The 42,504-nt window shown below is 66.5% G+C and carries 39 protein-coding genes and 1 pseudogene; 11 read left to right on the top strand and 29 right to left on the bottom strand.

Annotated features, from left to right (window positions below; all coding sequences use genetic code 11):
* The 4 genes from ABWP84_RS08320 to ABWP84_RS08305 all read right to left on the bottom strand — a co-directional run.
* On the bottom strand, positions 1–749 hold a 749-nt coding region (locus tag ABWP84_RS08320; RefSeq protein ID WP_353211554.1), incomplete at its 3' end, for a F0F1 ATP synthase subunit A.
* 18 nt (positions 750–767) lie between these two features.
* Entirely contained in the window at positions 768–1,061 is a 294-nt protein-coding gene (locus ABWP84_RS08315) for an AtpZ/AtpI family protein (RefSeq protein WP_353211553.1), read from the bottom strand.
* A 72-nt stretch (positions 1,062–1,133) separates the two neighbouring features.
* Positions 1,134–3,176: an EAL domain-containing protein gene (locus tag ABWP84_RS08310; RefSeq protein WP_353211552.1), complete on the bottom strand. Its 2,043-nt coding sequence runs from the start codon at positions 3,174–3,176 to the stop codon at positions 1,134–1,136.
* A 158-nt stretch (positions 3,177–3,334) separates the two neighbouring features.
* Positions 3,335–3,913: an ABC transporter substrate-binding protein gene (locus ABWP84_RS08305; RefSeq protein ID WP_353211551.1), complete on the bottom strand. Its 579-nt coding sequence runs from the start codon at positions 3,911–3,913 to the stop codon at positions 3,335–3,337.
* Positions 3,914–4,492: 579 nt separating this feature from the next.
* On the opposite strand from ABWP84_RS08305, the gene ABWP84_RS08300 reads away from it, so the two are divergent.
* Positions 4,493–5,233 (top strand): MBL fold metallo-hydrolase, encoded by a 741-nt coding sequence (locus ABWP84_RS08300; protein WP_353211550.1) that lies wholly within the window; start codon positions 4,493–4,495, stop codon positions 5,231–5,233.
* A gap of 51 nt (positions 5,234–5,284) precedes the next feature.
* On the top strand, positions 5,285–6,193 hold the full coding sequence (locus ABWP84_RS08295; RefSeq protein ID WP_353211549.1) for an alpha/beta hydrolase: 909 nt from the start codon (positions 5,285–5,287) through the stop codon (positions 6,191–6,193).
* A gap of 164 nt (positions 6,194–6,357) precedes the next feature.
* On the opposite strand, the gene ABWP84_RS08290 is transcribed toward ABWP84_RS08295, so the two are convergent.
* The 10 genes from ABWP84_RS08290 to ccoN all read right to left on the bottom strand — a co-directional run bounded on the left by ABWP84_RS08290 (position 6,358) and on the right by ccoN (position 15,249).
* Entirely contained in the window at positions 6,358–7,092 is a 735-nt protein-coding gene (locus tag ABWP84_RS08290; protein WP_353211548.1) for a Crp/Fnr family transcriptional regulator, read from the bottom strand.
* A gap of 100 nt (positions 7,093–7,192) precedes the next feature.
* On the bottom strand, positions 7,193–7,372 hold the full coding sequence (locus ABWP84_RS08285; RefSeq protein WP_353211547.1) for a hypothetical protein: 180 nt from the start codon (positions 7,370–7,372) through the stop codon (positions 7,193–7,195).
* A 3-nt stretch (positions 7,373–7,375) separates the two neighbouring features.
* Positions 7,376–7,534, bottom strand: coding sequence for a cbb3-type cytochrome oxidase assembly protein CcoS (gene ccoS / locus ABWP84_RS08280; RefSeq protein WP_353211546.1), 159 nt, complete (start codon positions 7,532–7,534; stop codon positions 7,376–7,378).
* Positions 7,522–9,873, bottom strand: coding sequence for a heavy metal translocating P-type ATPase (locus ABWP84_RS08275; protein ID WP_353211545.1), 2,352 nt, complete (start codon positions 9,871–9,873; stop codon positions 7,522–7,524). The genes ccoS and ABWP84_RS08275 overlap by 13 nt, the downstream gene beginning before the upstream one ends.
* Positions 9,870–10,340, bottom strand: coding sequence for a FixH family protein (locus tag ABWP84_RS08270; protein ID WP_353211544.1), 471 nt, complete (start codon positions 10,338–10,340; stop codon positions 9,870–9,872). Before ABWP84_RS08270 ends, ABWP84_RS08275 begins: the two co-directional genes overlap by 4 nt.
* Positions 10,337–11,779, bottom strand: coding sequence for a cytochrome c oxidase accessory protein CcoG (gene ccoG, locus ABWP84_RS08265; protein WP_353211543.1), 1,443 nt, complete (start codon positions 11,777–11,779; stop codon positions 10,337–10,339). Before ccoG ends, ABWP84_RS08270 begins: the two co-directional genes overlap by 4 nt.
* 253 nt (positions 11,780–12,032) lie before the next feature.
* Entirely contained in the window at positions 12,033–12,896 is an 864-nt protein-coding gene (gene ccoP / locus ABWP84_RS08260) for a cytochrome-c oxidase, cbb3-type subunit III (protein ID WP_353211542.1), read from the bottom strand.
* Between the two features lie 4 nt (positions 12,897–12,900).
* Positions 12,901–13,053 carry a cbb3-type cytochrome c oxidase subunit 3 gene (locus ABWP84_RS08255; RefSeq protein WP_353211541.1) on the bottom strand — a complete coding sequence of 51 codons (153 nt, stop codon included), beginning with the start codon at positions 13,051–13,053 and terminating at the stop codon, positions 12,901–12,903.
* An 8-nt stretch (positions 13,054–13,061) separates the two neighbouring features.
* Positions 13,062–13,793 carry a cytochrome-c oxidase, cbb3-type subunit II gene (ccoO, locus tag ABWP84_RS08250; RefSeq protein WP_353211540.1) on the bottom strand — a complete coding sequence of 244 codons (732 nt, stop codon included), beginning with the start codon at positions 13,791–13,793 and terminating at the stop codon, positions 13,062–13,064.
* Positions 13,794–13,803: 10 nt separating this feature from the next.
* Positions 13,804–15,249, bottom strand: a complete 1,446-nt coding sequence (ccoN, locus tag ABWP84_RS08245) for a cytochrome-c oxidase, cbb3-type subunit I (protein ID WP_353211539.1) — start codon at positions 15,247–15,249, stop codon at positions 13,804–13,806.
* 119 nt (positions 15,250–15,368) lie between these two features.
* Between ccoN and ABWP84_RS08240 the strand changes: the two genes are divergently transcribed.
* The gene (locus ABWP84_RS08240) at positions 15,369–16,157 is read left to right on the top strand and encodes a DUF2189 domain-containing protein (protein WP_353211538.1); all 789 of its coding nucleotides are present in this window, start codon (positions 15,369–15,371) and stop codon (positions 16,155–16,157) included.
* Here the strand turns inward: ABWP84_RS08240 and ABWP84_RS08235 are convergent.
* Genes ABWP84_RS08235 through ABWP84_RS08225 form a run of 3 tightly spaced genes read right to left on the bottom strand, consistent with a single transcriptional unit; the run spans position 16,150 to position 18,444 of the window.
* Positions 16,150–16,881: a sulfite exporter TauE/SafE family protein gene (locus ABWP84_RS08235; RefSeq protein WP_353211537.1), complete on the bottom strand. Its 732-nt coding sequence runs from the start codon at positions 16,879–16,881 to the stop codon at positions 16,150–16,152. The genes ABWP84_RS08240 and ABWP84_RS08235 overlap by 8 nt on opposite strands.
* The gene (locus ABWP84_RS08230; protein ID WP_353211536.1) at positions 16,878–17,516 is read right to left on the bottom strand and encodes a ribonuclease HII; all 639 of its coding nucleotides are present in this window, start codon (positions 17,514–17,516) and stop codon (positions 16,878–16,880) included. Before ABWP84_RS08230 ends, ABWP84_RS08235 begins: the two co-directional genes overlap by 4 nt.
* Entirely contained in the window at positions 17,509–18,444 is a 936-nt protein-coding gene (locus ABWP84_RS08225; RefSeq protein ID WP_353211535.1) for a hypothetical protein, read from the bottom strand. The genes ABWP84_RS08230 and ABWP84_RS08225 overlap by 8 nt, the downstream gene beginning before the upstream one ends.
* A gap of 38 nt (positions 18,445–18,482) precedes the next feature.
* Here ABWP84_RS08225 and ABWP84_RS08220 point away from each other — a divergent pair, with 38 nt between their 5' ends.
* Positions 18,483–20,678: a UvrD-helicase domain-containing protein gene (locus tag ABWP84_RS08220; protein WP_353211534.1), complete on the top strand. Its 2,196-nt coding sequence runs from the start codon at positions 18,483–18,485 to the stop codon at positions 20,676–20,678.
* Complete coding sequence (locus tag ABWP84_RS08215; RefSeq protein ID WP_408904255.1) at positions 20,675–21,562, top strand: 50S ribosomal protein L11 methyltransferase; 888 nt, start codon at positions 20,675–20,677, stop codon at positions 21,560–21,562. Before ABWP84_RS08220 ends, ABWP84_RS08215 begins: the two co-directional genes overlap by 4 nt.
* Before the next feature lie 2 nt (positions 21,563–21,564).
* Here ABWP84_RS08215 and ABWP84_RS08210 read toward each other — a convergent pair whose 3' ends face one another.
* From ABWP84_RS08210 to recG, 7 genes are all read right to left on the bottom strand, one after another.
* Positions 21,565–22,557 carry a tripartite tricarboxylate transporter substrate binding protein gene (locus ABWP84_RS08210; protein ID WP_353211533.1) on the bottom strand — a complete coding sequence of 331 codons (993 nt, stop codon included), beginning with the start codon at positions 22,555–22,557 and terminating at the stop codon, positions 21,565–21,567.
* A gap of 257 nt (positions 22,558–22,814) precedes the next feature.
* Positions 22,815–23,249, bottom strand: coding sequence for an NUDIX hydrolase (locus ABWP84_RS08205; RefSeq protein ID WP_353211532.1), 435 nt, complete (start codon positions 23,247–23,249; stop codon positions 22,815–22,817).
* Entirely contained in the window at positions 23,246–24,238 is a 993-nt protein-coding gene (locus tag ABWP84_RS08200; RefSeq protein ID WP_353211531.1) for a DUF4340 domain-containing protein, read from the bottom strand. Before ABWP84_RS08200 ends, ABWP84_RS08205 begins: the two co-directional genes overlap by 4 nt.
* Positions 24,235–26,196 (bottom strand): Gldg family protein, encoded by a 1,962-nt coding sequence (locus ABWP84_RS08195; protein WP_353211530.1) that lies wholly within the window; start codon positions 26,194–26,196, stop codon positions 24,235–24,237. Before ABWP84_RS08195 ends, ABWP84_RS08200 begins: the two co-directional genes overlap by 4 nt.
* A 5-nt stretch (positions 26,197–26,201) precedes the next feature.
* A complete protein-coding gene (locus ABWP84_RS08190) occupies positions 26,202–26,924 on the bottom strand; it encodes an ABC transporter permease subunit (protein ID WP_353211529.1) in 723 nt (240 codons plus the stop codon).
* Positions 26,921–27,646 (bottom strand): ABC transporter ATP-binding protein, encoded by a 726-nt coding sequence (locus ABWP84_RS08185; protein WP_353211528.1) that lies wholly within the window; start codon positions 27,644–27,646, stop codon positions 26,921–26,923. Before ABWP84_RS08185 ends, ABWP84_RS08190 begins: the two co-directional genes overlap by 4 nt.
* Positions 27,647–27,708: 62 nt before the next feature.
* Positions 27,709–29,811 (bottom strand): ATP-dependent DNA helicase RecG, encoded by a 2,103-nt coding sequence (recG, locus tag ABWP84_RS08180; RefSeq protein WP_353211527.1) that lies wholly within the window; start codon positions 29,809–29,811, stop codon positions 27,709–27,711.
* A 21-nt stretch (positions 29,812–29,832) separates the two neighbouring features.
* Here recG and ABWP84_RS08175 point away from each other — a divergent pair, with 21 nt between their 5' ends.
* Complete coding sequence (locus ABWP84_RS08175) at positions 29,833–30,123, top strand: succinate dehydrogenase assembly factor 2 (protein ID WP_353211526.1); 291 nt, start codon at positions 29,833–29,835, stop codon at positions 30,121–30,123.
* The gene (mfd, locus tag ABWP84_RS08170; RefSeq protein WP_353211525.1) at positions 30,117–33,545 is read left to right on the top strand and encodes a transcription-repair coupling factor; all 3,429 of its coding nucleotides are present in this window, start codon (positions 30,117–30,119) and stop codon (positions 33,543–33,545) included. Before ABWP84_RS08175 ends, mfd begins: the two co-directional genes overlap by 7 nt.
* A 94-nt stretch (positions 33,546–33,639) precedes the next feature.
* Here the strand turns inward: mfd and ABWP84_RS08165 are convergent, their stop codons facing one another.
* The gene (locus ABWP84_RS08165; protein WP_353211524.1) at positions 33,640–34,125 is read right to left on the bottom strand and encodes a DUF1003 domain-containing protein; all 486 of its coding nucleotides are present in this window, start codon (positions 34,123–34,125) and stop codon (positions 33,640–33,642) included.
* 66 nt (positions 34,126–34,191) lie between these two features.
* Here ABWP84_RS08165 and ABWP84_RS08160 point away from each other — a divergent pair, with 66 nt between their 5' ends.
* Entirely contained in the window at positions 34,192–35,160 is a 969-nt protein-coding gene (locus ABWP84_RS08160; protein WP_353211523.1) for a tripartite tricarboxylate transporter substrate binding protein, read from the top strand.
* Between the two features lie 28 nt (positions 35,161–35,188).
* On the opposite strand, the pseudogene ABWP84_RS08155 reads toward ABWP84_RS08160, so the two are convergent.
* The 4 genes and pseudogenes from ABWP84_RS08155 to ABWP84_RS08140 form a co-directional block, all read right to left on the bottom strand.
* Positions 35,189–35,941: pseudogene (locus ABWP84_RS08155) on the bottom strand (SDR family oxidoreductase).
* A gap of 73 nt (positions 35,942–36,014) precedes the next feature.
* Positions 36,015–37,517 (bottom strand): tripartite tricarboxylate transporter permease, encoded by a 1,503-nt coding sequence (locus ABWP84_RS08150; protein ID WP_353211522.1) that lies wholly within the window; start codon positions 37,515–37,517, stop codon positions 36,015–36,017.
* A 13-nt stretch (positions 37,518–37,530) separates the two neighbouring features.
* Positions 37,531–38,109 (bottom strand): hypothetical protein, encoded by a 579-nt coding sequence (locus ABWP84_RS08145; RefSeq protein ID WP_353211521.1) that lies wholly within the window; start codon positions 38,107–38,109, stop codon positions 37,531–37,533.
* A 203-nt stretch (positions 38,110–38,312) separates the two neighbouring features.
* Positions 38,313–39,281: a tripartite tricarboxylate transporter substrate-binding protein gene (locus ABWP84_RS08140; RefSeq protein WP_353211520.1), complete on the bottom strand. Its 969-nt coding sequence runs from the start codon at positions 39,279–39,281 to the stop codon at positions 38,313–38,315.
* A gap of 183 nt (positions 39,282–39,464) precedes the next feature.
* Here ABWP84_RS08140 and ABWP84_RS08135 point away from each other — a divergent pair, with 183 nt between their 5' ends.
* The 3 genes from ABWP84_RS08135 to ABWP84_RS08125 are packed head-to-tail and all read left to right on the top strand — an operon-like array spanning position 39,465 to position 42,420.
* Complete coding sequence (locus tag ABWP84_RS08135; protein WP_353211519.1) at positions 39,465–40,643, top strand: M20 family metallopeptidase; 1,179 nt, start codon at positions 39,465–39,467, stop codon at positions 40,641–40,643.
* Positions 40,643–41,443, top strand: a complete 801-nt coding sequence (locus tag ABWP84_RS08130) for a creatininase family protein (protein ID WP_353211518.1) — start codon at positions 40,643–40,645, stop codon at positions 41,441–41,443. The genes ABWP84_RS08135 and ABWP84_RS08130 overlap by 1 nt, the downstream gene beginning before the upstream one ends.
* Positions 41,440–42,420: a 2-dehydropantoate 2-reductase gene (locus ABWP84_RS08125; RefSeq protein ID WP_353211517.1), complete on the top strand. Its 981-nt coding sequence runs from the start codon at positions 41,440–41,442 to the stop codon at positions 42,418–42,420. Before ABWP84_RS08130 ends, ABWP84_RS08125 begins: the two co-directional genes overlap by 4 nt.
* The last annotated feature ends 84 nt before the right edge of the window (positions 42,421–42,504 follow it).

The raw sequence follows: 42,504 nt of genomic DNA, 5'->3' as shown, positions 1-42,504 counted from the left end.
AGGTGCACCGCGTCATGCAGGTAGATGCAGGTGAGGATGGCGAAGACATAAGCCTGCAGGAACGCCACCAGCACTTCGAAGCCCACCAGCGCGACATTGATCGTCAGCGGCAGCAGGGAGAGGAAAGGTCCAACCGCGCCAAGCCCGGCCAGCATCACGATGAAGGTCGCAAACACTTTCAGCATCACGTGCCCCGCCACCATATTGGCGAAGAGACGAATGGAGAGGCTGATCGGACGCGACAGATAGGAGACAATCTCGACCGGAATAATGATCGGTGCCAGCCACAGCGGCGCACCTTCCGGGAAGAAATAGCCAAAGAATTTCTTGCCGTGCAACATCAGCGCAACCACGGTGATCAGCACGAAAACCATCGCAGCCAGAGCGAAGGTCGCTGCAATATGGCTGGTGAAGGTGAAGGCATAGGGGAACAAGCCGAGCATGTTGCCGAAGAGGACAAACATGAACAGCGTGAAGACGAAGGGGAAGAAGCGGCGGCCCTCATGGCCAATCTGCTCCGTCACCATGCCCATAATGAATTCGTAGGAGGCCTCGGCCAGCGACTGCAGCCGGCCCGGCACGAGCGCGCGGGCGCGCATGCCATAGGACATCAGGGCGAAGATCAGCACCGCCACAATGACCATATGGAGGTTGGACTGGGTGAAATTCACCGAGGCACCCAGTGGCCCAAGCGCCGTACCCAGTTCAAACTGGCTCAGCGCGTCAATCGATTTGCCTTCGGCCGCCACGGGTATGCCCCCAAAAAATCAGTCTCGTTTCAACGCCCGCGGTTTGAACAGCCGAAACACGTTCAGCAGGCCCGCAGCGCTGCCCATCACGAACATCACCAGGAAGAGCCAAGGCCAGGTTCCCAACCACCGATCCAGCAGCAGCCCTGCGACCACGCCGACCAGAAGGGCCGAGAACACCTCAACCCCGGCCCGAAAACCAACCCCGTATGAGCCGCCAGGAAGGCCCGCACTGCTCCCCTCGGCACGATCCAGCCCTTGTCGGGCGCGTGCCTCGTTCAGCCGCTTTTCAAAGCCGTCCTGCTTGCTCATTCGTGCCCCTCCTGCGGATACCCGCTGAAGGCAGGGGGCGGATACGGGTTGACCCATTGGGTGTCAACCCGTTCATGCGGGAATTGCCAGGGTTTTGGTCGCTCTTATCCCCAAAAGCAGGCTTGTAATGGCCTGCGGCGGCTGCGGCCGGGCCAGCAAATAGCCCTGGGCCGTATCGCAACCCAGCTTGCGCAAGGCTTCGAGCTGGGCCTGGCTTTCCACCCCCTCGGCCACCACGCGCACCCCAAGCCCATGGGCGAGCCGCACCACGGTGTCGACGATTCGCGCACTCGCCCCGCCGCCCTCCAGCCCCTGGACGAAGCGGCGATCCACCTTCAGCACATCGATGGGCAGGGCCTGCAGATAGGCCAGCGAGGAAAAACCGGTGCCGAAATCATCCAAGGCCACGGTGATGCCGAGCCGGCGCAGGCCCAGCAACATGCTCCGCGCCGCCTCGCCATCGCCGATGAAGGTGCTTTCCGTCACCTCGATCTCCAGCAGGCGGGCGGGGATCGCCGTGCTCGCCAGCACCTGCTCGACCATCGCCAGCGCCTCGGTCATGCCAATCAACTCGCCCGAGAGGTTCACCGCCACGGGCAGTTCTAGCCCCATGCCGCGCCATTGCATGGCCTGGGCCGCGGCCTGGTCCAGCACATAGCGGGCGAGGGGCAGTGCCAGACCAGCCTCCTCTGCCAGCGGGACGAATTCGCTGGGGCTGACGGGGCCGCGTTGGGGGTGGTTCCAGCGCAGCAGCGCCTCCACCCCCTCCATCCGGCCATCGCGCAGCGAGAATTTGGGCTGGTAGTCGAGATGCAGCGCGCCGGAGGAGAGCGCCGCCATCAACTCCGCCTGCAATTGCCGGCGCAGCAGCGCCTCGCCCTCCATCTCCTCGCGATAGGCCTTGAAATGGCCCATGCCCATGCGCCGCGCATTGGCCAATGCCAGATCGGCGCGGGCGAGCATGGCCTCGGCACTTGCCTGCCCACTGACTAGGGCGCTGACGCCAAGGCTGGCGCTGCAGCGGATCATGGCAGGGCCGAGCTGATAGGGCTGGGCGAGCGCCTGGGTGATGCGGCCCGCCAGGGCCATGGCCTCACCCTCACCACGGATGCGTTGCAGCAGCGCGAATTCATCGCCGCCCAGCCGCGCCAGCATGTCACCCGGCCGCACCAGCCCGGCGAGGCGGCGCACCACCGCCTGCAAAAGCATATCCCCCATCGCCTGGCCATGGGTGTCATTGACTGAGCGGAAGCCATCCAGATCGATCACATGCAGGGCGAGGCCGGGCGATGGGGCGTGGGACAGCATGTCCGAGAGTTCGGATTTGAAGCGCAGGCGGTTGGGCAATTCGGTCAGCGGGTCATGCTCGATCAGATGGCGGATCTGCTCCTCCGCCTGGCGGGATTGAGTGACGTCCACACCGGTGCGCAGAATCTGGTGCAGCGCCCCCGTGGCATCGAAGAGCGGGATGGTGCTGACCAGCAGGTGATGTTCCTGGCCGGCGCTGTCGGTCCGCCGCTGCTCCAGGGTGCGCGACGGGGCGTGGCTGTCACGCACCGCGCGCAGCTCGGCCTCCAACTCCTCCGGCAGGCTGGGGTTGCGCGCGTGCTGGCCGATCAGCGCCTGTTCATCGAGGCCGAAGAAATCCTGCGCGGCCCGGTTGGCATAGACCAGGCGCAGCTCAGTATCGAAGGTGGCGATCAGGCTGGGCAGATTATCCATCAGGGCGCGAAGCGTGGCATGGGCGGTGCGGGCCTGGGCGAGTGCGCGGCGGGCCTGCCGGCCGGCGAGGCTGAGGCGCAGCATCAGCGCGGCACTGCCCAGCAGCAGGACAACAAAGCCGAGTGCGAAGAGCAACAGAATTTCGGCCGTGAGGTGGCGCCGCAAGCCGGCCTCGATCTCGCCAAGGGCGGGAGAGGTGGGCCAGTGCCCGCTATCATCGGCGCCTATGCTGCGGATGAGGCTCGCCCCTCCAGGCGGGGCGGCGGCGCTGGCCGGCTGCAGAGCATGGCCAAGGCCGGCGATGAGCAGGGCGGCTGCGATGCGCAGCCGCCGCAGGCGGCGGCCTTGTGCGGCGGGGACGGGCCTGGTTGTGGCGCGGGCGGCGATCGTCACGCGCGCGCAGCAGGGGCGTGTGAAGGTCCCGGCTCCTGGCCCGGCAAAGGGCTTGCACACGCCATCAGCCATTCTCCTGCGGCGGGCCTGGCTGCCCGGGCTTTGGAGTATGGCCGCTGACAACGAACAAAAAGTTAGCGGCGGGCCCGGCGGGGGATTTATTGCAGGCGGATCGGATTAAGGTCCTGGAACCAGCTTTGCGCCTGGACGAAGCCCTGCACGCGCCGGCTCATCGCGCGGGGGTTCAGGTCATGCGCCACGAAGAGGAAGAGCGCGTCATCGACCACCTTGCTGTGCAATTGGCCCAGCAGCCTGGTTTGCGCCGCAGGTTCGAAGGTGGCGTCGATGCGGGTTTCGATGATGAGGGTGTTGGGGCCCTCGGCGCTCCAGGCGGTGATGGTGGGCATGCGGATGCGGGCCTGGGCGGCGGCGCGGGGGTCGTAATGCGGGGCGTCGTTTTTCAGGGCGCGGTCATAGGAGAAGACGACATCCTCGGCGGTGAGGGTTTTGCCGTCATGGAATTTCACGCCCTGGCGGATGGTGATGATCCAGCGCTTGTCATTGTTGGGGTCCACCCGCCAGGCGGTGGCGAGGCCGGGGCGGATATCCACCGGGGTGTCGAATTTGGTGAGGTCCCACATGGCCAATGGGTCATAGAGGGGGATGCCCATGAAGCGGTGGCCCTCGGCGCCCTGGTCGGGGACGCCGTTGGAGAGGGGGACGGCGGCGGCTGTCATGCCGACGCGCAGCGTGGTGGCGGGGGATTGCGCCTGGGCCTGGGTGATATCCCAGGGCAGGGCGGCGGCGGCGAGGGGGGGGGGAGCGGGGCGCGGCGGGTTATGGCAGGGCTCCTTTTGCTGTGGGGAAGCCTGCTGGATGGGGGGTGGGCGGCGGAAAGACTCAATTTTGTGCAGATTGTGGATATGGGCATAAAATTGCCGTTAACTTGGGCGGAATTGCTGGTTTTGAAGGCGGCGACGATGGGCGCGGTTTGGGTGGTTTGCGGACAAATACCAGGGGTGGTGGTTGGGCGGATGAGTGGCCCCAGGGGTTGGAGGGGGCGCTTGGGGCGCGAAACATGTTCTATTCGGACAAATACCAAATGTGGGGTGTTGGGCGGGGCTGCGCACAAGAGGTTGTGCGGGGCGGGGCTGATGCGGGTTTCAAACAACGAGTATGTGAGTTAGGATTTAGTTCCGATCTTGTCAAGATGAGGTACGGGGGAATGGCCGCCAGCGCCGCCAGCAGCGCGCCGCCTCTATCCTCGGCCGGCAATTGCGGGTGGAATTGGTGTCAGCAACCCAAGGCATTATCCCATGTGGACCGTCAAAACCCTGCAGCTCGGCTATCCCGGCAAAACCACCCATCATGGCGGCCTTGGCTGGTCCACCATTGGCCTGGCCCGGGATGGGCAGCGGGTGGTGGTGCTTGATACTGGGGGCTTTCCCGCCCGGCGGAATATTTTGGCGGGCCTCGCCGCCGAAGGGTTGGGGGTGGAGGATGTGACCGACCTGCTCCTCACCCATCTGCATCATGATCATTGCATCAATTGGACGCTGTTTCCCCGGGCGACGATTTATGCCGAGACGCAGGAGCTGGATTGGGCGCTGTCGCTGCCGCCGGGGCATTTGTCCGTGCCTGAGGCGGTGCACCCCATGGCGGCCTGTGCGCGGCTGCGGCGTTTTGCCGCGGGGGATAGCGTGTTGCCCGGCATTCATTCCTTCCCCACCCCTGGGCATACGCCGCATCATGTGGCTTTTGCGCTGGATGGCGCGACTGCCACCATTTTTGCCTCGGATTGCGCGAAAAACCGGGTGGAGCTGACCACGGGCGAGACGGATATGACGCTCGATGCGGCGCAATCGGCGGCCTCCATCGCCCGGCTCAAGGCGGAATGGGCGGCGCGGCCGGGTTGCGTGCTGATGCCCGGCCATGATGTGCCGATGGTGTTGGGCGCCGATGGCATGGCCCAGCCGATGGGGCATCTGGCGGCCGGGATTGACGCCTGGTTCGGCGCGACGCTGGCGGAGAAGACCCGGTTTGATCTCGGGCGCTGAGTGGACAGGGGCGGTGAAGCTGCCGATTAAGATGGTATGCGCATCTTCTGGTTGATCCTGCTTCTCCTGCTGCTTGCCCTGCTGGCTGCCGGTTGGTGGCTTTATGTGCCCGATGAGGATCGTGCGGCCTTGGAACGGCGCTGGGCGCCCGCGCCCTCGCAATTTGTTGAGGTGGCGGGCATTCGCTTGCACATGCGCGATACCGGGCCGCGCGATGCGCCGGCGATCATCCTGCTGCATGGTTTTGCCAGCTCTCTGCATGCCTGGGAGGGTTGGGCTCCGGCGCTGGAGGCGCGCTATCGGATGATCCGCTTTGACCTGCCGGGCTTTGGCCTGACCGGCGCAGACCCGGCGGCGGATTATTCCGATGCCCGGGCGCATGGAATTGTGATGGCGCTGATGGACCGGCTGGGGCTCCGCCGGGCGACGCTGCTGGGCAGTTCCATGGGGGGGCGCATCGCCTGGAGCTTTGCCGCCGCCCATCCGGAGCGGACGGATCGGCTTGTGCTGCTGGCGCCGGATGGTTTTGCCAGCCCCGGGATAGAATATGGCCAGGCGGGGAAGGTGCCGCTGATGCTGCGCGCGCTGCCCTATGTGCTGCCCGATGCCATGCTGCGCCCCTCGATTACGCCGGCCTATGCCCAGCCGGAGCGCATCCCGGAGGAGGTTTTTCAGCGCTACCGGGCGATGATGCTGGCGCCGGGGGTGCGGCAGGCGATTGTGGACCGCACGGGTGGCCATATGCTGCAGCCGCCTGAGCCATTGCTGGGCCGCATTCAGGCGCCCACGCTGCTGCTCTGGGGCGATCAGGACAGGATGATCCCGCCGAGCAATGCGCGGGATTATCTGCGTGAGATTCCCGATGCGCGGCTGGTGCTGCTGCCGGGGGTGGCGCATGTGCCGATGGAGGAGGCGACAGAGGAGTCGGTGGCGGTGGTGATGGCGTTTTTGGGCGGTTAGGGCATTTTCCAGCCTTGCGGCTTCGCAAGGCCTCTCGAAAAATGCGGTAAAACAAAGGCTAGAGCCGTCTCGCCGTCTTCGCTTGCGGTGAAACGGATCTGGACCATCACCCGTTCAAACGGGATCGTTTGAACGGATAAAGATGCTCGAAAAACAAAAGGCTGCTAAACCCCATCCGCCACCAGGGCCAGGGCTTCCAGATCGGGCAATTCCACCCGATGGCCGGGGTGCTCGATCACCAGGCCGCGCTTGCGCAGGGCGGTGAAGGCGCGGCTTACCGTCTCCAGCGCCAGGCCCAGAAGGTCACCAATTTCGGCGCGGGTCATGGGCATATCGAGTTGCTGGGAGAATTCGGCGCGGCGGCGGGCGGCGACGGAGAGGGAGATCAGGAAGGCGGCGACGCGCTGTTCGGCATGGCGGCGGCCGACTGTCACCAATTGGTCCTGGGTGAGGGCCAATTCCTGCACGCAGAGCTCCATCAGTCGGCGCTGGGCGGCGGGGAAGCGCACGAGCATGGCGTCGAGTTGCGTGCGGGTCATGCGGCAGACCAGGCCATCGGTCAGCATCTCGGCATCGGCGGAATGGGAATGGCCATGGGTGAAGCCCATGATATCGCCGGCGAAGCGAAAACCCAGCACCTGCTGCCTGCCATCGGCCATGAGCCGTGACAGCTTGGCCATGCCGCTGACCAGCATGATGACGGCGCTGGTAGGGTCCCCCTCACGGAACAGGGTTTCGCGCGCCTGCACCGGGCTGCGGCGGGCGTCATGGGCGATCTCGTCGAGGCCGGCAATGTCCAGCGCGGCGCAGATGCCGGCTATGCGGCTGCCGCAGCGCGCGCAGGGGGCGGCGGGGTTTTGGGCGGTTTTTTGGCCTGACAGGCTGTCGAGTGGATTCACTGGCGCCCCTCCTCAATGATCTAGGCAGGGTAGCGAACGCCGATGGCCTTCCTCAAGTTGCATGCCGTGAATGTGAAGGTGGCGGGTGAACGGCATGGGGTCAGTGGCCCTCCTGCTCGTCGAAGTGGCGTTTGACGGTGTGGCCGGCGAAGAAGAGGGCGAAGCCGAGCAGGGCCAGGCCGAAGCCGTGCAGGTAATCCTCCGCCCAGGCAGCGGCGAGCAGGCCGATCACGCCGATGAGCAGGCTGAGGCCGAAAAAGAACACGCGCGATGCGGGCATGGGTCAGGGGTCCTTTCGGGGTGGGGTGTCGTCGAAGAGAATGCGCGCGGCCGCACCGTCCAGATCGTCATATTGGCCGGCGCGCAGGGCCCAGAGAAAGCCGGCCAGCCCCAGCAGGCCGAGGAAGAGGGCGATGGGGATGAGCAGGATCAGCGCGTCCATGTCCGCCTCCCGGCGCGCAGCGCATTGAGGATGACGATGAGCGAGGAGGAGGCCATGACGGCGGCGGCCAGCAGCGGCGTGACCAGACCCGCCACCGCGAGCGGCACGGCCAGGGCGTTATAGGCGAGCGAGAGGGCGATATTCTGCCGGGCGATGCGTTGGGCGCGGCGGGCGGTGGCGATGGCGGCGGGGATGGGGGCGAGGCCCTCGGCGGTGAGCAGGATATCGGCGGCGGATTGCGCCAACTCCGTGCTGCCGGCGGGGCAGGTCGAGACATGCGCCATGGCGAGGGCGGCGGCGTCATTGCTGCCATCGCCGATCATCAGGGGGTGGTGGCCGGTGGCGGTCAGGCATTGCAGCCGGGTGGCCTTGCCTTGCGGTGTTACGCCGCCGGTGAAGTGTTCGAGGCCCAGGGTGGCAGCGACCGCGGCGACTGCCGGGGGGGCGTCGCCGGAGAGGATTTCCAGGCTGAGGCCCTGGGCCTGCAGGGCGGCGATGGCGGCGGGGGCATCGGCGCGCAGCGCATCGGTGAAGCGGAAACACAGGGGGGGCTGGCCGGGGGCGGTGAACCATAGCGCCATGCCGTCATCTTGCTGGTCCAGGCCGAGGAATTGGGCGCTGCCCAGGCGCATGCCTGGGGCCTGGAGGCCTTGGCCGGGGAATTCGCGCACGCCATCGGCCAGGGTTGCATCGGGGCAGGCGCGGTGCAGGGCGCGGGCCAGGGGGTGGCGGCTGGCGGCGGCGAGGCCGGCGGCTTGGCGGAGTGCGGTCTCGGGGTGGGGGTCGGGGAGTAGGGTGGGGCGGCCTTGGGTGAGGGTGCCGGTTTTGTCCAGCACCACGTGGTCGGCGCTGGCCAGGCGCTCCAGCGCATCGGGGCGGGCGAGCAGCACGCCCTGGCGGAACAGCGCGCCGGCGGCCACCACCTGCACCGCCGGTACGGCGATGGCCAGGCCGCAGGGGCAGGTGATGATGAGGGCTGCCACGGCTGGCACCAGGGCGGCCTGCCAGGTTTCACCGCCCAGCAGCCACCATCCGAGGAAAGTGGCCACTGCAATGGCATGGGCGGCGGGGATGTAGATGGCGGCGGCGCGATCGGCCAGGGTTGTGATGCGGCTGCGGGATTGTTCGGCCTGTTCAAGGAGGCGGGCCATGGCCGCCAGGGAGCCTTCGGCGAGGGTAGCGCTGACCTGTGCCACGAAGGGCGCGCCCATATTGGTGGCGCCGGCCGGGAGCGTATCGCCCTGTCTGTAAGGGCGGGGGAGGCTCTCGCCGGTGATGGCGGCGGTGTCGAGCAGGGCGGTGGCGTCTTCCAGCACGGCGTCGAGATGCAGTGCCTCGCCGGCGGCGACCAGGATGCGGTGGCCGGGCAGAATGGCTTCCAGGGGCAGGGTCTGGGTGCTGCCATCGGGGTTGAGGCGGGTGGCGCTGCCTTGTTGCAATGCCAGAAGCTGGGCGCTGGCCTGGCGGGCGCGGCGGCGGCCTCCATGGTTTAGCACCCGCCCGGCCAGGAGTAAGGCGAGCAGCGTGGTGGCGCCATCGAACCAGGTGAAGGCGCCGCCGCGCAGGGTTTCGGAGACTGACATGGCCGTGGTTGCCAGCACCCCGAGGGAGACGGCCATATCCATATTCAGCCGCCCCGCCCGCAGCCCGGCCCAGGCCGAGCGGTAGAAGGGAAGGCCCGCCACCAGCACCACCGGCAGGGCGATGAGCATGGCCAGGCCATGCATGAGGGCGCGGGTGGCATCGCCCATATCGCCGCCCGCCCAGACGGCGACGGAGACCAGCATCACGTTCATGGAGCCGAAGGCGGCGATGCCGAGGGCGCGGAGCAGCGCCCGGCCCTCGGCATCATCGGCGGCGCGCAGGCAGGCGGGGGACCAGGGGGCGGTGCGGAAGCCCAGGCGGGCCAGCACGGCCACCAACGCGTTGCCGCGCGCGGCCGGCCCGCGCCAGCGCAGGGTGAGGCGGCGGGTGGTGAGGCTGACCCGGGCGGCCAGGATGTCTGGCTCGGCGGCCAGCGCCTGTTCGATGAGCCAGACGCAGGCGCCGCAGCTCAGGCCGGAGATCAGCAATTCCAGCCTATGCTCGCCCCCGGGCAGGGGCTGTGCCCGGGTGATGAAATCGAGGGGGAGCGGGGGCACTGGGCGCAACTCGCCGGCGGCGGCCTCGCGCCTGGCGTAGAAGGCATCGAGGCCTAGGCCTGTTATCAGCGCATGGGCGGCTTCGCAGCCGGAGCAGCAATAGACGGTGGCCCCGGGGGGCAGGGCTGCTGCGCAATGCAGGCAGGGGCGGCGGGAGAGTGCGGGTGCGGCCGGGGTGAGGGGGGTGAGGGCGTTCATGGCAGCAGCAATCGGGCGCGGATATCGAAGGGGCCTTCGCGGCCGAACAGGGTGAGGCGGGCCTCCCATTGGCCGGGCAGGCCTGGCATGGCATTGGCCTGCCAGCGGCCGGGGGCCACGGGGCGGAATTCCAGCGGGTAGGATTGGGCGGTGAGCGGGCGTTGCAAAAGGCCCTCGACGCTGCCGGCGACCGGGTTGCCGGCGGCATCGGTGACATGCAGGCGCAGCGTGGCATCGGCGAGGCTCACCTCGGCCCGCCAGCCCAGCGCATCCTGCCGCGCCGCCTCGGCCAGAACATCGTTGTATGTGCGGCCACGATCATAGGCGCGCGGTGTGGTCACGCCGGTAAAACTGCGCAGCGCCAGCCAGGCCATGGTGCCATTCACCACCACAACCAATAGCATCAGGGCGATGAAGACGCCGGGGATCCATCGGCTGCGCCGGGGGTCGAAGGGCTGTGTTGTCATGGGGGCGGTCCCAGCAGGACGCTTTGGGCATGGGCCACATCATGGCCCTGCGGGTCGTGGAGATGGAAGGAGATGGGCAGGTTGGCGGGCAGGTGCGCCCTGGCCGGTGTCGTGGCCAGCACGCGCCATTCGGTGATGCCATCGGGGCGGGTGGTGAGGACGGGGCGGCCTTGCTGGTCGGTATCCGCACCTTGGGCCAGGATGGTGACGCCCGGCGCGCCCTCCAGCACCAGGGTATAGCGCGCTGTCTCATGCGTCTTGTTCACCAGCTTGATGGTGAAGGCGTTGCGCACGCTGCCATCGGAGAGGGGCACGAAAAGCGGCGCACGGTCACGCAGCACGGAGAGCGAGAGTGTGTCGCGGGTGAGGAAGCCTGCGACCATGATGGCTGCGACCACCGAGAGCACGGCGGTGTACATCACCGTGCGCGGCCGCAGCAGGCGGGGGATGCGCCGGACCGCCATGCCGGCGTTTTGCCGCGCGGCATTGGCCGCCATGCCCTTTGTGGCGGCCTGGCTGGCGGCGAGGTTGGCGAGGGTTTCGAAGGCTACCAGGCCCTGTGGCCTGTCAAGCCGGCGCATCACATCGTCACAGGCATCAACACAAAGGCCGCAGCCAATACACTGCAATTGCTGGCCATCGCGGATATCGATGCCGGTGGGGCAAACATGCAGGCAGGCGGCGCAATCGACGCAATCGCCATGGCCCGCCTCCCTCAACTTGCCGCGCGGCTCGCCCCGCCAGTCGCGGTAGCTGACCACCAGCGATTGGTCATCGAGCATGGCGCCCTGGAAGCGCGGCCAGGGACACATATAGGTGCAGACCTGCTCGCGGGCGAAACCGGCCAGGGTATAGGTGGTGAGGGTGAAAAGGCCGAAGAAGAAATAGACCGTGGCACTGGCCTGCAGCGTGAGCATCTGCCGCAAGATGGTGGGGGCATCGTTGAAATACATGATCCAGGCGCCACCGGTTGCCATGGCAATAAAAATCCAGGCGGCGTGTTTGGTCAGGCGCAGGCGGCGCTTATGTGGGGTCCAGGGCTCGGCATCGAGCCTGATGCGGGCATTGCGGTCACCCTCGATCTGCCGCTCGACCCACATGAAAAGATCGGTCCAGACCGTCTGCGGGCAGGTGAAGCCACACCACACCCGGCCGAACAGCGAAGTGACGGCAAACAGGCCTATAGCGCCTAAAATGAGCACACCCGTGAGGAAATAGACCTCCTGCGGCCATAACTCGACCCAGAAGAAAAACAACCTGGCATGGGCGATATCGACCAGCACGGCCTGGTTGGGCACGGAAGCGCCACGGTCCCAGCGGAGCCAGGGCACTATGTAATACAGGGCAAGCAGGACCCAGAGCACAAGCCATTTTACCCGCCGCACACGGCCTTGGACGGCACGAGGCTGGACCTTGGTGTGGGTGGCGTAGAGGGTCATGTGGTGCTGGTTGCCCGGGGAAGGGCTTTGCCCCTCCCCGTACCCCTCCCCACCAAGGGCCGGGAGGCCCTTGGATCCCATGAGAAAGCCTGGGTGAGGGAGGGGGGCGGTGTGCGCTTGTCGTGAGCGGTGCGCATTTGGCCCCCCTCCCTCACCCAGGCTTTTACCCCACCAACCAGGGGCCCGTTGGCCCCTGGTTGGTGGGGGTATCGGGGGAGGGCAAAGCCCTCCCCCGGGCAGCTTGCACCACCGCTCACCGCCCGCCGCCCAGGCTATGCACATACACTGCCAGCATGTTCACCACGGCTGGGTCCAGGCGTTGGTTGAAGGCGGGCATCACGCCCATGCGGGGGCGGGTGATGGAGGCTTGGATTTGGCTGCGTTCGGCCCCGTGCAGCCAGATGCGGTCGGTGAGGTTGGGGGCGCCGAATTCCGGGTTGCCGCGGCCGGCATCGCCGTGGCAGGCGGTGCAGTTTTCGGTGAAGAGGGTGGCGCCGCGGGTGGTGGCTTCGGGGTTGGTGCTGCGTTCGCTGAGGGCGAGGACGTATTCGGTTACGTCGCTGATTTGGGCGGGGGTGAGGATGCCGTTGCCGAAGACGGGCATCATGGAGAGGCGGGCTTCGTCGCTGTCCTGGTTGCGGATGCCGTGGGTGATGGTGGTGTGGATGGCGGCGAGGTCGCCGCCCCAGAGCCAGTCATCATCGGCGAGGCTGGGGTAGCCGCCCTGCGCGCCTTGGCCGCCGGCGCCGTGGCAGGCGGCGCAGTGATTGGCGAAGGCGATGCGGCCGCCGGCGATGGCGTAGCTGCGCAATTGCGGGTCGGCGGCGATGGCGGCGGGGGAGGTGCTGCGTAGCCTGGCCAGCATGGGTTCGCGTTGGGCGGCATCGGCGGCCTGTTGGGCGGGGAAGGCGCCGCGCGCGGTCCAGCCGAGCAGGCCGGTGGCGCCGCTGATGGGCAGTGCCGGGTAGAGCACCACCCAGACGGCGGCGAAGGCGATGCAGGCGTAGAAAGTGTAGAGCCACCACGGTGGCAGGGGCGTGTTGAGTTCGCGCAGGCCATCCCATTCATGGCCGGTGGTATCGGTGCCGGAGACGCTGTCTTTTTCGATCTGGGCCATGGCTTTAAGCCTCGTCGCGGAGGGGGATTTGGGCGTGTTGCTGCAGGGTGTGGCGGCGCGAGGGGCGCAGTACCCAGACCAGGATTGCGGTGAAGAGAATGAAGAACCAGCTCACCCATAACGTGGAGAAAAGCCATTGATATTGCGCGATATTCATGGCGGTTCTCACTGCTGGCGGAGTTGTTCGGGGGTGACGTCGCGGAACTGCACCAAGGTGCCGAGCATTTGCAGATAGGCGATGAGGGCGTCCATTTCGGTGACCTGGCTGGGGTTGCCGTCGAAGACGCCTTGGCGGGCGGCGGGGTAGCGGCGGTTGAATTCGGTGGGGTCGGCATCGGGGTTGGCCTGGGTGCGCAGATCGGCCATGGCCTGGGTGATGTGCTCATCGCCATAGGGTACGCCGAGTCTTTGTTGCGTGCGCAAGGAGGCCGCGACATGGGTGGTGTTGAGCGGGCGGTCGAGGAAGGCGTAGGGCGGCATGATGCTATCGGGCACCAGGGCGCGGGGGCTGCGCAGATGGGCGGCCTGCCAATCATCCGAATAGCGGCCGCCGACGCGGGCGAGGTCTGGCCCCGTGCGTTTGCTGCCCCATTGGAAAGGGCGGTCATAAATGCTTTCGGCGGCGAGGGAGTAGTGGCCGTAGCGCTCGGCCTCGTCGCGGAAGGGGCGGATCATTTGGCTGTGGCAGGCGTAACAGCCCTCGCGGACATAGATGTCGCGGCCCATGAGTTCGAGCGGGGTATAGGGGCGGATGCCGGCCACGCGCTCGATGGTGGTTTCGATGGTGAAGAGGGGGACGATCTGGGCGAGGCCGCCGAGGGAGACGGTGATGAGGGTGAGGACGCCGAGCAGCAGGACATTGCGCTCGATGGGGCCGTGGGAGAATTTCTTGAACATTTTGGGGCCCCTATTCTGCGGCGGCGGCGTGGGCGGGCAGGGTGGTGGGCTGGCTGGCTTCCACCTCGGTGACGGTCTTCCACAGGTTGAAGGCCATGATCAGCGCGCCGGTGAGGTAGAGCACGCCGCCCAGCCAGCGGATGACGTAATAGGGGTGCATGGCGGCGACGGTTTCGACGAAGCTGTATTGCAGGAAGCCGTTGTCGTCGAAGGCGCGCCACATCAGCCCCTGCATGATGCCGCTCACCCACATGGCGGTGATGTAGAGAACGATGCCCAGCGTCGCGATCCAGAAATGCCAGGCGACGAGCTTTTCGGAATAGAGCCGGGGCTTTTTCCACAGCACCGGGAAGAGCCAGTAGAGCGCGCCGAAGGTGATGAAGCCCACCCAGCCCATGGCGCCGGAATGGACATGGCCGATGGTCCAATCGGTGTAGTGGCTGAGCGAATTGACGGCGCGGATGGACATCACCGGCCCCTCGAAGGTGCTCATGCCGTAAAAGCCCACGGCGGTGACGGAGAAGCGCAGGCCAGGGTCGGTGCGCAATTTGTCCCAGGCGCCGGAGAGGGTCATGATGCCGTTGATCATGCCGCCCCAGCTGGGCATCCAGAGCATCACCGAGAACACCATGCCCAGCGTCTGCGCCCAGTCGGGGAGCGCTGTGTAGAAGAGGTGGTGGGGGCCGGCCCAGATGTAGAGGAAAATCAGTGACCAGAAATGCACGATGGACAGGCGGTAGGAATAGACCGGGCGGTTCGCCTGTTTGGGGATGAAGTAGTACATCATTCCCAGGAAGCCGGCGGTGAGGAAGAAGCCGACCGCGTTATGGCCGTACCACCATTGGATCATGGCGTTCTGCACCCCTGCGGCCAGGCCGTAGGAATGCGAGGAGCCCCCGCCCACCGGCAGGGCGAGGTTGTTCACGATGTGCAGCATGGCCACCGTGATGATGAAGGCTAAGAAGAACCAGTTGGCCACATAGATATGTGGCTCCTCGCGCTTGATCAGCGTGCCGGCGAAGGCAGCCAGATAGAGCACCCAGACCAGGGTGAGCCAGAGGTCCACATACCATTCGGGCTCGGCATATTCCTTGCCCTGGGTGACGCCCAGCACATAGCCGAGTGCCGCGGTGATGATGAAGAACTGGTAGCCGAAGAAGAGGAACCAGCCCATGTTATTGCCGCCGAAGAGCCGGGCCCGGCAGGTGCGCTGCACGATGTAGAGCGAGGTGCCGAGCAGCGCATTGCCGCCAAAGGCGAAGATCACCGCCGAGGTGTGCACCGGGCGTAGGCGGCCGAAGCTCGTCCATTCCAGGTCGAGATTGAGCAGCGGCCAGGCGAGTTGCGAGGCGATGATCACCCCCATCAGGAAGCCCACCACGCCCCAGAAGATGGTGGCGATGGCGAAGGCGCGAATGGGGGCCTCCACATAATCGATCTCGCTGCGCGCCGGCATTCCAGGCCCTCCAATACTGACATGCATGGAAAGGCATCCGCGCGGGCGCGTCTTTGACACAGGTCAAATTCAACCCGGCGCGTGGGCTGTATTCTCACATTCCTATGCGGAGACCGCCGATGCCCTCAGACAGCACCAACCCGGCCCAGACCAGAGCGCGCATCCGCCTGCGTCAGGTGGCGACGGACCGGCCTTGGGTGTGGCTCACCTTGGGTTGGCAGGATTTGATGGCGCAGAAGAGTGTGGGGCTGGTTTATGGTGGCGCATTGGCGGTGTTGGGTTGGGTCCTGGCTTGGGTGATGCTGCAACTGGGCCTGGCCTGGGCGATTTTGCCGGCGGTGGCGGGGTTTTTCATGCTGGCGCCGCTGGCGGCGGCGGGGCTTTATGAGGTCAGTCGGCGGCGGGAGCAGGGGCTGGACACCAGGCTGGACGAGGCCATGGCGGGGTTTCATCGCAATGGCGGGCAGATTGCGCTGATGGGCGTGGTGCTGCTGTTGATCAACCTCGTGTGGGTGCGCATTGCGGGGCTGCTGTTTGCGCTGTTTTTTGGGCTGAATTTCGCGCCCAGCCTGGCGGAATTGCCGCTGCGGATGCTGCAATCCGAGGCGTTTTTGCCGTTTTTCATCATGGGCACCGGCTTTGGTGCGCTGCTGGCGGCGGGGAGTTTTGCGGTCTCGGTCATTTCCATTCCCATGTTGGTGGACCGTGATGTGAGCGTGCTGGAGGCGGTGAGTGTTTCGCTGCGGGCGGTGCGGGAAAATCCGCGCGCCATGGCGCTTTGGGCCGGGTTGATTGTGCTGTTCACCGGGCTGGCGTTGGTGCCGTTCTTTTTGGGGCTGGTTGTTGCCATGCCGTTGATTGGCCATGCCAGTTGGCATGCCTATCGCGATCTGGTGGAGGTCAACTGACCATTCGGGCGGCCATCGCGCCCAGCACGAGCGCGTTGAGCGCGAAGAGTGCCGCACCCCAGCGCCGCAGGGTGGGGCCGCCGGCGCGGGCGAAGAGTTTGCCCAGCAGCGCCACGCCCACCAGCCCGGGGATGGTGCCTGCCACGAAACCCGCCATGCCCAAGGCGCCGCCCAGGGCCGAGCCTGAGGCGGCGGCGGCCGCCAGCGCGGCGTAAAGCAGGCCGCAGGGCAGGGCGGAGAGCAGCACCCCCAGCGCGAAGCCGCTTCTGCCGCCGGGTTTTGTCAGCAGGCGGTGCAGCGGGGTTTTGAGTGCTGCCGGCAGGGCAAGGGCCGGCAAGTGCAGCCGCGCCAAACCCAGTCTTTCCGCCGCCTGTGCGGCCATCAGCAGGGCTGCGGCCGCCAGCAGCAGCGCCAGCAGCCAGCGCAAGCCGGTGATCTGGCTGAACAGCCCGGCCCCTGCCCCGGCCAGGGCGCCCAGGGTGGCGTAACCCAGCATGCGGCCGGCGTGATAGGGCAGCAGCGCCGCGCCGCTCAGCCTTTGCAGCATGGCGCCGCCGGCATTATCGGGGCGCAGCTGCGCCAGCACGAAGGGGGCGCACATGGCCGCGCAATGCGTGGCGCCGCCGGCCAGCCCGGCCAGGAACAGCGCCGAGACCAGGGCCAGAACGCCGCCCGGGCCGAGGGCCGAGAGGTCATGCAGGCAGGATTGCAGGGCGGCGATCATGGCGCGTGCCCGGCCAGGGCCTGCCAGGCGGCATCGACCGGGGCGAAGCCGCGGCGGTGATGCGGGCTGGGGCCGAGTTGGGCCAGGGCTGCGCGATGCGCCGCCGTGGGGTAGCCCATATGGCGGGCGAAGCCATAGCCGGGCCAGCGCGCATCCAGCCGTGTCATCGCCCTGTCGCGCAGCACCTTGGCCAGGATGGAGGCGGCGGCGATGGAGAGTGAAAGGCCATCGCCGCCCTCCAGGCAGGCCGTGGCGCAGGGGGCCTGGGCGGGGGGGCGGTTGCCGTCGATCAGCGCCAGATCGGGCGGCGATGGCAGGCGCAGTATGGCGCGGCGCATGGCGAGGTGGGTGGCGCCCAGAATATTCAGCCGGCCGATCTCGCGGGCCGAGGCGGCGGCCACGGCATATTCGGCGATGCCGGAAGCCCGTGCCGCAACCAGGGCGGCGAAGGCCTGCTCGCGTTGTCGGGGGGAGAGCGCTTTGCTGTCATCGAGCAGGGCGGCCAGGGGCGCGGGCACGCCCTGGGGGAAGACCACGGCGGCGGCCATGACGGGGCCGGCCAGGGGGCCGCGCCCGGCCTCATCCACCCCTGCCACCCGGCCGCCGGCGGCGGTTTCATGGGAAAAATCAGCCACGGCGCAGCCGCCGATACACCGGGCCCAGCAGGAAGGGGGAGAGAAAGAGCGGGAATTGGCAGAGGGTGAGGAAGAGCAGGATATCCGGTGCCGTCTCCTGCGGCAGAACGGCGAGGTAGAGCGCCATGTTGCGATTGCCGGAGAGCAGGCCGGCGGCCAGCGACAGCCGTGGGCCGGCGGCGGAAAATGCCAGTGCGGTGGCGAGGTTGAGCCCGAGGCAGCCGCCGAAGGCCAGGGCCACGCCGCTCAGCACATGCAGCGGCGAGGCCATGAACAGCGCCAGCACGCCATCCATTACCCCCACGCCATAGGCGGCGACGAGCAGCACCACCATGCCATCAATCGCCCGGGCTTCGCGCGCCAGGGCGGGGGCTGGGATGATCCGCCGCAGCACCAGTGACAGCGCCATGGGCAGCCCCACCAGCAGGGCGAGGCGCGTCATCAGCCCGCCCAGGCTGAGGGCGAGGTCGATATTCATCAGCCCCAGCGCCATGGGTGGCGCGGTGAAGGGCACGAGGAAGGTGGAGAGGATGGAGACCACGAAGGCGACATCGCCATCCAACCCCACCAGCCGGGCGAAGGCGGGGCTGGAGGTGGCGGCGCAGCCGGTGGCCAGCACCACGAGGCCCGCGGCGAAGCCCGGGCTGATCGGCAGGAAGGAGGCTGCGGCATAGGCCAGGATGGGGCAGCCCAGCAGCAGCCAGGCCAGCAGGGCGGCGATCAGCAATGGCCGGCGCAGCCAGGCCAGCACCTGGGAGAAATCCACCCGCAGCAGCACCAACGTCATCAGGCCGGCCACCGTGATGGTCACCACATCGCGGAACAGCCCGGCCAGCGGCGGCACGGCCAGGCCGATGAAAATGCTGATGGCCAGAATGCGCGCCCCCTGCCGGGCGCAGGCCTCCAGAAATGGACGGATGGCGTGCAAGCTTTGTTCCCTTTTGTGGGTGGACTATAGACTGGGGTGTGATCTCCGCACCTCTCCCCCCCGAATATCTCTCCCGTCTCAACCCCGAGCAGCGCGAGGCTGTGGAGGCGGTGGATGGGCCCCTGCTGGTCCTGGCCGGGGCTGGCACCGGCAAGACGCGGGTGCTGACCACCCGCTTCGCCCATATTCTGATGACCGGCCGCGCCCAGCCCTGGCAGGTGCTGGCGGTGACCTTCACCAATAAGGCGGCGCGCGAGATGCGCGAGCGGGTGAGTGCGATTCTGGGCCAGCCGGCTGAGGGGCTGTGGCTGGGGACGTTTCACGCGTTGTGTGCGCGGATGTTGCGCCGGCACGCCGAGGCGGCGGGGCTGCGCTCGGATTTCACCATTCTGGACACCGATGACCAGAATCGGTTGTTGAAGCAGGTGTGCGAGGCGGGGGGGCTGGATACCAAGCGCTGGCCGCTGAACAATTTGATGGCGATCATCCAGCGCTGGAAGGATCGCGGCCTGACGCCCGAACGGGTGACCCCGGCGGAGGACACTGATTTCGCCAATAATCGGGCGATGGAGTTTTATGCCAATTATCAGGCGCGCTTGCGTCAGCTCAACGCCGTGGATTTTGGCGATTTGCTGCTGTTGGTGACGGAAATTCTCCGCACTGACGAGCAAATTTTGGCGCAATATCATCGGCTGTTTCGGTATATTTTGGTGGACGAGTATCAGGACACCAATACCGTGCAGTATTTATGGCTGCGGTTGCTGGCGCAATCCTCGAAAAATATTTGCTGCGTGGGGGATGATGATCAGTCGATCTATTCCTGGCGGGGGGCGGAGATTGAGAACATCCTGCGGTTTGAGCGGGATTTTCCGGGGGCGAAGACGGTGCGGCTGGAGAGCAATTACCGCTCCACCGTGCCGATTCTGGGGGCGGCCGCCGGGTTGATCGCGCATAATGAGGGAAGGCTGGGCAAGACGCTGCGCGCTGGGCGCAGCGATGCTGCCGGTGAGACGGTGCGGGTGCTCTCGCTGTGGGACAGCCAGGAGGAGGCGCGCGCGGTGGGCGAGCGGATTGAGGCGGCGCGGCGTGCCGGGCAGAATCTCTCCGAGGTGGCGATTCTGGTCCGCGCCGGGTTTCAGACCCGGGCTTTTGAGGAGCGCCTGATCACGCTCGGCCTGCCCTATCGCGTGGTGGGGGGGGCGAAATTCTATGAGCGGGCGGAAATCCGCGATGCGATGGCGTATTTGCGCATCATCGCCCAGCCGGCGGATGACCTGGCCTTTGAGCGCATCGTCAATCAGCCCAAGCGCGGCCTGGGGGATACGGCGATTCGCGACATGCAGGCCATGGCGCGGGAGAAGCGGGTGCCGATGAGCGTGGCGGCCAGCCTGCTCTGCGAGACGGATGGGCTGCGCCCGCGCCCGAGAGCGGCCTTGCGCGAATTGATGGAGGGGTTTTCCCGCTGGCGCGCCGGGTTGGATGGCGAGGGGCATGTGGTGGTGGCCGCCACCATGCTCGATGAGAGCGGCTATACCGAGATGTGGAAGCAGGACCGCTCGCCCGAGGCGCCGGGGCGGTTGGACAATCTGAAGGAATTGCTGCGGGCGATGGGTGATTACCCGTCGCTGCAGGGGTTTTTGGAACATGTCGCCCTGGTGATGGAGAATGATGAGAATGCGGCGGGTGAGAGGCTCTCGCTGATGACGCTGCATGCGGCCAAGGGGCTGGAATTCGACATGGTCTTCCTGCCGGGTTGGGAGGAGGGGCTGTTTCCGCATCAGCGCGCGCTGGATGATGCCGGCGGCAAGGGCTTGGAGGAGGAGCGGCGGCTGGCCTATGTCGGCATCACCCGGGCGCGCAAACATGCGATCATCAGCCATGCCGCCAATCGGCAGATTTATGGCAGTTGGACCAGTTCCATCCCCTCGCGGTTTCTCGATGAATTGCCGGCGGAGTTTGTGACGCGCGAGGGCAGTGCCGGCGCCGCGCGGGCGGCGCCGGCTTTTGGTGGTGCCTTTCCGATTTCCACCCGGCCGAAGGTGATCGATACCGGCGCCTGGGAGGTGCAGGCGCGGCCGGCCAAGCCGGGGGGCTTCGCGCTGGGGGGGCGGGTGTTCCACCAGAAATTCGGCTATGGGCGGATTATTGGCGTGGAGGGTGAGAAGCTGGAAATTTCCTTTGAGAAGGCGGGGTTGAAGAAGGTGTTGGACCGGTTTGTGGAAGCAAAATCGTGAAGCGTCGGGCCGAAATCCTGGAGACCATCACCCTGAGCGGCCTGCCGGATGAGGCGGTGCCCGTCTATGAGGCGGCGCTGCAATCGGTGGCGACTTCAGTGGGCTATTTCCGCGAGGAGCCGGGTGAGACCTGGCGGCTGGAGGCGGTGCGGCCGCAATCGGCTGATCAGGGGGCGCTGACGGCGGCGCTCGCGCTGGCGGCGCTGGTGTCGGGCCATGAGGCGGTGGCGGAGCATGCGCCGGTGGAGGCCGAGGGCTGGCTGGCGCGCACGGTGCAGAGCTTTCCCGAGCAGCCGATTGGCGGGCGGTTTCTTATTCGCCCCACCCATGTGGCCAATCGGCGGGATTATGAGCGCCATGTGCTGGTGCTGGATGCCGGGCTGGCTTTTGGCAGTGGCGAGCATAACTCCACCCGGGGTTGCCTGATGGCGTTTGAGGGCATGGCCCATCGAAGGCCGCGGCGGATTTTGGATTTGGGCTGTGGCTCGGCCATTTTGGCCATGGCGGCGGCGAAATGGCTGCATCGGCCGGTGCTGGCGACCGATATCGAACCATGGTCGGTGCGGATTGCGGCGCAGAATGGGGTGATGAACGGCTTGCGGAACCTGCTGAGCGCGCGGCTGGCGGATGGCTGGCGGCATCATCGGGTGAAGACCGATGGGCCTTATGATCTGGTCTTTGCCAATATTCTCGCCCGGCCGCTTTGCGCCATGGCGCGGGATATGGCGGGCGCGCTGGCACCGGGGGGGACGGCGATTTTGGCCGGGCTGCTCGGAACCCAGGCGCGGATGGTGCTGGCGGCGCATCGGCGGCAGGGGATGGTGCTGGAGCGGCGGATTGATGTGGGGCCCTGGACCACGCTGGTGCTGCGCCGGCGGGGCTGAATTCAATCCAGCCTTGCGCCGGAAATTTCCACCAAATTCTGCCAGAAGGGGCGCTCGGCCTGGATGAGGGCTGCGAGATCGGCCGGGGCGCGGCTGACCACGGTGCCATAGCCCAGCGGTTGCAGGCGCTGCACGAAGGCGGGGTCGGCTGCCACCTGGCCTATGGCCTGGTGCAGCCGGGTGATGGTGGCTTCCGGCACGCCGGCGGGGGCCATGATGGCGTTCCAGGTGACCACATTGTGGCGGCCCAGGCCGAGATCGGCGAAGGCGGCCATGCCCGGCACATTCGGCAGGAAGGGCAGGGTGGCGTTGGAGGAGACGGCGAAGGCCAGGAAGCGGCCGCTTTCGACATGCGGCATCAGGGCGGGCATGACGTCGAACATCATCTCGATATTGCCGGCCAGCAGATCATTGATGGCAGGGCCGCCGCCGCGATAGGGCACGTGCAGAATCTGCGCCTGGGCAGCGCGGTTGATCGCCTCGATATTGAGATGGCTTGAGGTGCCGCTGCCGGAGGAGCCCATGCGCACCTTTTCCGGATTGGCGCGTGACCAGAGGAGCATGCTGCGGAAATCCGTCCAGCCATGTCGCCGGGCGATCTCGGCATTGACGACGCAGAGCAGCGCACCATCGGTGATCTGGCTGACCGGGGCGAGGTCACGCACCGGGTCGAAGGGCAGGCGGTTGGTCATGAAGGGGAAGGCGGCCAGGGTGGTCACGCCGATCAGCCCCAGCATGGTGCCATCCTTGTCGCCCTTGGCCACGGCATCGGCGCCGAGGATGCCGCCGGCGCCGCCGCGGTTTTCCACCACCACATTCTGCCCCAGGGCGGGGGCGAGGCGCTCTGCCAGCAGCCGGCCGAGCAAATCCACCGCGCCGCCGGGCGGGAAGGGCACCACGAGGCGCACCGGGCGGCCGCCGGCGATGGGTTGGGCATGGGCGGGTAAGGCCAGCAGGGCGGGGGTGGCGAGAAGGGTGCGGCGGTTGATCATCATGGGCGCAGCATGGCCCAAGCCTGGGCTGCGATCCAGCGGGTTCTGGCGTGATAGGTTTTCGCGGATACGCCGAAAACGCAGCTTGGTCTAACCGGCTGTGGAAAGACGAGTAGCGAGGGGGGGGAGGACAAGATCGAGGGGCTTTGCCCCTCGAGCACCCCAGCAGGGTCGACATACATGTCGACCCTGCTGGGAGAGCGCGAAAGGGCAAAGCCCTTTCGCTCTTTTTTCCTGCCATCAGCACTGTTCAGTTCTCGCTAGGCGGCGAGAATCCTGCGGGCCTTGGCGATGACGGCCATCGCCTCGCGGGTCAGGGCATAGGCCGACAATTCATCGGGCAGCGCCCAGGCGGTTTCGGCCACGTCATCGCCGGGGCGGGCCTCGCCGGCTGACCAATGGCCGCAATAATCGATGATGGTGTAGTGGTAGCGCACCTGGCCCTGCTCATCGAGGCTGACGGAATCGATCACATCGGCCAGGAGGAGGGGGCCGGCCTCTATCCCGGTTTCTTCCAAGAGTTCGCGGCGGGCGCAGGCCTCGGCGCCCTCGCCCAGATGTTGCGCACCGCCGGGCAGTGACCAACTGCCCAGGCGGGGCGGCTTGCCGCGGCGGGCCAGCAGCACCGCCTCACCGCGAAAAATGATCGTGCCGATGCCCACCCAGGGGCGGGTGGGGAATTCGCGGCCGGTCATGGGCTTTGGGTCAGTTCTTCCAGCGTGGGCAGGAAGGCTTTTTCTTTCCAGATGCCTACCTGGTAGGCCCAGCCTTGCCAGCGGGCGTTCAGGCTTTGCGCCTCTGGGCCTTCGGCGGTGAGGCGGATGAAGAGGAATTGGTCGAGGCGGCTGCAGCGGATTTGGATGGTGAGGCCGCCGGTGAGTTCGAAACGTGCTTCGCCCAGGGGCGTGCCGTGGTTCTGCGCCTCGGGCAGCGCATCGATGAAGGTGAGGTATTCGAGGCCGCGGGCCACTTCATCGAGCGCGCCGGGATTCGGCGTGGCGGCGTCGGGCGGGGTGGTCAGCAGCAGTGGCGCGCCGGGGGCGGCGCGGGCCAGGGTGAGGGGCTCGGCGCCCAGGCGGTTGATGGCGGCGCGCAGCAGGCGCTCGGCGGGGAAATTCGCCACATCGCGCTCCATCCAGGCGGCGGCATCGCCATCGAGCGGGATGCGGCCCTCGGCGGCCCAGGCCTCGGCATCGCCCGCGCGGCGGATATAGATGGTTTCGGGGATATTGCCCTGGGTGCGGACGCGGCGGCGGCCGAGGGTGACCGAGATAATCGGCGCGCCCTGGGCGTCGAGCAGGCGCAGATGGCTGGCGGTGCTGCCGGGGGTTTGCGGGTCATCCACCCCCAGCCGGGCGAGATTGGCCGGGTCGCTGCCGCGGGGTTCCATGAGGCGAAGTTCACTGAGGCCGGTGAGCAATTCGCGCAGCTTTGCCTCGCGGATGGGGTAGTTGTTGCGGTCGGGCAGCAGCCAGCGCTCGCCATCGCGGCGCACCAGCAGGGTGGCGTCATGGCGGCGGATTTCCAGCAGCGCCGCCTGTGGCAGGCGGGCGGCGAGGCCGGGGAAGGCGAGCATGCCGGCACCGGGGGCTGCCGTGTTGTCCGGGCGGGGGGCGAGATAGAGGGCTGCGCCAATGCTGGCGGCAGCACTTCCGCCCAGCAGCAGCAGGCCGCGCCGCCTCATGCCCGTGCCGCCGACCGGCGCCGCGCCCGCAAAAGGGCCAGGCCGATGGCGAGGCCGGTGATCAGCAGCGGCACCAGGGCGATGTTGATGATGCGCAGGTTGGTTTCCAGCGCTTCGATATCGCGGCGCAGTTCCAATTGCACCGAGCGCAATTGGCGGCGGGTATTGGCAATCTCCTCGCGGGCACGGTCGATCTCGGCGCGCTGTTCGGGGGTGATCAGGCTCTGGCTGCGCTCGCCGGCGGGCGCCGTGCTGCCCTGGCGGAGTTCGCGCAGGCGCCTTTCGGTGGCCTCCAGCCGCTCCTGCAGGCCGCGTTCGGTTTGGCGGTATTGCGCATCGGCGGTGCGGCGAATGGCGTCCACCACCTCAAACGGGCGCAGCGATTCGCCGCGGCTGCGCAGGCCGATCAGCGCATCGGAGCCGCCCAATTGCTCGGCGATATTGACGATGAAGCTGCCATTGCCGGCGAAGGGGGTCGCCATGGGCTGGCCGAAGAAGTTTTCGACACGGACCCAGAAACGGTCATCCAAAATATCGGTGTCGTTGATCACCACGAGGTTGGCGATGTCGTCGCTGGCGGTTTTGTGGGCGGGCATGTCGGCCGCGCGCTCCTGGCCCTCTTCCAGGGCGGGCGGGCCATCGGGGAAGGCGCTGCGCAGGGCGCCGCGCAGCCGGGCGGCGATGACGTGGCGCTGACCTTCGGCGCGGAAATCGGCCAGGATGCGGGTGGGGTTGGGTTCCACCCGCACCCGGGTCGCGTCCATCAGCATGGATTGGGCGGAGCTGGTGAGCAGCGGGGTGAATTCGATGGCGGCGCCGGGGCGGGGGCGGATGAGGCCGGCGCTGCCCAGGCTGACCTGTTCGAGCTGGGCGGTGACCGGCTCATTGCGGTTCAGGCTATCGCCCTGCATGGCGAACCAGGCGACGTAATCCACCGCCTGCACCCGGTCATTCTGCCCGGCGCGCACGCGCCAGGCGCCGCGCAGATCCAGCACCACCTGGTCGCTCACCGTTTCCACACCCCAGGCATGGAGCAGGCGGTCGAGGTTGGAGGATGTCGCGGGCGGGGGCGCGCCGGGGCCGCCGGGGGCGCGGGCGGCCTGCATTTCGCTATGCGGGTCGAGCATCGCAAGCAGGCGGCCGCCGCGCATGACGAATTGGTCGATGGCGTAGAGCGTGGTCTGGGGCAGGTTTTGCGGGTGGACCAGCATGAGCACCCGGATATCGGGGTCGATCACCTGGGTATCGGGGGCGATGTCGCGCAGGGTGGTGAATTGGCGCAGCTGGGTCATCACCACCTGCGGCTGGGCGAGTTGCGGCTGGCGCATCATCATCGCCCGCGGGTCACCATTCAGCGGCAGGGCGGTCAGCACGCCCACCACCGGGCGGGTGGGGGAGGAGAGGTCGTAGATGAGGCGGGTGAGATCGAGTTCCAGGAAGCGTTCGCGCTCCGGCTGGAAGAAGGGGATGGTGCGTTCCTCATCGGCCATATTGCTGGCGGCGAGGCCGAAAAACACCTGCTCGCCGGCCTGGTCCAGCGGCACGGCCTGCAGGCCCAGCGCGGTGGCGCGGTCCTCCGTATCCGAGAAGGGCTCGGGGTCGAGTTGTTCGAGGCGCAGCTTGCCCCCGCTGGCGGCGACATATTCGCCCAGCATATCGCGCACCCGCTCGGCATAGGCGCCATAGGCCGGCACCTCGGCGCCGAGGCGGCGGGAGTAGTAGAGCCTCAGGGTGACGGGCTCGCGCAGGGCTGCGAGCACTTGGCGGGTGCCATCGGACAGGGTGTAGAGCCGGGCCTGGGTGAGATCGACCCGCAGATGGGTGGCGAAGCGCTCGGCCAGCATATTGAGGCCCAGCGCCAGGGCGGCGGCGGCGAGAAGGCCGGCGGCGGAGAACCAGAGGGTGCGCGCCCCGGGGCGTGCGGGGGGGCGTGCGGGGGGACGAGTGGGGTCTGGCATGGGGGTCAATCCGCCTTCCGGTGGTCGAGCACCAGGTTGTTCACAAAGAGCCAGAAGCCGATGAAGCTGGCGAAGAAGATGATATCGCGGGCGGAGACCACGCCCCGGGTGAAGCCCTGGAAGCGGTCCGCCACCGACAGCGCGCGGGAGATTTCGGCCAATTGCGGCAGGTTGGCGGAGAGAAAGCTGGTGACGACCGGCGAGCCGGCGGCGGCAAAGATGAAGCAGGCGGCCACGGCGATGACGAAGGCCACGACCTGGTTCTTGGTCAGCGCCGAAATCGCCGCACCGAGGGCGAGATAGGCGCCGGCCACCATCATGCAGCCGACATAGCCGGCCAGGATGACGCCATTATCGGGCTCGCCGAGATAATTCACCGTGAGCCAGAGCGGGAAGGTGAGGGCGAGGGCAATGCCGCAAAATGCCCAGGCGGCGAGGAATTTGCCCAGCACCGCCTCCCATTGCGCGATTGGCAGGGTGAGCAGGAGTTCGATGGTGCCCAGCCGACGCTCCTCGGCCCAGAGCCGCATGGTGAGTGCGGGTACCAGGAAGAGGAAGAGCCAGGGCACGAAGGAGAAGAAGGGGTTCAGATCGGCCTGGCCGCGGGCAAAGAAATTGCCCAGCGTGAAGGTGAGCGCCCCGGCCATGACCAGAAAGATCACGATGAAGACATAGGCCACCGGGGTGGCGAAATAGGCCGCGAGTTCGCGGCGGGCGATGGTGATCATGCCGCTTCTCCGGTGGTGAGGCTGCGGAACACGTCTTCGAGGCTGCGGCCGGATTCTTCGAGCACCGAGGGGGGCGCATCCACCACCACCCGGCCCCGGGCGATGATGATGGCGCGGGTGCAGACGGCGCCCACCTCCTCAAGGATATGGGTGGAGATGATGATGGCCTTGTCCGGCGCCATCTCGCGGATCAGGCTGCGGACCTCGTGTTTTTGGTTGGGGTCCAGGCCGTCAGTCGGCTCGTCGAGCACCAGCACGGGGGGCTCATGCAGCAGCGCCTGGGCGAGGCCGACGCGGCGCTTGAAGCCTTTGGAGAGGGTTTCGATGGGTTGCAGGCGAACGCCTTCGAGCTGGGTGCGTTCCATGGCGCGGCCCACCCTGCGGGAGAGTTCAGCGCCGCGAAAGCCACGGACTCGGCCGGCGAAGCCGAGAAAACCGGCGACGGACATTTCTGGGTAGGTGGGCGCGCCCTCGGGCAGGAAGCCCAAAGCGCGCTTGGCCTTGACCGGCTCATCCACCACATCGGCGCCGCAAATGCGTGCGGTGCCGGCGCTGGGGGCCATGAAGCCGGCCAGCATGCGCATGGTGGTGGATTTGCCGGCGCCATTGGGGCCGAGGAAGCCCACAACCTCGCCACGGGCGACGGAAAAGCTGACATCATCGACAGCGGTGAAGCTGCCGAAGGATTTGGTCAGACGGTCGATCTCGATCAATGCGGTCACGGAATTTCCCGGCTCTGTTCTCGCCGGGCGGAAAATATCCCGCGGCGGTTGGATTTCAAGTATCAGCCCGCGCCCAGCGTGGCCATGGCTGCATCTTTGCCAAATAGGCGCAGCAGCAGGCGGGCGGCCTGGCCCCGGGGGGTGCTCAGGGCAGGGTCGCGGGTCAGCAGCGCTTCGGCATCGGCATGGGCTATGGCCACCAGGCGGTCCTGGGCGGCGGCGTCATCGAGGGGCAGGCGGGCCATCTCGTGGCCGGATTGGCGGGTGCCCAGGGCCTCGCCGGGGCCTCGCAATCGAAAATCTTCATCAGCGATGACAAAGCCGTCTTCAGTGCTGCGCAACAGATTAAATCGCTTTACCATCATCTGTCGGTTTGACGGGGCATAAAGCAATAAGCAGTAACTTTGCTGTGGGCCCCTCCCGACGCGACCTCGCAGCTGATGGAGCTGCGCCAGTCCGAATTCTTCTGCGTTCTCGATTATCATCACAGTAGCCGTTGGCACATCGACACCGACTTCGATCACGGTGGTTGCAACGAGTATTCTCGCAGTACCAGACGAAAATGCGGATAGCGCCTTTTCTCTGGTCTCTACATCCATCTGGCCATGCGCCAATGTTACGGATTTTCCGAATTTTTCCTTCAAAACAGTGAAGCGTAGTTCAGCGGCGGCAAGCTTAGCGGCGTCTGCGCCTCGCGAATAAGGCTTTTGAAGGCTGACTTCGACGTGGGGGCAAACCCAATAAATCTGTTCTCCGCGACCTAGAGCGCGACCGATTGCCTCGATCACCTCATCCAGTTTTTCCAAACTATGTTTCGTGGTTGTGATCGGCTGCCGGCCGGCCGGTTTGCCGGTGATGCGGCTGACCGCCATTTCGCCCCAATGGGTGAGGAGGAGGGTGCGGGGGATGGGGGTGGCGGTCATCACCAAAAGGTCGGTCGCCTCGCCTTTGCTGGCCAGGGTGAGGCGTTGTTCGACGCCGAAGCGGTGCTGTTCATCGACCACGGCGAGGCCGAGATCGCGGAACACCACGCCCTGCTGGAAGAGGGCATGGGTGCCGATGGCGATGGCGATGGCGCCATCGGCGAGGCCCGCCAGCACCTGCCGCCGTTCCGCAGCCTTGAGGCTGCCCGAGAGCAGGGCCACCCGCACGCCGGCGGGGCGGCAAAGCCGTTCCAGCGTGCGCAGATGCTGCCTGGCGAGAAGCTCGGTGGGGACCATGAGTGCTGCCTGGGTGCCGGCCTCCACCGCGCGCAGCATGGCCAGCAGGGCGACGAGGGTTTTGCCCGAGCCGACATCGCCCTGCAGCAGGCGCAGCATGCGGTGGGGGGCGGCGAGGTCGGCATCGATTTCAGCCAGGGCGGCGGTTTGGCTCGGGGTGGGGGTATGGCCGAAGGCGGCCAGGGCGGCGGTGCGTTTTTCGCCGTTGCCCAGCAGGGCGCGGCCGGGTTTTTGCCGCTCGCGCCTTCGCACCAAAGCGAGGGCGATCTGGCCGGCGAGTTGTTCATCATAGGCGAGGCGGGCGCGGGGGGCGGGGGTGGCCTCGGCCTGGGCGCTGCGCAGGGCGGCGGCGAAGGGCGGCCAAGTCTCGCGCGCCACCAAGGGCGGGTCGGCCCATTCGGGGCAATCGGGCAGCACGGCGAGGGCGGCGGCGAGGCCGCGGGCGACATGGCCGCGATGCAGCCCAGCCACCAGCGGCCAGATGGCCTCACGCTCGGGCAATTGCGCGGCGTCGCGCGCCACTTCGGGGTTCATCACCGAAAAACCATCGCCCTCGGGCCGCACCCGGCCGCAGATGAAGCGGGGTTCTGCGCGGGGCAATTTGCCCTCGATCCAGGGCAGGGTGGCGTTCATGAAGCGCAGCACCACCCGGGCATCGCCCGAGAGGGCGCGCACCTCGACATAGCGCGCACCCTTGGCGGAGCGCACGGCGCGGTGGGATTCGGCCAGCACGGGGAAGACCGAGTCGCGGTCGGCGGGGGCCTCCTCGGGCTTTTCGATCCGCACCCGCTCGGCGAAACGCTCGGGCAGATGCAGCAGCAGGTCGAGCACGCGTTTGCCGCCCACCGCCTGCTCCAGCAGCCCGGCCAGCTTGGGGCCTATGCCGGGCAGGGTTTGGAGTGGGGCCTCCAGAATCGGGGCGATGGTGCTGACAGGGTGGTTCACGCGCGCCTATATGCCACCCCAATGACCGAAACCGAACTATCCCCTCGCCGCCGCCGGATGATCTTCCGGGCGCATCACCGTGGCACCAAGGAGGCTGACCTGATGGTGGGCCGCTTTGTCAGCCGCCATATCGCAAGCTTTACCGAGGCGGAGCTGGATGAGTTGGAGGCGGTGCTGGACTACCAGGACACCGATCTGACCGATTGGTTGACCGGGCGCCTGCCCATCCCTGACAGCCATGCCTGCCCCATGCTGTCCCGCATGGCGGCGGAATGCGCCGAGCCTGGTGCGGGCATGCCCAGCGCATGCTGACGATCTATGGCGCGCCGGAGGGGGTGGATGCCGCCCTGCTGCGCGCCCGCCGCGCCGAGATTGCCGGGCCCATTGTGCATGTGGCGCGCGACGATAGCCGCATGGCCCGGCTGGAGGAGGGGCTGGCCTTCTTCATGCCCGAGGCTGAGGTGCTGCGCTTCCCGGCCTGGGATTGCCTGCCTTATGATCGGGTTTCGCCCAATCCGGAGATCGTGGCCGAGCGTGTGGCGACACTGGCGCAATTGGCGGTGGCCCCCACAAGGCCGCGTATTTTGCTCACCACCGTCAATGCGCTGGTGCAGAAAGTGCCGCCCAGGGCAGTGTTTTCCGGCAGCACCTTCGCACTCAAGCGCGGCGGGCGGGTGGATCCGGCGGCGATCATCGGTTTTCTTGAGGCCAATGGCTACAACCGCTCCGGCACCGTCATGGAATATGGCGAATATGCGGTGCGGGGCGGGATTATTGACCTGTTTCCCGCCGGTGAGGGCGAGCCCATCCGCATTGATATGTTCGGCGATGAGATCGACGCCATGCGCGCCTTTGACCCGGCGACGCAGCGCTCGGGCGCCAATGTCCATGCGCTGACCCTGCGCCCTGTGGGCGAGGTGTTTTTGGACCGGGACGGCATTGCCCGCTTCCGCGAGGGGTATCGGGAATTATTCGGCGCGGCGGCGGCGGATGACCCGCTTTACGTCTCCATCTCCGCCGGGCGGCGGCACCCGGGCATGGAGCATTGGGCGGGGCTGTTCCATGAGCATATGGAAAGCCTGCTGGATCATCTGGGCGAGGGGGCGATTGTCAGCCTCGACCATCAGGCGGGCGATGTGCTGACGGCGCGGCTGGAGATGATCGCCGATCATTACGAGGCGCGGCGCTTGCCCGCGCGCATTGCCGATGGCGAGACGCCCTATCGCCCCGCGCCGCCGGGGAGGCTCTATCTCGACCGCGAGGGCTGGGATGCGATGCTGGAGGAGAGCCAGCTTGCCATTTTCAGCCCCTTCAACAAGCCCGAGGGGGCGGGTGGGGTGGATGCGGGCGGCCGCCAGGGCCGGCTTTTCATGGATGTGCGCCAGGCGGGCGAAAATGTGTTTCGCGCCTATGCTGCCCATGCCGAGACCCAGGCCTCACGGGGCAGAAAGAATGTGGTGGCGGCCTGGTCGCGCGGCTCAGCCGAGCGGCTGCGCCATATGTTGACCGAGAATCGGGTGGCGGCTGAGATCGTGACCGATGCCTATGCGGTGCATCGGCTGACGCCAGGGGTGGTGGGGGTGGCGCTGCTGGGTTTGGAGCGCGGCTTCATCACCGATGATCTGGCGGTTTGCGCTGAGCAGGATTTGCTGGGCGAGCGCATTGCCCGGCCGCCCCGGCGCAAAAAACGGGCGGACCAGTTCATTGCCGATGCCACGGGCATCGAGGTGGGTGACCTGCTGGTGCATCAGGATCATGGCATTGGCCGCTATGATGGGCTGGAGACGCTCACCGTCTCCGGCGCGCCGCATGATTGCCTGAAGATGCTGTATTTGGGCGACGACAAGCTGTTCGTGCCGGTGGAGAATATCGAGGTGCTCTCGCGCTTTGGCTCCGAGGGGGCGGGGGTGGCGCTGGATAAGCTGGGCGGGGCGTCCTGGCAGTCGCGCAAGGCGAAGGCCAAGCAGAAGATTGCCGATATGGCATCGCAGCTTATTCGGGTCGCCGCTGAGCGACGGACGCGGGAGGCCGATAGTTTTGCCCCGCCCGAGGGCGCCTGGGATGAATTCTGCGCCCGTTTCCCGTTTGTGGAGACCGAGGATCAGAGCCGGGCGATTGCCGATGTGCTGGAGGATTTTGCCGCCGGGCGGCCGATGGACCGGCTGGTCTGCGGCGATGTGGGTTTTGGCAAGACCGAGGTGGCGCTGCGCGCGGCCTTTGTGGCGGCCATGGGCGGCACGCAGGTGGCGGTGGTGGTGCCGACCACCTTGCTGTCACGCCAGCATTTTCGCACCTTTTCCGCCCGTTTCGAGGGGCTGCCGATCAAGGTCGCGCAGCTTTCGCGCATGGTCACGGCCAAGGAGGCGGCGCTGGTGCGCGCCGGTGTTGCCGATGGCACGATCAATATCGTCGTCGGCACCCATGCGCTGCTGGCCAAGAGCATTGAGTTTGCCGAGTTAGGTCTGGTGATCGTCGATGAGGAGCAGCATTTCGGCGTGGCGCATAAGGAGCGGCTGAAATCGCTCAAGACCGATGTGCATGTGCTGACGCTGACCGCCACACCCATTCCGCGCACCTTGCAATTGGCGCTGACTGGGGTGCGGGAGATGTCGATCATCGCCACGCCACCGACGGATAGGCTGGCGGTGCGCACCCTCATCATGCCCTGGGACCCGGTGGTGCTGCGCGAGGCGGTACAGCGGGAGCGGTTCCGCGGCGGGCAGATTTTCTGTGTGGTGCCGCGGCTGGAGGATATGCCCAAAGTCTCAGAACGGTTGCGGGAGATTGTGCCGGAGGCGCGGATCATCGAGGCGCATGGCAGGCTGACGCCCGTCGAGTTGGAGCGGGTGATGACCGAGTTTGGCGATGCCAAGCATGACATTTTGCTCTCCACCAATATCGTGGAATCGGGGCTGGATATGCCGGCGGTGAACACGCTGCTGATCCATCGCGCCGATATGTTTGGCCTGGCCCAGCTCTATCAGCTGCGCGGCCGGGTGGGGCGGGGCAAGCAGCGCGGCTATGCCTATCTCACCTGGCCGGCGGCGCATCGGCTGTTACCGGCGGCGCAAAAGCGCATGGAGGTGATGCAGACGCTGGATAATCTGGGCGCTGGCTTCACCCTGGCGAGCCATGACCTCGATATTCGCGGTGCCGGCAATCTGCTGGGCGATGAACAGTCGGGCCATATTCGGGAGGTGGGCATCGAGCTGTATCAGCAGATGCTGGAGGATGCCGTGGCGGGCCTGAGACATGGCCGCAAGCGGGAGGTGGAGACGGATTTCACCCCCAATATCTCGCTCGGTCTGCCGGTGTTGATTCCGGAAAAATATGTCGCGGAGTTGCCGGTGCGGTTGGGGCTGTATCGGCGTATCGGCAGCTTGGCCAATGATGCCGAGATCGATGCGATGGGCGCGGAATTGGCCGATCGCTTTGGCACCTTGCCGGGGGAGGTGGAAAACCTTCTGGCGGTGGTGGCCATCAAGCGGCTGTGCAAGGAGGCAGGGGTGGAAAAGCTCGATGCCGGGCCGAAGGGTGTGGTGCTGACCTTCCACCGCAATCATTTCGCCAATCCGGCCGGGCTGGTGGGCTGGGTGGGGGCGCAGAAGGGGCTGGTGAAATTGCGGCCCGACCACAAGCTGGCGCTGCTGCGGGAGATGGATTTGCCGGCGCGGGTGCAGGCGGCGCGGGATATTCTGATCAATCTGGTGCGGTTGCGCGGCGAGGGGCGGTAGCAGGCTGCGGAGAAACGAATAGCGCGGGGAAGTAGGATCGAGGGGCAAAGCCCCTCGATCTTATTTCGCCTGCTATTCGTTTTTCCGTAATCTGTCAGGCAGCGGGCGGGCTGAGCCTGGCGGATAGCGCTTCGATCACCTCGGTCAGGCGGGCGATTTCCTGCTCGCGCATCGCGTCGATCTTGGTGTGCAGCAATTCGATTTCCAACTCGGCCTTGATGTTGATCTGGTAGTCATGGGCGGCGTTGCGGCGGTCTATTTCGGCCTGGCGGTTCTGGCTCATCATCACGATGGGGGCGGCATAGGCGACCTGGAAGCTGAGCACGAGGTTGAGCAGGATGAAGGGGTAGGGGTCCCAATTGCGTGCCCAGGCGGTGATGTTGAGCAAAATCCATAGGGCCAGCAGCAGGCTCTGGATGATGATGAAGCGCCAGGAGCCGACGGTGAGGGCGACCAGATCGGCCACCCTTTCACCCATGCTGCGCCGATCAGAGCTGCGGGGCTGGCGGGCCGGCTTGGCCAGGCGCAGCGCCCGCAGGCGGTCGCTTTCCTCCTGGGTCAGGCGAATGGCGTCTTGCATGGGAGATTCCTGCTGTTGTGTGGCTCGCATGGCGGCTAGGCTGCCGCCAAAGACGGAGGAAAGACCATGATATTGCGCAGGGCATTATTGGGTGCGGGGCTTGCTGTGCCGGCGTTGGCCCAGGGGGTGGGTGGTTTTCCCAGCCGGCCCATTCGGCTGATTGTGGGCTTTCCGCCCGGTGGCGGCTCGGATCTGGTGGCGCGGCCTATTGCGCAACGGATGAGCGAGACGCTGGGCCAGCAGGTGGTGGTGGAGAATCGCGGCGGCGCCAATGGCAATCTGGGGCTGGAGGCGGTGGCTCGCAGCCAGCCTGATGGTTATACCTTCGGTCATGTGAATGACAGCGTGATCGCGATCAACCCGCTGCTCTATCGCAACCTGCCCTTTGATCCGGCGCGGGAACTCACGCCGATTGGCATTGCGACCCAGGGGGGCATGTTTGTGATGGTGCCGGCGGAATTGCCGGTGCGCAGCATGGCTGAATTGGTGGCGCTGCTGCGCGCGCGGCCGGGGGAGTTGAATTTCGGCTCGGCCGGGCAGGGCTCGGTCACCCATCTGGGCTATACGCTGTTTGCGCGCGAGGCCGGGATCAATATGGAGGTGGTGACCTATCGCGGCAGCGCGCCGGCCTTGCAGGATATGCTGGGCGGGCGGGTGCAGTTGATGATCGATGGGATCAACCTGGCCAAGGCGCAGATCGATGCCGGGCGGGTGCGGGCGCTGGCCTTTATTGGCGGCACGGAGCGCCACCCCGGCTTTCCCGATGTGCCGACGACGACGGAGGCGGGACTGCCGGGTTTTGTCATGCGGGGCTGGCAGGGCTTTGTCGGCCGCGCTGGCACGCCCGAGCCGGTGCTTGATGCGCTGGAGGCGGCGTTGCGCGGGGCGGTGGAGGATAGCGCGGTGGCGGCGCTGTTTGCCTCACAGGGGATTATTCCGCGCTTCCGCGGGCGGGCGGAAATGGGGCGGGCCATTGCCGAACATACCGCGCTGTGGCGGCCGATTATTCAGAATTTGGGCTTGCGGCTGGATTGAGCGGTTGGGGGGGCGGGCCCCCCCAATGTCAATGGGCGAAGCGCCGGGCGCCGCCATCCACATGCACCACCTGGCCGGTGATGTAGCGCGCGCGCGGTGAGGCGAGGAAGGCGACCAGCACTGCCAGATCCTCTGCCTCGCCGATGAAGCCGGCCGGCACCTCTGTTTTGGCCCAATGGGCGCGGGCCTCTTCGGTGGGCAGGATGCGGCTGTCGATCTGCTCGGAATGGATGCGGCCGGGGGGGATGGAGTTCACCGTGACCCCGTCGGCGGCGACGCGGCGTGAGAGCGCCTTGGCCCAGATATGCACCGCGCCATTGGGGGCATTGGCGGCATTGATCTGGAAGGGTTCATCCTGGCCGGTGATGTTGATGATGCGGCCGAATTTCGCCGCCTGCATCATCGGCACGATGGCATGGGCGATGCGCAGGCCGGCATGGAAGTTCAGTTCCATCGCCTCGGCTCAGATTTCGGGCGTGCCGAGATCGGATTGGGGGCGGCTGCCCCCGGCATTGTTCACCAAGATGTCACAGCGGCCGAAGCGGGCCTGTATGGCGTCGCGGGCGCGTTCACCGGCGTCACGCGCGGTGATGTCCTGTTCGATGAGGAGTGGTTCGGCGCTGGCGGGCAATTCGGCGGCGAGGCTTTCCAGCAGCGGGCGGCGGCGGGCGAGCAGGGCCAGGCGGCAGCCCTCTTCGGCCAGGATGCGGGCGATGGTGCGCCCGAGCCCGGCAGAGGCGCCGGTGACCAGGGCCACACGGCCTTTAAGTTGCAAATCCATCGCCACACTCCACACATGAAAACGCCGCGGAGGTTGCCCTCCGCGGCGGGTTTCGTGAAGCGGGGCTCGCGGTTTATTCGGCGAGCGCCTTGTCCTTGCCCTTGCGCAGGCTGGGCAGCAGCATCAGGGCCAGGGCGATGAAGCCGATGGCCAGCATGGTGGCGCTGATGGGGCGCTGGAGGAACACCATCACATCACCGCGCGAGAGCAGCATGGCGCGGCGCAGATGCTCTTCCATCATCGGCCCAAGCACGAAGCCGATCAGCAGCGGCGCGGCCTCAAGCCGGAGCTTGTTGCACATATAGCCGAAGACCGAGAACAGCACCGTCATATAGACGTCGAAGACGTTGTTGTTCAGCGAGTACACGCCGATGGAGCAGAAGACCAAGATGGCGGGGTAGAGGTACTTATAGGGCACCTGCAGCAGCTTCACCCACATGCCGATCAGCGGCAGGTTGATGACGAGCAGCATGAGATTGCCGACCCACATCGAGGCGATGAGGCCCCAGAACAGGTCGGGCTGGGCTTCCACCATGCGGGGGCCGGGCTGGATGCCCTGGATGATGAGCGCGCCGACCATGAGCGCCATGACGGCGTTGGAGGGGATGCCCAGGGTGAGCAGGGGGATGAAGCTGGTCTGGGCCGCGGCGTTATTGGCGGCTTCGGGGCCGGCAACACCTTCGATGGCGCCGGAGCCGAACTGGTCCCGGCCCTTCGACATCTTGCGTTCCATCATGTAGCTGCCGAAGGCGGCCAGCGAGGCGCCGCCGCCGGGCAGGATGCCCAGGAAGGAGCCGACCAACGTGCCACGCAGCACCGCCGGAGTGGCGCGGCGGAACTCTTCCTTGGTCAACCACAGGCTGCCGACCTTGTTGGTCAGCACCGAGCGCGCTTCGGGGCGTTCGAGGTTCAGCACGATCTCGGCGATGCCGAACATGCCCATGGCGACCGGCACGAAGCCGATGCCATCGGACAATTCAGGAATGCCGAAGGTGAAGCGCTGCTGGCCGGTTTGCACATCGGTGCCGACCAGGCCCAGCGCCACGCCGAAGACCACCATGCCGATCGCCTTCACCACCGAGCCCTGGGCGAGCACGGAGGCGATAATCAGGCCGAGCAGCATGAGCGAGAAGTAATCGGCCGGGCCGAAGCTGAGCGCCACCTGCGTCAGCAGCGGGCCGGAAGCGGCGACCAGGACTGTACCCACGGTGCCAGCGAAGAAGCTGCCAATGGCGGCGGTGGCGAGCGCGGCACCGGCGCGGCCATTGCGGGCCATCTTGTAGCCTTCCAGCGTTGTCACCACCGATGACACCTCACCGGGTAGGTTCAGCAGGATGGCCGTCGTCGAACCACCATACTGCGCGCCATAAAAGATGCCGGCGAGCATGATGATGGCCGTCGTCGCCGGCAGGCCGAAGGTGATGGGTAGCAGAAGAGAGATCGTCGCCACCGGGCCGATGCCCGGCAGCACGCCGATGGCGGTGCCGATCAACGCGCCAAGCAGCGCGAAGGTGAGGTTCTGGAAGGAGAGCGCAACGCCGAAGCCATGCGCGAGGTTGGTGAGAAGAAGTTCCATAATGTCCGGCTCCTTACAGCTGCGGCCAGAGGTTTACGCGGATATCGAGCTGCTTGATGAACACGAACCAGCACATCACCAGCAGAAAGACGGTGCAGCCGAGAATGCCGACTGGTTTCTTGATGTGTTCGCGTTCCGCCAGGCAGGACAAGACGATGATGCCGACCAGGGCGGCGAAGAAGCCCATCTTTTCGAGCAGCAGGCCGAAGAGGCACATCGCGGCATTGATGACGCCCAGGATGCGCCAGCCCTGCGGGATGCTGAGCACGAGGAAGCCGGCCAGCATGCCGGTGCCCACCGCATTATAGGTCTGGCCGAAGAAGCCGCCGGTGCTCTTCAGCACCCACCACACGGCGGTGCCGACGGCGATGCCGCCGACGAAGCTGGCGATCTCGGCGCTGGTCCAACGGGTGAGTTTCTCGCCATCGCTGAAGATGGAGGCAAGCAGCACAATCGCGCCCAGGCCGATCTGCAGCCAGAACACCATGAGCGGCATATAGCCAGGGCCCATACGGCGCGCTGATCCCAGTGTGTGTTCCTGGTTCAACCACAGCCCTACGGCTGCGATCAGGATCAGAAACAGACCTGACATCAGGTCCTTCTCGTTTATTTTCATTCCCAGGCCTTTCCCAGACACAGCCAACTCAACATGGCCGCCAACCCACTCCCGGCTCCCGCCGGTCGAGGAACGCTTCCATCACATTCCTGCCATCATGCTTAGCGCGTTGCGTACGTCCAGCCCAGAGAGCAAGAAGCTTACGTTTGCGTCAGGTGGTGTGACAATTTCGCAAATCATTAATCCGGCTGCGCGCCGGAGGCCCGCACCACAGGAGCCCAATACTCCACTTCGCGGCGCACGTAATCAGTGTATTCGGCCGCACTCAGCCGGCCGGGCGTGCCGCCCAATTCGGCGAAGCGGGCCTGTTGCTCGGCTGTGGCCAGAATGGCACGCACCTCACGATTGATATGGTCCACCACCGAGGCGGCCATGCCGGCGGGGCCGGAGAGGCCGAACCAGCCGGTGCCGACGATATCATGGCCCTGTTCGCGGAAGGTGGGGATGGCCGGGAAGGCGGGGTGGCGCTGGGCCGAGGACATGGCAACGCCGACCACCGAGCCCGCGCGCAGATGCGAGGCGGCGGAGGGCAGGCTGTCGCTCATCAGCGGCACCTGGCCGGCGATCACCGCCGTCATTGCCGGGCCGGCGCCGCGGAAGGGGATGTGGTTGATGTCGCGGCCCAAAGCGCGGCCCATCAGCACGACCAGCATATGGTTAGAGGAGCCGGCGCCTGAGGTGGCCATGTCGAGACCGCCGGAGCTGGCGCGGTGGCGCTGGGCGAGCTCGGCCAGGCTGGTGATGCCGGCGCGGGGATTGGCGACGAAGACCGAAGGGTTCTCGGTTATCAGCGCGATATGGGAAAAATCGCGCACCGCATCATAGCGGATATTCGGGTAGAGGGAGGGGCCGATGCCGTGGCTGGCGATATTGCTCATCAGCAATGTGTGGCCATCGGGGGCGGCCTGGGCCACGGCGAGGCTGCCCACGGTGGCGCCGGCGCCGGGGCGATTCTCGATGGTGATGGCCACACCCAGCCGCTCGGCCAGGGGCTGGGAGACCAGCCGGGCCATCAAATCGGTGGTGCCGCCGGGGGCATAAGGAACCACGAGGCGGATGGTCTGGCTTGGCCAGCCCTGGGCGCGCAGGACATGCGGCGCGAAGACGGAGGTGGCCAATACGCCACGCCGCGCCACAACATTGGACATCTTGGAACTCCGGGCTTTTTTTCGGCTATGACAGGCCATTGAGGTGGCTGCAAGCGTGTTATCAGGACGTTACGCTGGCGTGCTGACGTGTTGCATCGCGCAAGGCCGGGCCGGGCGGGCCGCAAGCTGGACAGCCCAGCCGCCCCGGCCGATGCTGGGCATCCCTCAATTGCCGGAATCCCCATGCCCCTTCCCAATGATATCGCCGCCCATTTGAAGGATGCCGCCGCCGCCATCGAGGCGCGGCTGATCGAGATTCGTCGTGACATCCATAGCGTGCCGGAACTGGCCTTTCAGGAGGTGCGCACGGCTGGGATTGTTGCTGCAGAGCTGACTAGGCTTAGCATCCCGCACCGCACCGGGATTGGCCGCACCGGCGTGATCGGCACCATTGAGGGCGGGCGGCCGGGGCCGACGCTGGCGATTCGCGCTGATATGGATGCGCTGCCGATTCATGAGGAAACCGGGCAGGAATTTGCCAGCACGATTGATGGCCAGATGCATGCTTGCGGCCATGACATCCACACCACCACCTTGCTGGGTGTGGCGGAAATTTTGAAGGAACTCGCACCCAATCTGGCGGGACGCATTCAGTTGATCTTCCAGCCGGCCGAGGAGGTGCTGGAGGGGGCGCCTGCCATGATCGCCGAGGGTGCGGCGGATGGGTTGGATATGGCGCTGGCCTTCCACAATATGCCCGATATGCCGGTGGGCGAGTTTGGCTTTGTGCGGGGGCATGCGCTGGCGGCCTCGGATAGGTTTGACATTATCGTGCAAGGCAAATCGGGGCATGCGGCGCATCCCTATGCCGCGGTGGATCCGATTGTTGCGGCCTCGCATCTCATCACCCAATTGCAGAGTGTGGTGTCGCGCGAGCAGAAGCCCTTGCATCCTTGCGTGGTGACGGTGGGGATGTTCTCGGGTGGCACCACCTACAACATTATCCCTGAGCGGGTGGCGCTGAAGGGCACGGTGCGCACCTTGCAGCCCGAGGCGCGCGATGTGGCCGAGGCGGCGATTCGCAGGCTTTGCGCGGGGCTGGGCGAGGCGATGCGCTGCAAGATTGAGGTGAATTATCGCCGCATGGTGCCCAGCCTGCGCAATGATGATGCGGTGCTGGAGCCGGCCATTGCTTCGGTTGCGCAGAATTTCGGCAGGGCGCTGGTGGCGAAGGAGCCCTCGATGGGGGCGGAGGATTTCTCGGCCTTTGCCGATCGGGTGCCGAGCTTTCATTTGCTGGTGGGCTCTGGCGCGCCGGGGCGCGATGACCGGCTGCACAATGCGTTCTACCAGCCCGATGAGGCTTGCCTGGCGCTCGGCGTGCAGGCTTTGAGCCGCATTGCCGTGGATATGCTGCGGTAATGGAGCACGCCATTGCCCGGCTGCGTGCGCCGGAGGTGGCGGCGCGTCTTGCCGCCGGTGCTGCGCTGATTCTGCCGATGGGCAGCACGGAGACCCATGGCCCGGCGGCGCCGATGGGGGATTATCTGCTGGCCGAGGCCATTGCCATGCAGGCCGCCGGGGCGCTGGCGGTGCAGGGTGATGATGCGCTGGTGGCGCCGGGGATTGCCTTTGGGGGCGAGGATTTTTTTGCCGGTGTGCCGGGGGCCATTGCGCTCTCACCGGCTACGCTCACCGCGCTGACGCTGGAATGCTTGGAGGCGCTGCATCGCGGCGCGCCGGGGGCGCGGCTGCTGGTGGTGAATGGCCATGGCGGCAATATTGCGTCGATTGATTCCGCGCAGCGGGCGATGCGGGCGCGGCATGGGGTGGTGCTGCCGGCGCTGCATTTGTGGCGCGAGGCGGCGGGGTTGTTGAAGGCCTGGGGGACGCCGGCGGCGGCCACCGGGCATGGCGGCAACCCGGTGCTGTCGGTGGCGATGCATCTGCTGCCTGAATTGGTGCGCCCTGCGGCGATTGCGCCGGGGGATGGGCCGCGGGCCTTGTTTGGCCGCAGGGTTAGCAATTTTGGGGCGCTGCATCTGGGCGGGGTGGATTTCGCCCTGCCCACCCATGTTGATGAAGTCGCACCCGGCGGGGTGCAGGCGGAGGATGCCCGCAGTGCCGATGCGGCGCTGGGGGCGCGCCTGGCCACCGCTTTGGCCGAGGCTGCGGCCGCCATGCTCGCGCTGATGCGCAACAACCCGGAGATTGCCTCTTGAAGATTTGTGTATTTGGCGCCGGCGCCATTGGCGGCCATATCGCGGCGCGGCTGGCGAAGGGGGGGGCGGATGTGTCCATCATCGCCCGCGGCGCGCAATTGGCGGCCATTCAGGAGAATGGGCTGAAGGTGCTGGCGCCGGATGGGGAGATCCATGTGCATCCCCGCGCGGCTGCCACGGCGGCGGAGTTGGGGCCGCAGGATGCCGTGCTGGTCACCACCAAGCAGACGGCGCTGGCCAGTGTGGCCGGGGCGATTGGGCCGCTGCTGGGGGCGGAGACTTCGGTGAGTTTCATCATGAATGGCGTGCCCTGGTGGTATTTTGACCATGAGGGCAGCACGCGCGAGGGCACACGCCTGCCGCTGGTGGACCCCGGCGATGTGGTGCGCGATGCGATTGGCACGCGGCGCACCATTGGCGGTGTGGTGTGGTCGGCCTGCACGGTGGTTGAGCCTGGCGTCGTGAAGGTGGCGAGCCAGGGGGATCGGGTGATCTTTGGCGAATTGGATAACCGGATTTCCGAGCGCACCCAGGCGCTGGCGGGGGCGCTGAAGGCTGGCGGCATGGGGGCGCGGGCGAGTGCGGATATTCGCGCCGAGCTTTGGACCAAGCTGATTGGCAATCTGGCCAATGGGCCGCTGAGCACCGTGGCGCGGCAGGATATCAAGACCACCATGTCCGACCCCGTGCTCTATGGGGCGGCGATTGCCTGCACCGAGGAGGCGCTGGCAATTGGCCGGGCGCTGGGGCTGACGATTGAGATGGATGCGCGTGACCGCACCGCGCGCAGCAGCGGCATTGCCCATAAGCCCTCGATTTTGCAGGATTTAGAGGCGGGGCGGCCAATGGAGGTGGCGGCGCTGTTTGAGCAGCCCATTCTCCTCGCCCGCGAATTGGGGGTGCCGGCGCCGACGCTGGAGATTTCCATCGCCCTGCTCAAGCATGCCGCAAGGGCGGCGGGGCTTTATAACCAGTAAGGATTTTGATGATGATCACGATTTATGGCGTGCTGCGCTCGCGTGCCTCGCGCAATGTCTGGCTGGCTTATGAGGCGGGGGTGG

The organism is Rhodovarius sp. (assembly GCF_040399605.1).
GTDB classification, from domain to species: domain Bacteria; phylum Pseudomonadota; class Alphaproteobacteria; order Acetobacterales; family Acetobacteraceae; genus Rhodovarius; species Rhodovarius crocodyli_A.
The sequence above is the reverse complement of the archived record's forward strand: the minus strand, read 5'-3'. Positions and strand labels throughout refer to the sequence as shown.

Bases quoted from the DNA above. Each gene is read 5' to 3' on its own strand.
- ABWP84_RS08315 (WP_353211553.1), bottom strand. From the start codon at position 1,061: ATGAGCAAGCAGGACGGCTTTGAAAAGCGGCTGAACGAGGCACGCGCC.
- ABWP84_RS08305 (WP_353211551.1), bottom strand. From the start codon at position 3,913: ATGACAGCCGCCGCCGTCCCCCTCTCCAACGGCGTCCCCGACCAGGGC.
- ABWP84_RS08300 (WP_353211550.1), top strand. From the start codon at position 4,493: ATGTGGACCGTCAAAACCCTGCAGCTCGGCTATCCCGGCAAAACCACC.
- ABWP84_RS08285 (WP_353211547.1), bottom strand. From the start codon at position 7,372: ATGCCCGCATCGCGCGTGTTCTTTTTCGGCCTCAGCCTGCTCATCGGC.
- ccoS (WP_353211546.1), bottom strand. From the start codon at position 7,534: ATGGACGCGCTGATCCTGCTCATCCCCATCGCCCTCTTCCTCGGCCTG.
- ABWP84_RS08275 (WP_353211545.1), bottom strand. From the start codon at position 9,873: ATGAACGCCCTCACCCCCCTCACCCCGGCCGCACCCGCACTCTCCCGC.
- ABWP84_RS08270 (WP_353211544.1), bottom strand. From the start codon at position 10,340: ATGACAACACAGCCCTTCGACCCCCGGCGCAGCCGATGGATCCCCGGC.
- ccoG (WP_353211543.1), bottom strand. From the start codon at position 11,779: ATGACCCTCTACGCCACCCACACCAAGGTCCAGCCTCGTGCCGTCCAA.
- ccoP (WP_353211542.1), bottom strand. From the start codon at position 12,896: ATGGCCCAGATCGAAAAAGACAGCGTCTCCGGCACCGATACCACCGGC.
- ABWP84_RS08255 (WP_353211541.1), bottom strand. From the start codon at position 13,053: ATGAATATCGCGCAATATCAATGGCTTTTCTCCACGTTATGGGTGAGC.
- ccoO (WP_353211540.1), bottom strand. From the start codon at position 13,793: ATGTTCAAGAAATTCTCCCACGGCCCCATCGAGCGCAATGTCCTGCTG.
- ccoN (WP_353211539.1), bottom strand. From the start codon at position 15,249: ATGCCGGCGCGCAGCGAGATCGATTATGTGGAGGCCCCCATTCGCGCC.
- ABWP84_RS08240 (WP_353211538.1), top strand. From the start codon at position 15,369: ATGCCCTCAGACAGCACCAACCCGGCCCAGACCAGAGCGCGCATCCGC.
- ABWP84_RS08235 (WP_353211537.1), bottom strand. From the start codon at position 16,881: ATGATCGCCGCCCTGCAATCCTGCCTGCATGACCTCTCGGCCCTCGGC.
- ABWP84_RS08210 (WP_353211533.1), bottom strand. From the start codon at position 22,557: ATGATGATCAACCGCCGCACCCTTCTCGCCACCCCCGCCCTGCTGGCC.
- ABWP84_RS08205 (WP_353211532.1), bottom strand. From the start codon at position 23,249: ATGACCGGCCGCGAATTCCCCACCCGCCCCTGGGTGGGCATCGGCACG.
- ABWP84_RS08200 (WP_353211531.1), bottom strand. From the start codon at position 24,238: ATGAGGCGGCGCGGCCTGCTGCTGCTGGGCGGAAGTGCTGCCGCCAGC.
- ABWP84_RS08195 (WP_353211530.1), bottom strand. From the start codon at position 26,196: ATGCCAGACCCCACTCGTCCCCCCGCACGCCCCCCCGCACGCCCCGGG.
- ABWP84_RS08190 (WP_353211529.1), bottom strand. From the start codon at position 26,924: ATGATCACCATCGCCCGCCGCGAACTCGCGGCCTATTTCGCCACCCCG.
- ABWP84_RS08175 (WP_353211526.1), top strand. From the start codon at position 29,833: ATGACCGAAACCGAACTATCCCCTCGCCGCCGCCGGATGATCTTCCGG.
- mfd (WP_353211525.1), top strand. From the start codon at position 30,117: ATGCTGACGATCTATGGCGCGCCGGAGGGGGTGGATGCCGCCCTGCTG.
- ABWP84_RS08165 (WP_353211524.1), bottom strand. From the start codon at position 34,125: ATGCAAGACGCCATTCGCCTGACCCAGGAGGAAAGCGACCGCCTGCGG.
- ABWP84_RS08160 (WP_353211523.1), top strand. From the start codon at position 34,192: ATGATATTGCGCAGGGCATTATTGGGTGCGGGGCTTGCTGTGCCGGCG.
- ABWP84_RS08150 (WP_353211522.1), bottom strand. From the start codon at position 37,517: ATGGAACTTCTTCTCACCAACCTCGCGCATGGCTTCGGCGTTGCGCTC.
- ABWP84_RS08145 (WP_353211521.1), bottom strand. From the start codon at position 38,109: ATGTCAGGTCTGTTTCTGATCCTGATCGCAGCCGTAGGGCTGTGGTTG.
- ABWP84_RS08140 (WP_353211520.1), bottom strand. From the start codon at position 39,281: ATGTCCAATGTTGTGGCGCGGCGTGGCGTATTGGCCACCTCCGTCTTC.
- ABWP84_RS08135 (WP_353211519.1), top strand. From the start codon at position 39,465: ATGCCCCTTCCCAATGATATCGCCGCCCATTTGAAGGATGCCGCCGCC.
- ABWP84_RS08130 (WP_353211518.1), top strand. From the start codon at position 40,643: ATGGAGCACGCCATTGCCCGGCTGCGTGCGCCGGAGGTGGCGGCGCGT.